We start from the raw sequence: 50,709 nt of genomic DNA, 5'->3' as shown, positions 1-50,709 counted from the left end.
GTGAGAGCGTTGAGGCGGTTCCCTTTGGCAAATCCGGGGGAGCAACGTTGAGACGAAGGACCAGCCCTTTAGGGCGAAGCTGCTGATATCACGCTTCCAGGAAAAGCTCCTAAGCTTCAGCTTACGCAGACCGTACCGTAAACCGACACAGGTGGGTAGGATGAGAATTCTCAGGCGCTTGAGAGAACTCGGGTGAAGGAACTAGGCAAAATAGCACCGTAACTTCGGGAGAAGGTGCGCCTCTTCTGGTGAATAGCTGGGGGAGGCCGAAGTGACCAGGCCGCTGCGACTGTTTATCAAAAACACAGCACTCTGCAAACACGAAAGTGGACGTATAGGGTGTGACGCCTGCCCGGTGCTGGAAGGTTAATTGATGGGGTCAGCCGCAAGGCGAAGCTCTTGATCGAAGCCCCAGTAAACGGCGGCCGTAACTATAACGGTCCTAAGGTAGCGAAATTCCTTGTCGGGTAAGTTCCGACCTGCACGAATGGCGTAACGACAGCGGCGCTGTCTCCACCCGAGACTCAGTGAAATTGAAATCGCTGTGAAGATGCAGCGTTCCCGTGGCAAGACGGAAAGACCCCGTGAACCTTTACTATAGCTTTACATTGAACGTTGAGTTCGTCTGTGTAGGATAGGTGGGAGGCTATGAAACTGTGGCGCTAGCTGCAGTGGAGCCAACCTTGAAATACCACCCTGATGTGCTTGACGTTCTAACCTAGGTCCGTTATCCGGATCGGGGACCATGTATGGTGGGTAGTTTGACTGGGGCGGTCTCCTCCCAAAGAGTAACGGAGGAGCACGAAGGTACGCTCAGCGCGGTCGGACATCGCGCACTGTGTGCAAAGGCATAAGCGTGCTTGACTGCAAGATCGACGGATCAAGCAGGTACGAAAGTAGGTCTTAGTGATCCGGTGGTTCTGTATGGAAGGGCCATCGCTCAACGGATAAAAGGTACTCCGGGGATAACAGGCTGATACCGCCCAAGAGTTCATATCGACGGCGGTGTTTGGCACCTCGATGTCGGCTCATCACATCCTGGGGCTGTAGTCGGTCCCAAGGGTATGGCTGTTCGCCATTTAAAGTGGTACGCGAGCTGGGTTCAGAACGTCGTGAGACAGTTCGGTCCCTATCTGCCATGGGCGTTGGAGATTTGAGAGGGGCTGCTCCTAGTACGAGAGGACCGGAGTGGACGAACCTCTGGTGTTCCGGTTGTCACGCCAGTGGCACTGCCGGGTAGCTATGTTCGGAAGCGATAACCGCTGAAAGCATCTAAGCGGGAAGCGCGCCTCAAGATGAGATCTCCCGGGACACAAGTCCCCTAAAGGAACCATCAAGACTAGGTGGTTGATAGGTCAGGTGTGTAAGCGCTGTAAGGCGTTGAGCTAACTGATACTAATGATCCGTGTGGCTTGACCATATAACCTCAAGTGGCTTCGCCAAAGCGAAGACCACCTTAGCCTCGACGCACGTCGATGCTCACTAATCGCTCTCTACATCACAAGTAACTACGCGAGACTGAGCGCCTAATCCAGCTGTATCGGATGGCGACGCTCCAACCGTCTCCCTGGTGAAATTAGCGCTGTGGTCCCACCCGATCCCATCCCGAACTCGGAAGTGAAACGCAGCTGCGCCGATGGTAGTGTGGCTTAAGCCATGCAAGAGTAGGTCATCGCCAGGGCCTTACCCCAGACCCCCTCAGATCTCACGATCTGAGGGGGTCTTCTTTTGTGTTTGGGAAAAGCAAAGCTAAAGCGGGACGGGAGACATCACGCGCAGCGCCAGAACGGCGCGGTGAGGCGACGAGGCAGGCTGCGCGCCATGACGCGTGATCCGATAAGGTGGCCTTGAAACGTGTGGATGGCTGGAAGACGCGACTCATCGTGCGGAATGGCGGTCCCTATCCGATGCCGAGCTCTGCGTCGGCGGCCAGAAACCAAATGGCAATGCCACGCAGCGCGAGATTGCGAGGGCACGTCCAGCTTGGAGCGCTGCATTTACCCGCCTTGGCTAAAGTGTTGCTGAGACCGCCTTGCGGCCTGGAACGATCACCCTGAGCCCGGCTGGCAGCAGGGGGAGTCTCGCTCGCTTCATGCCCACACTCACCCGGCACATACGCTGCAGTCCAGCGGTTAAACATGTGGCGTCAGGTCGCCTGTTTTTCACCGGAGATTGCAATGCCGGGTGGCTTCATGGCCGCACATATCGTTACGCAAGCGAGGTTCGCCATGAAGAAGTCCCACATCCATGCTTCCCGCCTGATGGTGTGCGCTGGTCTGCTGGGGATCGCCACCTCGGCCATGGCCCAGCGCTACGGGCCGCAGGACGAGGGCCGTCGTTTCAACGACGGCACGCGCGTGGTCTGCAAGAACGTCGAGGTCCGAAAGAACAGCAAGGATTCCAACCGGATACTGGGCACCGCGACGGGCGCCGTGGTGGGTGGCCTGCTGGGTAACCAGATCGGCGGCGGCAACGGCAAGAAGTTGGCCACGGTCGGCGGTGCCATCGCAGGTGGCGCGGCCGGTCGCACGATCCAGGGGCAACCACCAGATCGATCACGGCGATCGCGTCGTGGAGAAGCAGTGCGTCCGCCGCTGATCCGCAGCGCTTCGTGAGACCAACAGAACGGCCGGGCATTGCCCGGCCGTTCTGCGTTATAGACCGGGCATGGGCGCTGAGGCTGCGGTCAGGGGTGCGTCCTTCGCGAACGCAGCGCTATGGATGATGCGTTCGAATCGGCAGGCCTCACGGATCAAGCGCTGCGCGCTGAGGTCGCCGCCTGCGCAAACGCCTCGAAGGCACACGCCACCGCTTCCGCACCGGGGTCGACCACGCCTGCCAGCGCTTCGGCACGCACAGAGGCCGAGCGGCCGGCCTGGGCCTTCTGCATCGTCGCCGTGGCGGCTGCGCCCTCGCGGGCTGCTGTAGCTGCGGCTGGCAGGTCGCCGGGCTGTTCGCGCAGTGCGGCGATGGCGGGAATGAGGGCGTCGAGCATGGTGCGGTCGCCCTGGTGGGCGCCGCCGGTCTCCTGCATGCGGGCGATGCCGCGCTCCAGCGCCTCGGGCCAGGACGCGGATTCCGCCAGCGCCTGTGCGGCGGCGGTGAGCATGATCGATAGCAGTACGCCGCTGGAGCCGCCCATGCTGTGTTCGATCAGGGCCGCCAGTTCCTGCGCCAGGCGTGCCTGTTCGCCGGTGCTCAGGGCGTCCGCCTCGAGCGCCGCGAGCACGGCGGCGGCGCCTTGGGCGAAGGTGGATCCGGCGTCGCCGTCGCCGACCTTGGCATCGAGCGCATCCAGTTCCTCCTTGGCGGTCAGCAGGGTCTGCGCGGCCTGCTTCAGTGCATTGGCGCGCCTGGCGTCGCGATGGCCGCTGCCGGGGGCGTGTTCGGATTGGGGGCGCTCGGGTTCGAAGTAGGTCACCGGTCGCGGCGTTGAGACGCCGGGCCAGGCCAGCGTTTCGACCGGCGCGCGCAGGGCCTCGAGCACGTCGGCGTCGGCCGGGCCCAGGGTGATCGAGAAGCCGTGCATGTCCATCGAGGTCATCAGCGCCGCCGGCCGCACCATCACGGCGATGCGTTCCAGGCCGATGCGGGCGATCACGCCATTGGCCAGGCTGCCGAGCTCCTGCGTGGAGCAGCCGCCCAGGTCGTTGAGCAACACCACCAGCGGCGCGTCGGCGCCCAGGCGGGCGTCGGCGGCCTCCAGCAACGGCGAGAGCACCAGGTCCAGCGCATCCTGCAGCGACTGCGGATCGACCTTGCGCGCGCCCGGTTCGTTATGGATGCCCAGGCCGAGTTCGGGCGAGCGCTTGCCCTGGTGCTGGCCGGGCACGGTGGCGCTGGAGAGCGCCATGCCCAGCGACAGCAGGCGGTCGGCGAAGGCCTGCCCGCGTTCGGCGATCTGCGCCAGCGCCACGCCCTGCGCGGCCAGATGCCCGACATACTTGTGCACCAGCACCGTGCCGGCCAGGCCGCGCGGCTGGGCGGCGTCGGGCAGGGCGATGTCGTCGCGCACCAGCACGGTGGCCACGTCGATGCCTTCGGCGCGCGCACGTTCGGCGGCCAGGCCGAAGTTGAGCCGATCGCCGGTGTAGTTCTTGATCACCAGCAGCACGCCGGGCGCCTGGCGGCAGGCGTGGATCGCGGCCAGGACCGCTTCGACACCGGGCGAGGCGAACAGGTCGCCGGCGATGGCGCCGGTCAACATGCCCGGGCCGACGAAGCCGGCATGGGCGGGTTCGTGGCCGGAGCCGCCGCCGGAGAGCACTGCCACCTTCGCGGCGTCCGGCTCGGCCTGCAGCACAATGCGCATGCCCGAATCGGGTGCGCTCATCCGCAGCGGCATCAGCTGCGCGGTGGCTTCGAGGAGGTCGGCGACGATGGCGCGCGGTGCGCCGAGGAACTGCTGCATGCGTCGGTCCTGTCCGGGAGGGGCTTGCGAGCCTAGGACATGACGCGTGAGTCAGGTGCGCAGACAGGGGGGGGGCATGCACAATGCCCGTCCCCCTCTTCAGGACGACCCGCACAATGGCCGGAGCCAGCCTGTTCACCTTGCTCGACGATATCGCCACCATGCTCGACGACGTGGCGGTGATGACCAAGGTCGCCGCGAAGAAGACCGCCGGTGTGCTCGGCGACGACCTGGCGCTCAACGCCCAGCAGGTCACCGGGGTCAAGGCCAACCGCGAACTGCCGGTGGTGTGGGCGGTGGCCAAGGGCTCGCTGCTGAACAAGGCGATCCTGGTGCCCGTGGCGCTGGCGATCAGCGTGTGGCTGCCGGTGGCGATCCCTTATCTGATGATGATCGGCGGCGCGTATCTGTGCTTCGAAGGCGTGGAGAAGCTCGCGCACAAGTTCCTGCATTCGAAGGACGAGGACGCCGCGCATCACGCGCAGGAGGCGCGCGCCCTGGCCGATGAGCGCGTGGACGTGGTCGCGTTCGAGAAGGACAAGATCAAGGGCGCGGTGCGGACCGATTTCATCCTCTCGGCCGAGATCATCGTGCTCTCGCTGGGCGTGCTGAGCGAGCGTACGCCGCCGCCGACCTTCGTCGAGGAGGTGATCGTGCTGGCGCTGATCGCGCTGCTGATGACCGTCGGCGTCTACGGCCTGGTCGGGGCGATCGTGAAGCTGGACGACCTGGGCCTGTGGCTCTCGCGCAAGGGCGCCGCGCTGGCATCGATCGGCCGTGGCCTGCTGGTGGCCGCGCCGTTGCTGATGAAGTTCCTGTCCATCGCCGGCACCATCGCGATGTTTCTGGTCGGCGGCGGCATCCTGGTGCACAACATCGGCCCGCTGCATCACCTCATCGAAGGCGTGAGCCTGAGCGGTATGGCCGCCAGCGTGGCGGGCATGCTCTACAACGCCCTGATCGGCGTGCTGGCCGGCGCGATCGTGCTGGGCGTGGTGCAGCTGGTCGGCAAGCTGCGCGGCAAGTCCGCCGCGCACTGAAGGCCTTCGGTCAGGCGGTGCCGGCGCCGCGCCCGCGGCGCACCAGGCACAGCGACACGGCCATCAGCCAGCCCAGGATCAGCACGATCACCGACTTCTGTCCCAGTCCGGTCAGCGGTGGGGGGCACCAGGCCATGGCCCAGATCGCCAGGAAGCACAGCGCCGCCCACGGCAGCGCCCAGCGCCGGTGCGCGCGCCAGTAGGTATCGTGGCGGAAGTCGTGGGCCTGCCACATCAGGCCGACCGTGGCGCAGACGAAGGCCGTGCTCGCTGCGCCCACGTGGATGCGCCCCTGTACGGTGGTGTGCGCGCCGGGCATGTCCATCCACGCATAGGCGGTGATGCACAGGGCCAGCGCGGCGGTGACGAACAGCGCCATCGGCATCCGGCCGCGTGCGCGCGGATGCAGGCTGCCGCGCAGCCCGAAGATCAGCGCCAGCATGCCGACGCTGAGCACGCAGTAGGCGGACTGGAGCAGATGGCCCCAGGGCCCGATCAGATACAGGCTCATCTGATTGCGCACCACATCCAGATCCGAGCGCAGCAGGTGGACCACGATGGTCACGGCGACGAAGGTCGCCAGGCTGGCCAGGGCCAGCCCCGGCCACAGCAGGTTCACGCGGCCGTGCGGCGTCGAGGGGGAGGCGAAGGCGGTGGCGAGCGGCGCCGATCCTGGCATGTGGGCGGTCTGGCGATGGCATTGCTTCGTGCAATGCAGGGATTCTAGCGAGCGCGGTACGCGGCTGACCAATTCCTTGCTCACGCCGCGCTGGCTAGCATGGGGCCCTGTTTCGGTCGGAGGATGGGTCATGGCATTCAAGGCCTTGCTGGTGAACAAGCGCGACGGCGCGGTACAGCCGGAGCTGGTGACGCTGGAAGACGGCGATCTGATGGAGGGCGATGTCACCGTCGCGGTCGAGTACTCCACGGTGAATTACAAGGACGCGCTGGCGGTGACAGGCCGGGCGCCGATCATGCAGGTGTTCCCGTTGATTGCCGGCATCGATCTGGCCGGGCGTGTGCTCGCGTCGGCGCATCCCGGCTTCAAGCCCGGGGATGCGGTGCTGGTCAACGGCTGGGGACTGAGCCAGACCCACCACGGCGGTTTCGCCCAGCGCGCGCGGGTGCCGGGCGACTGGCTGGTGCGCGTGCCGGACGCGTTTGACACACGCCAGGCGATGGCGATCGGCACCGCCGGTTACACGGCGATGCTCAGCGTGCTGGCGCTGGAGCACAACGGCCTGACCCCCGATGCGGGCGAGGTGCTGGTCACCGGCGCCAATGGCGGCGTGGGTTCGGTCGCCATCGCCGTGCTGGGCAAGCTGGGCTATCGCGTGGTCGCCTCGACCGGGCGCATGGCCGAGGCCGACCATCTCAAGGCGCTGGGCGCGGCCGAAGTGATCGAACGCGGCCCGCTGGGCGAGCCCGGCAAGCCACTGCAGAAGGCGCGCTGGGCCGGTGCGGTAGACAGCGTCGGCAGCCACACCCTGGCCAACGTGCTGGCGCAGACCCGCGAGCGTGGCACGGTCACCGCCTGCGGGCTGGCCCAGGGCATGGACCTGCCGACGACGGTGGCGCCCTTCATCCTGCGCAGTGTCACCCTGGCGGGCATCAATTCGGTCGATGCGCCGCAGGCGCTGCGCGAAACCGCCTGGCAGCGTCTGGCCCGCGACCTGGATCCGGCCTTGCTGGCGTCGGTCACCAGGCAGGTGGCGCTGGCCGAGGTGCCGCAGGTGGCCGACGACCTGTTCGCCGGCAAGGTGCGCGGGCGCGTGGTGGTGGACGTCAATGCCTGAGCCGGCCCCGGGCTGGGCGCACCCGATGACGCAGGTGCTGTTGGCGGGTGCGACCGGGCTGGTGGGCGGCCTGACGCTCTCGCAGCTGCTGCTCGACGAGCGGGTCACGCGTGTGGTGGCGCCGACCCGCCGCCCGCTGCCGATGACCCACGCCCGCCTGTTCAATCCGGTGGTGGATTTCGACGCGCTGCCGGCCGATGCGGACTGGTGGCGGGTGGACAGCGTGATCTGCGCGCTGGGTACGACGATGCGCCAGGCCGGTTCGCGCGCGGCGTTCAGGCGGGTGGATCACGACTATCCGGTGGCGATCGCGCGCCATGCGCTGTCCGGCGGGGCGCTGGCCTATGCGCTGAATTCGGCCACCGGCGCCGATGTCGCCTCGCGCTTCTTCTACACCCGGGTCAAGGGCGTGGTGGAGCGCGACCTGGAGGCGTTGGGCTACACGTCGCTGACCCTGGTGCGCCCCGGCCTGATCGAGGGCGAGCGCGCGCAGCGCCGCACCGGCGAACACCTGGCCGGCCTGGCCCTGCACGCCCTCTCGCCGGTGCTGCCGCGCCGCTTCCGGCCCAGCCCCGCCGAAGGCGTCGCCGCGGCGCTGGTCGATGCGGCCTTGAATGCGCGTCCCGGGCGCCATGTGACCGAGGCCGCGCAACTGGCGGGCTGATCCGGGCGTGTGCCGGCCGAGGGTTGGTCACGGCTGCAACCATGCGCGGCGGCGCCTGTCTTCGGTGTTATAAAGCACGCCGTTTTTAACGGATCGGTAACGCGCATGACGCTCTCGAACGCCCGCTCCCGCACGCGCCGCCGCGTGCCGGTGCTGTGCCTGCTGGCCACCGCCATCGCCGCGCCCCTGCATGCGGCCGAATTCAAGCTCGCCGACGGGGAGGTCACCGGGACCTGGACCACGCGCGCGACCTACGGCATGGGCGTGCGCACGACCGGCCGTTCGGAGCACCTGGTCGGCAAGGGCTTCCGGTCCGACGGCGTGGCCAAGGGCGGCGATGGCGCCGATACCGCGGACGACGGCAACCTCAACTACGGTGCCGGCGATGCGTATTCCTCGCTGTTCAAGCTCAGCACCGCGGTCGACCTGAAGTGGCGCAACCTCGGCGTGGCCGTCAGTGGCCGCGCCTGGTACGACACCGCGCTGAAGGACAACGACGTGCCGCAGGGCAACCAGCCCAGCGGCTTCAAGGGCAATGCGCCGCTGAGCGACCACGACTTCTCCCAGTCCAACCAGTTCTCCGGGGCGATGCTGTTGGATGCCTATGTCTACGGCCACTTCAAACTGGGCGAATCCACCACGTGGGATTCGCGCCTGGGCAAGCAGCGGGTGAAGTGGGGTGAGGGGGTGTTCTTCCAGGGCGTCAACCAGGTCAATCCCTACGACTACACCACGCTGCGCCGCCCCGGCACCGACCCGGCCACCGAGGCCCAGCTGCCGGTGGAGCTGTGGTGGAACAAGCTCAGCTTCGACAACGGCGTGTCGGTGGAGGCCTTCTACCAGTGGAAGTGGCGCCCGACCGAGCTGGATCCGTGCGGCACGTTCTGGTCCGGCGCGGACATCGGCATCGACAACGGCTGTTCGGGCCTGCAGTCCAATGCGTATTACCCGATCAACGCCTATTCGCCCGGTGCGGGGCAGTGGCTGAGCGATGGCTACATGAACGCCGTCGGCGCCTACCTGCCGCGCGGGCGCGACATCGAGGGCAAGGACAGCGGCCAGTACGGCGTGGCGGCGCACTACACGATCAAGCCCATCGCCACCGACCTGGGCCTGTACTGGATGCGCTACAACTCGCGCCTGCCGATCCTCAACGCCACCACGCCGAACATGGCCAACGCCGATCCGACCCTGGTCGCGCGCATGACGGCCGACGGCGTGCCGCTGGCCTACGCGCAGCTGTCCCAGCGCCTGTCCACGATCACCGAGTCGTGGGAGTACCCGGAGGATCTCACCCTGATGGGCCTGTCGGCCTCGCACAAGGCCGGGGCGTGGAAGTTCGCCGGCGAGGTCAGCTTCACCCAGGACCTGCCGGTGCAGATCAACACCGCCGACATGTTCGCCGCGCTGACCCGCAACGGCGGGCCGGTCGGTGGGCGCACCGCTGGGCAGGATCCGGGCTTCCTGCTCAAGGGCTACGACCGCTTCGACAAGTGGCAGGCCCAGGCCTCGGTCACGCGCACGCTGGGGCCGGTGCTGGGCGCCGGCAGCGGCGTCATCGTCGGCGAGGCGGCCTGGCAGCACGTGGACCTGCCCGGGCTGGATGTCGCGCGCTATGGCCGTGGCTTCGCCTGGGGCTATTCGCCGCAGGGCTTCGACGGCAGCTGCGGCGCGGTGCAGAACCCGCAGGGCTGCGTGAACAAGGGCTACTTCACCAAGATGGCCTGGGGCTATCGCGTGCGTGGCCAGCTCAACTACGCGGTGGGCAGCACCACGCTGTCGCCCAGCCTGACCTGGGGCCAGGACGTGCACGGCTACGCGGTGGACGCCACCCTGGTGCAGGACCGCAAGACGGTCTCGCTGGGGCTGGCGGCCAAGTTCGCCGGCAACGCCTTCGCCTCGGTGGCCTACACCAACTACCTGGGCGACAACCCCTACGACGTGCTGGCCGATCACGACAACGTGGTGATGGCGATCGGCACCACGTTCTGAGCATGGCGGATGCGGTGCCGCCGGTCTGGCGGCACTGCGTGCCGGTTCAACCCGCGCAGCGCGTGCCCGGGCCGGGCGCTTCGGCCTGCACGCATTCGTTCACCTGCATGTCCAGGCCCTGGAACACGCGCTGCTCGCCGGCGCCCAGGCTGAACTGGTCCACCGGTGTGCGTGCGCAAGCGCGTTTGTCGTCGGTGCCGACGCGACAGGTCTCCTCGAACAGCTGGTAATGGCAGCGTCCACTGGCGCTGCGCACGCACTGGAACGTCGCCGAGCCGGCCGCGCGCGTGGTCCGGCTGAACAGCGTATCCACGCCGTCGCGCTGGCTGCGCGTGATGGACGTGCTGCTGCTGCCGTCGTGGCAGCCGAACAGCGCAAGCATGCAGTAGAGGATCGAGGTCAACAGGCGCATGGCGCGCTCCTTGTCATGTGATCGGTGGGCCGGCACGCAGGCAGGCCGGGGCTGGCCGTCCCGCTCGGCCAGGATGCGAAACCGTCGTCGCGCCGCCCGAGACCGGCCGCGCTGCGACGTGCTACATGCCCTTGAACAAGCCCATGAACGGCTGGCTGACGCTCAGCAGTTCCGGGCGGTTGCGCAGCTTCAACTGGCCCTTGCCGGTGTCGTCGCGGATCACCGAGGCCACGGCCTTGAGGTTGACGATGGTGGAGCGGTGGATCTGCTTGAACGCCGCCGGATCCAGCGCGCCCAGCAGCTCGCGCAGCGGCGTGCGCAGCAACGCCTCGCCCTCCGCGGTCATCACCACGGTGTACTTGTGGTCGGCACGGAAGTAGGCGACGTCCTCGATCAGGATCAGCCGCGTCTCGCGCCCGGTGCTGGCCGTCACCCACGCCAGCGGCGCGGCGGCCGGGCGCGCGCTCGGGGCGAGCCGCTGCAGCAGCGCATCCAGCACGGCCACATCCGGTGCCGAGGGCTGCGTGCGCGCCTGCAGGCGCTGCACCGTGGCGTCCAGGCGTTCGCGCGTGACCGGCTTGAGCAGGTAATCGACCGCGCCGTGTTCGAAGGCTTCCACTGCGTACTGGTCGTATGCGGTGACGAACACGACCTGTGTGCGCGGGCTGGCATCGGCGACCGCGCGCGCCACCTCGATGCCGGTCAGGCCCGGCATGCGGATGTCGAGGAAGGCCACGTCCGGCTGGCGCTCGGCGATGGCTTCCAGCGCGCTGGCGCCATCGCTGCATTCGGCGCCGATGCCCAGCTGTGGCCAGGCCTGGCGCAGCTGTGCGACCAGCGCGGCGCGCAGCAGGTCCTCGTCTTCGGCGACTACGCACTCAGCCATGGGCGTCGGCTCCGGCGCAGGCCTGTGCGGCCGGCAGCGGCGGTGGCGTGGCCGCTGCCGGCGAGGGGGGCACTCGGACCGGCGGCGGGCGCGGCAGCACCAGCGTCGCGGCCACGCCGGCGGGGAAGTTGGAGGTCAGCGAGAAGCTCGCCGCATGGCCGTAGATCAGGCGCAGGCGTTCGCGCAGGTTGGTCAGACCGATGCCGGTGCCGCTGTTGTGCGCGCCGCCGAGGCCCAGGCCGTCATCGGCCACGGTCACCGCGATGCCCTCGTCGATGCTGCGCGCCATGATCCACAGCGTGCCGCCGCCGGGCTTGGGCTCCAGGCCGTGCTTGATGGCGTTCTCCACCAGGGTCTGCAGCATCATCGACGGCAGCGGCACGCCATGGAGCGCGTCGGGCACTTCGATGCGCGGGTCCAGGCGTGCGCCCATGCGGATCTTGAGGATCTCCAGGTAGGCGCGGGTGCGCTCCAGTTCCTCGCCCAGCGGCGACATCGCGTTCTCCTCGCGCGGCAGCGAGCGGCGCAGATACTGGATCAGGTGCCCCAGCATCTGCTCGGCGCGCGGTGGGTCGGTGGCCGCCAGCACCTGCGCATTGGCCAGCGTGTTGTAGAGGAAATGCGGTTCGACCTGTGCCTGCAGCAGGTTCAGGCGCGCCTGGGTCAGTTCCTTCTCGGTGGCGTTGTGCGCGGCGGCGGCCTGTTCGGCGCGTCGGCGCTCGGCCACGCGCCGGGAGATGGCCCGGGTCAGCGACTCGATGTGCTCGTAGTTGACGCCCTTGTCCACGGTGTACAGGTCGCGCCAGGCACCGGCCTCGGGTTCGCAACGCAGGCTGGCAGCGACAGGTGCCTTCGCCCGGCATGATGGTGATCAGGACCTCGTCGCGCTTGATCGCGCACAGCGCGGGCAGGTTGTACCAGGCGATCCTGCGCTGCGGCTCGAAGCCCGGGCGTGGCACCTGGCCCTGGATGCGCAGGCTGTCGTGGACGATCTGCAGCGCGGTGATGCGTGGCAGCTCGCGCACCGCGCCTTCCAGCAGGGCGAAGGCGGCATCGGCTTCCATCGGCAGGTCGACCACGCGGCGCTGGCGGTTGGACAGGGTCGCCGCGTCCAGTTCGCCGGCCATGCCGCGCACGCGGTGCAGGTGATCGATCACGCGGATGATCGCCGAGACCAGCAGCCCGATCGCCAGCAGCCAGAAGATCACCCCCGGCGGCGCCTGGAACTGGTGGAAGAACGCCGCCCACAGCGGGAAGGCGATGGCCAGCGTCAGCAGCCACGCGCCCACGACACGAACGAAGAAGAAGAATCGCGGAAGCACGGTGCCGACCCCTGGAAAAGCTGTTGCGGCCGAGCATAACCAGCGCCTCCCGGAGCGCCAGCCCGGACGCGACCAGTCCACGGAATCGGCGACGAAAGGCCCGTCGGCAGGGACCAAACTCGCCCCTTCCCCGGATGACGCCCCCAGTTGGCGCCGCGCTGGGCGTCACCTGCGGCCCTTGGCACTCGGCCCGCCGCGCGCCTGCGCGCGGCCTTCCGCGCCTTGCGACCGGTGGTCCTGGGCTGTTCCCGTGGGTGCCGGCCTAGGCGCCGCGGCTGGAGTCAGGCGATCAGGGGGCACGCCGGCCCCGTTTGGACGGGCTCAAAGCGGCGCGTGTTCTTCCTTGTAGATCCGCAGCCCGCGCGCCTGGTAGTTGGCCAGGGCGGCCGGGTGGTCGAGGGTGCAGGTATGGACCCAGACGCGTTCGGTGCCGGGCCAGTCCCAGGCGGCGCGGAGGGCGTGGCTCAGCAGCGGCCCGCCGAAGCCGTGCCCCAGGAACGCGCCGGCCAGGCCGAAGTAGCGGATCTCGGCGTTGCGCCCGTCCGGGCGATACAGCTCGTAATAGCCGGCGATGGCGCCGCGGTGATAAGCCACCCAAGTGCGGTGGCTGTCCTGCTCCACCAGCGCGCGCCAGTCGGCCTCGCTCCAGCGGTTCATGTCGCTCCAGTTCCAGTCCTTGCCGACCAGCCCGTAGAGGAAGCGGTTGAGCTCGGGTTGCGGGACTTCGCACTCGACGATCTGCAGGTCGGGCCGCTGCGGCTTCTCGCGCAGCGCGTCCGGCGAGGTCATCTCGAGATAGAAGGTGGTGCAGCGCTGCGACATCCTGCGGCTCCTGGGAACGTTCCACTCTGATTGTGACCAACCCGATGGCGGCGGCGCCAGCGTCGCCTCGCGTCAGGCCGCGGGATGGTGGACGTCCGGAATGAGGTCGTCGTCTGACAGCGGTGCTGTACAGGCGGCCGCCGTCGCATCGGATGCCTGGCCGCCTGTCGCGCGCCAACAACCTCCCTGAGCGCTGACCTAGTCCGCTGGACCCAGCAGCGTGCATCGCGCCCTCCGCCACGAGAGTCGACGGGCGTCGCTCCGTTTGCCGCTCGCGTGCGGCCCAGGCGCGCGCTGGCGCGGTGTCTGGGCGAATGTGACCCGCCCGTCACCCAGGCGCGCGACACGGGCCACGACGCGGCCACCATCCGCCGGCGCATGGTGGGATGGTCAAATTCTCGCCAATCCTCTGTGCGCGCGGCTTCGGCGACCGCTCGTCCGAGCCGACCCTCGAACGCAGGAAAAAGCGCCGCCGCGCGGCTTGACGGCTGTCATCAAATCGTGGCATTTGGTTCACACGTCTTTTATCGCGGCGTTCGTAGATTCGATTCGAGCAGCGCCCCACGGGCCCCTTGTCCGCCGCGCCGCTCCCTCTCACCCGCGTCACGTCGCCGGTCGCTCAATGACCTGCGGCGGTTCTTCGTTCCGCGCTCGTTTCGCTGTTGCTGTTCCGTCTTTCTCCTCTTTCGTTCCTGCGACGGATGTTCGATCCCCCATGTCTGCGTCTGTGCTGCCCGAGTCCCCGCGTCCCCTGAAGCCTTCACCCCGCGCCGCGCTGCCGCTGTCGCAGGAGTCCCTGCGCGCGCGCGATGCGCGCGGCCGGTTCGCGCCGCGCGCGGCCAACGATCCCGACACGGTGCGCTCCGGCGTCTCGCCGCGCCGCACGTCGCTGTTCGTCACCTCGGAGATGGCTGATTTCATCAAGGCCGGCGGGCTGGGCGACGTCGCCGCCTCGCTGCCGCGCGCGCTGCGCCACCGCTACGACGCGCGCGTGCTGATTCCCGGCTATCGGGCCGTGCGCGCCAAGGCCGGCAAGCTGCAGATGGTTGGCCGGATCGCGCCCAAGGCCGGTCTGCCGGCCTGCGCGCTGGGCTACACCACGCTGGACGATGGCTTGCCCGTCTATGTGCTGATCTGCCCGGAGCTGTTCGAACGCGAAGGCTCGCCCTACGTGTCCAGCCTGGGCGCGGAGTGGGAAGACAACGCCGTGCGCTTCGCCACGCTCTCGCATGCCGCGGCCGAGATCGCCGGCGGCCGCGCCGGCCTGGACTGGGCGCCGGACCTGCTGCACCTCAACGACTGGCCGTGCGCGCTGGCCTCGGCCTATGTGAAGTGGTCCGGCGGCAGCACGCCGTGCCTGCTGACCATCCACAACCTGGCCTACCAGGGCCTGTTCCCGCACGCGGTGGCGCCGCTGCTGGGCATCCCCGAGGCTGCGCGCGCGGATCTGGAGTTCTACGGCCAGATGTCCTTCCTGCGCGGCGGCATCGTGCATGCCGCGCACGTCAACACCGTCAGCGTCAGCTACGCCGCGCAGATCACCCTGCCGGCGATGGGCTGTGGCCTGGACCGGCTGCTGGCGCGCCGCGCCGCGGCCGGCGGCCTGACCGGCATCCTCAACGGCATCGACGCCAGCTGGGACCCGAGCACCGACAACCATCTGCAGGCGCACTTCAACCTGCACGACTGGGCCGGCCGCAAGGCCAACGCGAGCCAGGTCCGGCGCGAGTTCGGCCTGCCCGAGCGTGACGGCCCGCTGTTCGCCGTGGTCTCGCGCCTGGTCCACCAGAAGGGGCTGGACCTGATCTGCGAGGTCGCCCCGCAGATCGTGGCCGCCGGCGGGCAGATCGTGGTGATCGGTGGCGGCGAGCCGCAGATCGAGCAGAGCGTGCTGGCGCTGACGCGCCGCTACCCCGGTCATGTCGGCGCCTTCATCGGCTTCGAGGAACAATTGGCTCGGCGCATGTTCGCCGGCTCGGATTTCCTGTTGATGCCTTCCCGATTTGAACCTTGCGGTCTGAGCCAGATGTACGCCCAGCGCTTCGGCAGCCTGCCCATCGCCCACGCCACCGGCGGGCTGATCGACACGGTGGACGATGGCGTGACCGGATTTCTGTTCCAGGAGCCGTCGGCCGACGCGCTGCGTCGCTGCCTGGCGCGCGCCTTCCGCACCTTCCGCCTGCCGGGCCTGATCCAGGCCATGCGCCGCGCGGCCATGCTCAAGCCCAGCGGCTGGGACGTGGCGGGCAGCAAGTATCTGGCCCTCTACGACCGCACCGCGGCGCTGGCATGAGTGAGTCCGACCGGGCCGGGCAGAGGGCCAAGGTGATCACCGCCGGCGAAGGCGACGCTTCGCAGACACGCGCCGATGCGCCGCTCGACCCGCGGCTGCAGGCGCTGGTCGATGGCCACGACGGCGATCCGTTCGCCCTGCTTGGCCCGCGCGCCACCGGCAGCGGCGGGATGCGGATCATGGCGATGGCGCAGGGCGCCGAGGCCATGGCCGTGCTCAATGCCCAGGGCAAGGTCGTGGCGCTGATGCGCTGCGTGCATCCGGCCGGCCTGTTCGAGGCCGAGCTGCCCACGCAGATGGCCTATCGCCTGCGCATCGCCTGGCCCGAGGCGCTGGAGGAGATCGAGGATCCCTACCGCTTCGGCCCGGCGCTGCAGCAGGAATGGCTGCACGGCATCGTCTCCGGCGATGGCGAGTCGGCGCGGCTGGCGCTGGGCGCGCACCGCGTGACCCACGAGGGCGTGGACGGGGTGCGCTTCGCGGTGTGGGCGCCCAATGCGCGGCGCGTGTCGGTGGTCGGCGACTTCAACGGCTGGGACGGGCGCCGTCATCCGATGCGCCTGCGCCACGACGGCGGGGTGTGGGAGCTGTTCCTGCCCGGCATCGTGCGGGGCATGCGCTACAAGTACGAGATCACCGCGGCCGACGGCACCCGCCTGCCGCACAAGGCCGACCCGATGGCGCGCCAGTGCGAACTGCCGCCGGCCACCGCCTCGGTGGTGCCCGAGGCCGAAGCCTTCGCCTGGACCGACGTGGAATGGATGGCGCGCCGCGCGGCCCGCGCGACCACGCCCGAGCCGATCTCGATCTACGAGCTGCACGCCGGCTCCTGGCGCCTGCGCGAGGACGGCCGGCACATGAGCTGGGACGAGCTGGCCGATGCGCTGATCCCGTACGTGCAGTGGCTGGGCTTCACCCATATCGAACTGCTGCCGATCACCGAGTATCCCTTCGGCGGCTCCTGGGGCTATCAGCCGCTGGGCATGTACGCGCCGACGGCGCGCTATGGCAGCCCGGAAGGCTTCGCCCGCTTCGTCGATGCCTGCCACAACGCCGGCATCGGCGTGATCCTGGACTGGGTCAGCGCGCATTTCCCCAACGACGCGCATGGCCTGCAGCGTTTCGACGGCACCGCGCTGTACGAGCATGCCGATCCCAAGGAGGGCTTCCACAAGGACTGGAACACCCTGATCTACAACTACGGGCGGCACGAGGTCTCGGCCTATCTGGTCGGCAGCGCGCTGGAGTGGATCGAGCGCTATCACATCGACGGCCTGCGCGTGGACGCGGTGGCCTCGATGCTCTACCGCGACTACAGCCGCAGCGAGGGCGAGTGGGTGCCCAACCAGCACGGCGGTCGCGAGAACCTGGAGGCGGTGGAGTTCATCCGCCGGCTCAACGGCGAGGTCGGCCGCCGCTTCCCCGGTGTGATGATGATCGCCGAGGAGTCCACCGCCTGGGGCGGGGTGACGCAGCCGCCGGAGCACGGCGGCCTGGGCTTCACCCACAAGTGGAACATGGGCTGGATGCACGACACGCTCGAGTACATGAAGCGCGATCCCATCCACCGCAAGCATCACCACAGCGAGATGACCTTCGGCATGGTCTATGCGTTCTCCGAACGCTTCGTGCTGCCGCTCTCGCACGATGAAGTGGTGCACGGCAAGGGCTCGCTGCTCACGCGCATGCCGGGCGATGCCTGGCAGCGCTTCGCCAACCTGCGCGCGTACTTCGGCTTCATGTGGGCCCATCCAGGCCGCAAGCTGCTCTTCATGGGCGGCGAGTTCGGCCAGTGGTCGGAGTGGAACCACGACACGCAGCTGGACTGGGGCCTGATGCAGCAGCACGAGCATCACGGCCTGGCGCAGCTGGTGGGCGACCTCAACCGCCTGCTGTGCGCCGAGCCGGCGCTGTATCGCAACGACCACACCCCTGCGGGCTTCGACTGGTCGGTGGGCGATGACCACGCCAACAGCGTGTTCGCCTTCGTCCGCTTCGATCGCGATGGCGACGGCGCGCCGGTGCTGGCGGTGAGCAACTTCACCCCCATGCCGCGCTACGGCTATCGCGTCGGCGTGCCGCGTGCCGGTCAGTGGCGCGAGATCCTCAACACCGACAGCGGCCACTACGGTGGCTCCAACGTCGGCAACGCCGGAGCGGTGAGTACCGAGCCGGTGCCCATGCACGGGCATGCGCAGTCGCTCTCGCTGGCGCTGCCCCCGCTTTCCACCATCTGGCTGCGAGCCGTCTGATGCCGGGCCAGGGGGAGCATCCGGGCAGTTCGTGGCTCGGCGCGGTCGCACGCGCCGATGGGCAGACGCGGTTCCGGCTGTGGGCGCCGGACGCGCGCCAAGTGCGGCTGGAGGTGGAAGGGCAAGCATCCCAGCCGCTGACGCGCCGCGAAGACGGCAGCTTCGATGCGGTCCTGCCGCTGCCGCCCGGCACGCGCTACCGCTATCGCATCGACGATGCCGAGCCTGTCCCGGACCCGGCCTCGCGCTGGCAGCCCGAGGGTGTGCACGGCCCCAGCGTCGTCGTCGATGCCGAGGCTTATGTCTGGCAGCACGCCGACTGGCAGGGCCGGCCCTGGCGCGAGGCGGTACTCTACGAGCTGCACGTCGGCACCAGCGGTGGCTACGCCGGGGTGATGGCGCAGCTGCCGCGCCTGGTCGAGTTGGGCATCACCGCCATCGAGCTGATGCCGCTCAACGCCTTCCCCGGCACGCGCAACTGGGGCTATGACGGTGTGCTGCCGTACGCGCCGGCGGCGGCCTACGGCAGCCCGGACGAACTCAAGGCGCTGATCGACGCGGCCCACGGCCACGGCCTGATGGTGCTGCTGGACGCGGTCTATAACCACTTCGGCCCGGACGGCAACTACCTGCACCAGTACGCCGAGACCTTCTTCAACGCCGATGCGCACACGCCGTGGGGCCCGGCCATCGACTTCCGCCAGGAGGCGGTGCAGCGCTACTTCATCGACAACGCGCTGATGTGGCTGCACGAATACCGCTTCGACGGCCTGCGCCTGGATGCGGTGCACGCGATCGTGCCCGACGATTTCCTGGAGACCCTGCGCCAGGCCATCGTCGCCAGCGTGGTCGAAGGGCGCCACGTGCACCTGGTGCTGGAGAACGAGGCCAACCAGGCCTTCCGCCTGGCCGACGGCTACACCGCGCAATGGGACGACGACTTCCACAATGCCCTGCACGTGCTGCTGACCGGCGAGGACGAGGGCTATTACGCCGCCTTCGCCGACGATGCCAGCGGGCACCTGGCGCGCGTGCTGGGCGAGGGCTTCGCCTACCAGGGCCAGCCCGATCCGCGCGGCCATGTGCGCGGCGAGCCGTCGGGCCATCTGCCGCCGACCAAGTTCGTGGTGTTCGCGCAGAACCATGACCAGATCGGCAACCGCGCGATGGGCGATCGCCTGATCACCCAGGTCGCCCCGTCGGCGCTGCGCGTGGCGCTGGCGCTGACCGCGCTGACGCCGATGATCCCGCTGTTCTTCATGGGCGAGCCCTGGGGCGCGCGGCAGCCGTTCCAGTTCTTCACCGATTACCAGGCGCCGCTGGACGAGGCGGTGCGCGAGGGCCGGCGGCGCGAGTTCGCGCAGTTCGCCGCGTTCGCCAATCCTGCGGTGCGGGCGAGCATCCCGGACCCCAACGCGGTGCAGACCTTCGAGGTGTCCAGGGTGGACATCGGCGAGTCGCTGCGCGGCGAGGGCGCGGCGTTCGCCGCATGGTTCGCGCGGCTGCTGCAGGTGCGCGCCACGCAGCTGGTGCCGCATCTGGATCAGGCGCGCGCGCTGGGGGCACAGGTGCTGGCGCCGGGCGCCATCGTCGCGCGCTGGCAGCTGGGCACGGCGGTGCTGCAGGTGGAATTCAACCTGGGCACCGCGCCGCTGACCGTGCCCGTGCCGGCCGGCGCGCGTCTGCTGCATGCCGAAGGCGCCGATGCCGACAGCGATGCGCTGGGCCCGAACTCCTTGCGCGCGTGGTGGCAGGACGCGCAGGCATGAGCGCCGACGCGCTGCACGCGCTGGCCGACGCCGCCGGCTTGCTGGTCGACTGGGTCGACGTGGCCAGCCAGCCGCGCAAGGTGGCCGATACGACGCTGCGCGCCGTGCTCGAGGCGATGGAGCTGCCCTGCGCCACGCCGGCGCAGTGCGCCGACAGCCAGCGCCGGCTGGAAGCCATGCAGGGCCGGCCGGCGCTGCGGACCGCCGTGGTGGATACGCCGGTGGCCGTCGAGGGCCGGCCGGGCGCCGCGTACAAGCTGCTCGATGAGCACGGCCAGGCCCAGGAAGGCCGCTTCGACGCGCAGGGCGCGCTCGGCCCCATCGCGGTGCCCGGCTACTACCGCGTGCTGTGCGAAGGCGCTGGCGAAGACGGCATCGCGCTGGCCATCGCGCCTACGCGCTGCTGGTCGGTGGCCGATGCCTGCGGGGTGGCGCAGCCGCGCGCCTGGGGCGTGGGGCTGCAGGTCTATTCGGCGCGCACGCCGCTGGATGCCTCCATCGGCGATGCGCAGGGCGCGCTGGACTGGGCGCGGCGCGTGGCCGCCGCCGGCGGTGATGCGCTGGCGCTGAGCCCGATCCATGCCGCGCGGCCGCTGCAGCGCCACTACAGCCCGTATTCGCCCAGCGACCGGCGCTTCTTCGATCCACTATATGCCGCGCCGGCGCTGGTGCTGGGCGAGGCGTTGGCGCGGCAGGCCCTGCACGCGGCCGGGCTCGAGGCGCGCCTGGCGAAGTTGAACGCGGCCGCGCTGGTCGACTGGCACGACGGTGCGCAGGCCAAGTGGGCCTGGCTGCGCGCGCTGCACGAGCAGGCCTTGCCCGAGGCGCTGCAGGCGGATCTGCAGGCCTTCATCGCGGACGGCGGACCGGCGCTGGAGCAGCACGTGCGCTTCGCCGCGGCCGATGCCGGCGACGGCGATCCCGGCCTGCATCGCTATGCGCAGTGGCTGGCCGCGCGCAGCTGGCAGGACGTGCAGCGGCAGGCCCGTGCGGCGGGCATGCGCCTGGGCCTGATCAGCGACCTGGCGGTGGGCTTCGACCCGCACGGCGCCGAGGCCGCGGCGTGGCCGCAGGCGGTGCTGCACGGCCTGGTGCTGGGCGCGCCGCCGGATGCCTTTAACGCCGACGGCCAGGCCTGGGGCATCGGCAGCTATTCGCCGGCCGGCCTGCGCGCCAGCGGCTTCGCGCCCTTCATCGCGCTGCTGCGCGCGGTGATGCACGAGCGCGGCGGCGTGCGCATCGACCACATCCTCGGGCTGCTGCGGCTGTGGGTGCTGCCCGACGGCGGCAGGGCCGGCGATGGCGTGTATCTGCGCTATCCCTTCGAAGACCTGCTGCGGCTGCTGGCGCTGGAATCCTGGCGCCAGCGCTGCGTCGTGATCGGCGAGGACCTGGGCGTGGTGCCCGATGGCCTGCGCGAGGTGCTGGCCGCGCACGGCGTGCTGGGCATCGACGTGCTGATGTTCACCCGCGACGCGGACGGCGCCTTCCTGCCGCCGGCGCAGTGGCGCCGCTCGGCGGTGGCCACCACGACCACGCACGACCTGCCCACGCTGGCCGGCTGGCGCATCGGCCGCGACCTGGACTGGCGCGAACGGCTGGGCACCGGCGGCCGGATCGACCGCGCCGCCGAAGACGCCCAGCGCAGCCAGGACGTCGCGCGCCTGCAGGCGCAGGTGCGCGCCGACGGCGGCGATGGCCAGACGCTGGCCAGCTGGCTGGCCTTCGCCGCGCACAGCCCGGCGCCCCTGGCGCTGCTGCCGGCCGAGGACGCGCTGGGCCTGGAGGAACAGCCCAATCTGCCCGGCGTGGTCGAAGGCCATCCCAACTGGTCGCGGCGCCTGCCGCAGGACACGCCACACCTGGATGCGGCGCTGGCCGCGTTCGCCACCGCACGCGGCGAGGGGACGCCATGACCGAGTTACGCGCCACCGCGCGCCTGCAGCTGCATGAAGGCTTCACCCTGCACGATGCCGCCGCGCAGGTGCCGTATTACGCGCAGCTGGGCGTGAGCCATCTCTATCTGTCGCCGATCGGCACGGCCGTGGCCGGCTCGACCCATGGCTACGACGTCACCGACCCGACCCGCGTCAGTCCCGAGCTGGGCGGCGAGCAGGGGCTGAAGGCGCTGCACGCGGCGGTGCGCGCGCACGACATGGGCCTGCTGCTGGACATCGTGCCCAACCACATGGCCGCCCATGCGACCAACCCGTGGTGGTGGGACGTGCTCAAGCACGGCCGCCGCAGCAAGCATGCCGACTGGTTCGACATCGACTGGCGCAGCCCGGGCCACGACGGCAAGCTCTGGCTGCCGGTGCTGGACCGGCCCTACGCGCAGGCGCTGGCCGAAGGCGCGCTCAAGCTGGGCGTATCCGCGGCCGGCGAGCTGCAGCTGGAACACCACGACGCCTGCTTCCCGGTGCGCGTCGACGGCGCAGCGGTCCCTGCGGATCTGGCGTTGCGCCGCGACTGGGCCTGGCGCATCAGTCAGGGCACAGCGCGCGGGGAGAGCACGCTGCATCGATTGCTCGAACGCCAGTCCTACCGGCTGGCGTGGTGGGCGGTCGGCAACGACATGGTCAACTACCGGCGCTTCTTCGACATCACGTCCTTGGCGGCCATCCGCGTGGAGCGGCCGGACGTGTTCGCCGCGGTGCACGCGCTGCCGCTGCGGCTGATCGCCGAGGGCGTGCTCGATGGCCTGCGCCTGGACCATGTCGACGGCCTGGCCGACCCGCGGGGCTACCTGCGACGGCTGCGCGCGCAGGTCGACAAGGCCGGGCGCAAGCGCGGCCTGCGCCCGGGCAAGGTGACCCTGCTGGTGGAGAAGATCCTGGCGCCCGGCGAGACGCTGCCGCGCGACTGGCCGGTGCAGGGCACCACCGGCTACGACTTCATGGACCAGGTCTCCGGCGTGCTGCACGACGCGGACGGCGAGGCGGCGCTCACCGCGCTGTGGCAGCGTGTGAGCGGGCGCAGTGGGGACTTTGCGCAGGAGGAATTCCAGGCGCGTGGCGAGATCCTCGACGCTTCGCTGCAGGCCGAGTTCACCCGCGCCCAGCAGGCCGCGGTGGCCTGCGCGCACCTGGACCCGATCTGCCGCGAGTTCAGCCCGCAGATGATGGGCAAGGCACTGACCGCGGTGATGCGGCGCTTCCCCGTGTACCGCACCTATGCCGGCAACGATGGGCTGGACGAGGGCGATGCGGCGCTGTTCGCGCGCGCCGCGCAGGCCGCGCGCGAACACGCCAATCCGCGCGTGCAGGCCGCCATCGACGCGCTGCAGCGCTGGATGCGCGACGACCCCGATACGCCCAACGTGCAGCGCAGCCTGCGCCGTGTGCTGCGCCGGCGGCTGGAACAGCTGTCCGCGCCGCTCAATGCCAAGTCGGTGGAGGACACGGCCTTCTATCGCCACGGTGTGCTGCTCTCGCGCAACGAGGTCGGCTCGCATCCGCAGCATCTGGCGACCGATCCGCAGGTCTTCCACACCAGCGTCCAGGCGCATGCCGCCGGGCACCAGCGCGCGATGCTCGCCACCGCCACCCACGACCACAAGCGTGGCGAAGACGTGCGCATGCGCCTGGCGGTGCTGAGCGGCCGCGCGCCGTGGTGGGCCGAGCGGGTAGAGACCTTCAATGCGCTGGCCGGCGCGCGGATCGGCGCGGATGCGTGTTCGCCCGGCGATGCGCTGATGCTGTGGCAGACACTGATCGGCGCCTGGCCGCTGGAACTGGGCGCGGACGATGCCGACGGCCTGGCGGCCTTCGCCGAGCGCGTGGCCCAGTGGCAGACCAAGGCGCTGCGCGAGGCCAAGCTGCACAGCACCTGGACCGAGCCCAACGACGCCTACGAGACCGCCGCACGCGCACTGCTCGACCTGACCCTGATCGCACCCGAAGGCAAGGCACTGCGCACCGCCCTGCACGGCGCCGCGCAGGCGATCGGCGCGGCCGGCGCGGTCAACGGCCTGGCCCAGACCACGCTGCGGCTGACCGCGCCCGGCGTGCCCGATCTCTACCAGGGCACCGAGGGCTGGGACCTGTCGCTGGTCGATCCGGACAACCGTCGGCCGGTGGACTTCGACCTGCGCCGCCGCTGGCTGGCCGACGAGGCCTCCTGGGCCGCGCTGCTGCAGGACTGGCGCAGCGGCCAGGCCAAGGCGCGCCTGGTCGCGCTGCTGCTGCAGCTGCGGGCGCGGCTGCCCGAGCTGTTCGCCCGCGGCGACTACCGCGTGCTGCACGCCGAGGGGCCGCGCGCCGGGCAGGTGCTGGCCTTCCGCCGCCAGCACGAGGGCCAGCGCCTGGTGGTCGCGGTGCCGCGGCTGGTGGCCGAAGGACTCGTCGACGCCGCCGTGCCGCAGCTGCCGGCAGACTGGTGGCAGGATGGGGCGCTGCCCGTTCCCGATGGCACCTGGCACAGCCTGCCCGATGGGCGCGTGCTGCAGATACCCTCGGGACGCATCGCGCTGTCCGAGTTGTTCGCCCATGCCCCGGTGGCCGTGCTGGTCGCCCCTGAATGACGTTTCGCCATGGACCCCAATGCCCGCAGGCTCCGCATCGAACAGCTGGCTCACGAGATCTGGGAAGCCGAGGGTCGCCCCGACGGCCAGTCCGCGCGACACTGGGCCATGGCCGAACGCCTGGCCGATGCCGAATCGCGCGTGGCCGAGCAGAGCGGCTCGACCCTGACGCCCCGATCCGAGGACGCTGACACGCCGTGACCCTCGCGCCCCCCCGCACCCGGCCGGCCCGCGCCCAGGACAAGCGTCGCCCGGTCCGCCGCTCGCGCATCCGCGAGGGCCGGCCCTTCCCGCTGGGGGCCACCTGGGACGGGCTGGGCGTGAACTTCGCCCTGTATTCGGCCAACGCCACGCGCGTGGAGCTGTGCCTGTTCGACGAGCGCGGGCGCGAGGCCGAGCGCATCGTGCTGCCCGAATACACCGACGAGATCTGGCACGGCTACCTGCCCGACGCGCGGCCCGGCCAGCTCTACGGCTATCGCGTGCACGGACCCTACGCGCCCGACGCCGGCCATCGCTTCAACCCGTACAAGCTGCTGCTGGACCCGTACGCCAAGCAGATCGTGGGCGAGCCCAAGTGGGCGCCGCACCTGTTCGGCTACACCGTGGGCCACAAGGACAAGGACCTGTCCTTCGACCGCCGCGACAGCGCCGGCTACATGCCCAAGTGCGCGGTGATCGATCCGGCCTTCACCTGGGGCAACGACAAGCGCCTGCTCACGCCCTGGCAGCGCACGGTGATCTACGAGGCCCATATCCGCGGCCTGAGCATGACCCACCCGGGCGTGGACGAGAACCTGCGCGGCACCTTCTCGGCGCTGAAGAACGACGAACTGGTCGAATACATCCAGGGCCTGGGCGTGACCGCGGTCGAACTGCTGCCCGTGCACGCCTTCGCCGACGACCAGCACCTGCTCGAGCAGGACCTGTCCAACTACTGGGGCTACAACACGCTGGGCTTCTTCGCCCCGCACTCGCGCTACATGGCCACCGGCTCGGTGCACGAGTTCAAGCAGATGGTCGCGCGCCTGCACCACGCCGGGCTGGAGGTGCTGCTGGACGTGGTCTACAACCACACCGCCGAGGGCAACCAGATGGGCCCGACGCTGTCGTTCAAGGGCATCGACAACGCCAGCTACTACCGCCTGGCCGACGACCGCCGCTACTACATCAACGACACCGGCACCGGGAACACCTTCGACCTGACCAACGCCGGCGCGCTGCGCATGGTGATGGATTCGCTGCGCTACTGGGTCGCCGAGATGCACGTGGACGGCTTCCGCTTCGACCTGGCCACGATCCTGGGGCGCGAGCGGCACGGCTTCGACCCTTCCAGCGGCTTCCTCGCCGCGTGCCGGCAGGATCCGCTGCTGAGCCAGGTCAAGCTGATCGCCGAGCCCTGGGACGTCGGCCCCGGCGGCTACCAGGTCGGCGGCTTCCCGCCGGGCTGGGTGGAGTGGAACGACAAGTTCCGCGACAACGTGCGCGCGTTCTGGCGCGGCGACGAAGGCAAGCTCTCCGAGCTGGCCACGCGCCTGACCGGCAGCGCCGACCTGTTCAACCGCCGCGGCCGCCGGCCCGGCGCCTCGGTGAACTTCGTCACCGCCCACGACGGCTTCACCCTGCGCGACCTGGTCAGCTACAACGAGAAGCACAACGAAGCCAACGGCGAGGACAACCGCGACGGCACCGACAACAACCTGTCGTGCAACTACGGCGTCGAGGGACCCACCGACGACGCGCAGATCAACGCGGTGCGCGCGCGCCAGCAGCGCAACCTGCTGGCGACGCTGCTGCTGTCGCAGGGCACGCCGATGCTGCAGGCCGGCGATGAGTTCGGCCGCACCCAGGGCGGCAACAACAACGCCTACTGCCAGGACAACGCGATCAGCTGGCTGGACTGGGCGGCCGCCGCCTCGCCGGACGGCGCGGAGCTCACCCGGTTCGTGCAGCGCCTGACCGCGCTGCGCCGGCGCTATCCGCTGCTGCACCGCGCGCGCTTCTTCGATGGCAAGTTCGACGAGGAGCTGGGCATCAAGGACGTGACCTGGATGTTCCCGGACGGCACCGAGATGGCCGAGGAGGACTGGCACAACCCGCAGGCGCGCGCGCTGATGATGCGCCTGGACGGCCGCGCGCCGGCCAGCGGCCTGCGTCAGGTGGCGGCCAACGTGACCCTGCTGATGCTGCTCAACGCCAACCCCGAGGACGTGGTGTTCCATCTGCCCACGGTCGAGGGCGAGCACTGGCGCGTGCAGATCGACACCAGCGGCCGCAGCAACGCGCGCGCGGTGCCGGCCGGCGCGGCCTGGACCGCGCTGGGCCGCTCGCTTGCGCTGATGGCGGTCGAACAGGACAGCGCCGCGTCCGCCGAGCGCGCGGGCTGAAAGCAATGAGCGTGCGGCCCGGCCTGCGCCATCTGGTGGTGGTGCTGGGCGACCAGCTCGACCCCGATTCGGCCGCACTGCACGACTTCGACCCGGACCGCGACGCGGTGTGGATGGCCGAAGTGGCGCACGAGGCCTCGCATGTGTGGAGCACCCAGCCGCGCATCGCGGTGTTCCTGGCGGCGATGCGCCACTTCCGCGATGCGCTGCGGGCGCGCGGCTGGCGCGTCGAATACCGCGCGCTGGACCGCCACGACTTCGCCACGCTCGAAGAGGCGCTGGCGCACGACCTGGCCGCGCTGCGGCCGGACAAGGTCGTCGCCGTCAGGCCGGGCGAATGGCGCCTGGCGCAGTCGCTGCCGCGGGTGGTGGCCGAGGCCGGCCTCGGCTGGAGCGAGCGGCCGGACCTGCATTTCTTCTGCGATCCGGCCGACTTCGCCGATTGGGCGCGTGGCCGGCGCGAGCTGCGCATGGAGCACTTCTACCGCTGGATCCGCCGCCGCGAGCAGGTGCTGATGGACGGCGCGCAGCCGGTGGCCGGGCGCTGGAACTTCGACGCGGACAACCGCAAGTCCTTCGGCAAGGCCGGGCCGCAGAAGGTGCCTGCGCCGGCCGCCTTCCCGCCCGATGCGGTGACCGGCGAGGTGATCGCGCTGGTGCGCGCGCGCTTCGGCGACCGGCCCGGCGACCTGTCGCGCTTCGACTGGCCGCTCACCCCGGCGCAGGCGCGGCAGGCGCTGGACGACTTCGTCGCGCTGCGCCTGCCGCACTTCGGCCGCTACCAGGATGCGATGTGGACCGATCAGCCCTGGCTGTTCCATGCGCTGCTGTCGGCGGCGATGAACCTCAAGCTGCTCTCCCCGCGCGTGGTGGTCGAGGCAGCGGTGCGTGCCTGGCGCGACGGGCATGCGCCGATCGAGGCGGTGGAGGGCTTCGTACGCCAGGTGATCGGATGGCGCGAGTTCGTGCGCGGGGTGTACTGGCTGCGCATGCCGGCCTTCGCCCAGGACAACGCGCTGGACGCGCGGCAGCCGCTGCCGGCCTTCTATTGGGACGGGCGCACGCACATGGTGTGCATGCGCCAGACGCTGCAGCAGACCCTGCAGCTGGGCTATGCCCATCACATCCAGCGGCTGATGGTGACCGGTGCGTTCGCGCTCATGCTCGGCGTCGCGCCTGCGCAGATCCACGCCTGGTATCTGGCGGTCTATGTCGATGCGGTCGAATGGGTGGAGCTGCCCAATACGCTGGGCATGAGCCAGTTCGCCGATGGCGGACGCATGGTGTCCAAGCCCTATGCCGCCTCGGGCCGCTACATCCAGCGCATGTCCAACTACTGCCAGGGCTGCCGCTACGACCCGGGCGCGGCCAGCGGCGAGGACGCCTGTCCGTTCAGCACCTTGTACTGGGACTTCCTGCTGCGCCACGCGCGGCGCTTCGCCGACCATCCCCGCGCGGCGCTGCAATGGCGCAGCCTGGAGCGGCTGGACGAGGACCAGCGCGCCGCCATCGCCGCACGCGCCGCGCAGCTGCGGGCGCTGCTGGCGCCGCTGGCGGACGCTTGATTCGTTTCGCGCGTTCCAGGCGCCGCGCCTCTACGTTTGGGCTCATCACTTCTCTAGCGCTGCAGCTCGCGTCGAGCGCGGGCATACGCCGCCTTCGCCTCGCTGCGCTCAGCTGGGGCGAACGCGTAACCCTTAAGGCATTGCCTCTTCGGGGGTGCTATAAGGCGTTCCCGCGGAATTGTTCGCCGGTTGAGGAGAGACCTGGATCATGGATCGGAGCCGGAGGCACTCGCCACACGTCGCAGTGATGGCAGGACTGCTCCTCAGCGCATCCTGCTTCGCCCAGGCGGCCGACTGTCCCGCACCCGCCGAGGCCGTAGGTGGGCCCAGCAACGCCCATACCCGCTATGTCGAGGCGAATCTGCTGCCCGCGGTCATCAAGCCGGGCGACAAGCCGATCCCCTTGGTCGAACGCATGCGTCAGTTCGACGTGCCGGGACTCAGCGTCGCGGTGATTCACAATGGCAAGCTCGACTGGGCACGTGGCTGGGGCCTGCGCGACACAGCGGCGTGCCTGCCCGTAACGCCGGGCACCGCGTTCCAGGCGGCATCGATCAGCAAGGCGGTGACGGCCATCCTGGCGTTGCGGCTCGTGGAGCAGGGCAGGATCGCCCTGGATCAGGACATCAACATCGCCCTGCGTTCCTGGCAGTTGCCGAAGGATCCGAAGCTGGCTCCGAACGGCGTGACCCTCCGGGAACTGCTGAGCCATACGGCCGGGCTTGGAGTCCATGGATTCGGATCCGACTACCTGCCCGGTACGACGCCACTGCCCACCCCCGTCCAGATCCTGGACGGCGTGCCGCCCAGCCACAACGCGCCGGTGCGCAGCGTGTTGCCGGCGGGCGCGCAGTTCGAGTACTCGGGCGGCGGCTATGTGGTGACGCAAGTCGCGCTTGCCGACGTGAGTGGCATCTCCTTCGCCGACCTCGCGCAACGTGAGGTGCTGGGGCCGCTCGGCATGACCCGCAGCGCCTTCGCGATGCCGCCGTCGAAGGCGATCCTGACCGACATGGCATTCGGCCATGTCAATGGCAAGCCGATTCCTGGCAACTACGTGGTTTACCCCGAGCTCGCACCCGCGGGCCTGTGGACGAGCGCCAGCGATCTGGCGCGTGTGTTGATCGACCTGCAAGCCTCGATCGCGGGCAAAAAGGGCCGCCGTCTCTCGCCCGGGATGGCGCGCGACATGATGAAGCCCGTGAAAGATAACTGGGGGCTTGGCTTTGCCTTGTACACGAACGGGGCCCCCCGTTTTGGCCACGACGGCCTGAATCAAGGATTTGAATCCTTCATGGTGGCTTACGAAGGCAAGGGCGACGGCATCGTGGCGCTGACCAACGGAGGCGATGGACGTCGGTTGATGGCGGACGTGGTCCGGGCCATCGCAACCGACTACGGTTGGCCCGACCTCGCGGTGCCGGCGAGCGAGGAGAAGAAGCTGTCGCCCGAAGAGCTCTCCAAGGCCGCCGGTCGCTATGTGGGGGGCGGGCTCGACGTCGTGCTTGATGCGCGCCCGGAGGGCTTGTTCGCCAACGCAGGCGCTCCGGTCGCCGAGCGATTGATCACGTTGTCTCCGACCCGCTTCCGCTCCGAATCCATGGGGATCACGGTCGAGTTCGCGCCCGATTTCTCGAGCGGCACCATGATCGAGGGCGGTCCTCCGATGAGGTTGGTGCGCGTTGAAAACCCCTCCTCGCCTGCGAGTACGCACTGAGCGATCGCTCGGGCGTTGACCGCAGGTGTTGGCTTGAATCCCGCCGATGTCGAAGCTCGGCGTTGCGGGGGCGGCGATACAGGCGACCGGGATCGGCCTCAGGCCTCGTGTTCCAGACTCCGCGCCAAGGCGTCGTCCAGGGTGGGATAGAGGAACTGGAAGCCCTGGCCCTGGGCGCGGGCCGGGATCACGCGCTGACCGTCGATCAGCATCTGGCCCATTTCGCCGAACGCCGCCTTCAGCGCGAAGCCGGGGGTCGGCAGCAGGGTGGGGCGGTGCAGGGCGCGGCCCAGTGCGGCGGCGAAGTCGCGCTGCTGCACCGGTTCGGGCGCGGTGCCGTTGACCGGGCCCTCCAGCGTGTCCTGTTCGATCAGCCACACGATCAGGCGCACCAGGTCCTCGCGCTGGATCCAGCTGAACCATTGCTCGCCGCTGCCGATCGGCCCGCCCAGGCCCAGCCGGTAAGGCGTCAGCAGCTGCTGCAGCGCACCGCCGCCGCCGTCCAGGACCACGCCGGTGCGCAGGCAGACCGTGCGCACGCCGAGCTGCTGGGCCGGCCAGGCCGCGGCCTCCCAGTCGGCCGCCAGGTGCGCGCCGAAATCCTCGCCGGGCGGGTCGGTTTCGGTCAGCGGGGTGTCGTCGCGCGGCCCGTAGTAGCCGATGGCCGAGCCGGAGACCAGCACCGCCGGACGCACGGTCAGGCCCTGCATCCAGGCCAGCAGCGCCTCGGTGGTGCGCAGGCGCGATTCGCGCAGCTGCTGCTTGTAGCGCTCGGTCCAGCGCTGCCCGGCCAGCGGCGCACCGGCCAGGTTGATCACCGCATCGGCGCCGCCGGCACCTTCGATGTCGGCCAGCAGGCGCACGCCCTGCGGCAGCACCTCGGCCGCCGCCTGCAGGTCGCGCGAGACCACGCTGACCTGCCAGCCGCGGGCCAGCAGCACCGGGCACAGGGCCTGGCCGATGAAGCCGCTGCCGCCGGTGATCAGCACCTGCATGGGGGATGCCTCCTGTCCAGATCTGCCGGCAGGGTAGGTGGGGTCTCGTGATGGCACCGTGCGACGCGTGCGCCCGGGCCGAACGCCGACTGAGCGGGTCGCAGGGAGGGATGAAACCGATTTCGCGCGTCGGGGTTATCCTTCAAGGGTTTCCATCAGCACGTCCGGCCGGTCCCCATGCCCAATCGCCTGTTCTCCCTCGTCCCTCTGACCGCTGTTCTGCTGCTGGCCGGCTGCGGCCATATGCCGTTCGAGAAGAAGGGCGAGATGCTGGCCAAGGAGAACTTCGATTCGGACGGCACCTACTCGCGCACCTTCGACCGCTCGCCCGAGCAGGTCTGCGAGGCCTCGCGCCGCGCGCTGCTGAGCCAGGGTTACGTGGTCAGCCGCTCGGACGCCTCCACGGTGGAGGCCAACAAAAACTTCCAGCCCGAGCCGGAAGTGCACGAACAGGTCGCCATCCGCGTCTCGTGCGTGGCCCAGGCCTCGGGCGAGTCGTGGGTGTTCGCCAGCGCCACCCAGGACCGCTACAACCTGCGCAAGTCCAATACCTCGGCCAGCGTGGGCACCGCGCTGGGCTCGCTGTCGCTGCCCTTCGGCAGCACCGACGACTCGCTGGTGCGCGTGGCCAGCCTGACCGTGCAGCAGCCCACCTTCTACCGCTCGTTCTTCGCCCTGGTCGAGCGCTACCTGCCGCCCCCGCCGCCGAAGAAGCCCAAGACCGACGCCGCGGCCAAGCCGGCCGAAACCCCGCCGCCGGCCCCGCAGCCCCTGCAGCCGCAGCCGGTGGGCGAGTCCATCCCGGTCCCGGCCAGCGAGGCCAAGCCGGCCGACGGCACCCTGGTGCCGCAGTCGACGGCGCCGGCCACGACGCCCTCGCAGGCGACCGACACGCTCTGAGCGCGCCGGCTGCGCGGGGTCGACCGGCCAGGCCGCCTTCGGGCGGCCTTCGTCGTTTCAGGGCGGGTCCTGTGGCGTCCGACTGGGGGAAGACGCTGGGTCGTCACGAGATTGTGGGCTCGGTGTCCCGGGTTGCCCGGATCTCGCTGCGCCGCATCTGGGTTATGCAGCCGATCTTCATCCGGGCGGGCCTAGGCTCGTGCCTCACATCGACAGCCTCGGGAGGGACGACACGATGGACACCCGCTATTTCGTCACGCAGGACAGCACCGGCGAGCGACGCCGCGTGCGCATTCTCCCTGCGCCATCCGGCGGCACCGACGCCGGCCATCCGCACGACCGTTACGCACTGGACGACGGCTCGCCGGTGCGACGCGTGGACAACGAGACCTTCCAGGTCATCGGCAGCGGCGCCTACGTCACGCTGGTGCGCGACTGACATCAGGCCCCGGCGCTACTGAGGCTCCTCCTCTTCCGCGAAGCGAAGGGGGAGGCCGGGAGGGTGCTTTTAGGCTTCTCGCGAAGAGCAACCCCTCCCCAGCCCTCCCCTTGGCCTGCGGCCAAAGGGAGGGGGCAGAAGCGCGGATGCCCGCGCGAACGGCTACGACGTTGGAGTCCCCACAAGTACGGGATCCGAGCCCCTCCCCTTTCGCGAGGCGAAGGGGGAGGTTGGGAGGGGGTGCTTTTGCCTTTGATTCTGCTGCGAAGCGCCCCCTCCTCGCAGTCCCCAGCCGCCATTTCTAGCTTTCTCTTGGGCTGCGGCCAGGGGAGGGTGTGTAGCCGTGCCGCGCGCGCCACGCCGCGCCACCTTCCGCCCGCCACTGCAACGATGCGGTGCGGGCCCTGCCATCGTCCGCATACCCGCCGCTCACGGAGGCGACCTATCCTTGTCGTCTTCGCGCATACGCGCCTGGCATCGAAAGAGGACACGCTGATGGAACTGGGTATGGTCGGACTGGGCAGGATGGGGGCCAACATGGCGCAGCGGCTGGCGCAGGGCGGCCATACGATCAGCGGCTTCGATCCATCGCCCGAGGCGCGCCAGCGCGTCGCCGCCCAGGGCATCACCCCGGCCGAGTCGCTGCAGGCGCTGGTTGCGGGGCTGTCCGCGCCGCGCGTGGTCTGGCTGATGGTGCCGGCCGGCAAGATCGTCGACGACACCCTGGACACGCTGCTGCCGCTGCTGGCCAAGGGCGACATCGTCATCGACGGCGGCAACTCGTTCTACCAGGACACCCTGCGCCGCGCCCAGCGCCTGCAGGAGGCCGGCCTGCACTACGTCGACTGCGGCACCAGCGGCGGCGTGTGGGGCCTGACCGAGGGCTACAGCATGATGGTCGGCGGCGCCGACGACGCGCTGGCCCTGCTCAAGCCGATCTTCGAGACGCTGGCGCCTTCGCCGACCACCGGTTGGGGCCATGTCGGCCCGACCGGCGCCGGCCACTTCACCAAGATGGTCCACAACGGCGTCGAGTACGGGATGATGCAGGCCTATGCCGAGGGTTTCGCCATCCTCGAGCGCAAGGCAGATTTCAAGCTCGATCTGCACCAGGTCGCGCAGATCTGGCAGACCGGCTCGGTGGTGCGCTCCTGGCTGCTGGACCTGACCGCCGATGCGCTGAAGCAGAACCCGACCATGGCCGGCATCGCGCCCTACGTGGAGGACTCCGGCGAGGGCCGCTGGACCGCCAAGGAGGCGCTGGACCTGGACGTGTCCGCGCCGGTGATCACCCTGTCCCTGCTCGAGCGCCTGCGCTCGCGCGAGAAGGACTCCTTCGCCGACAAGCTGCTGGCGGCGATGCGCAACGGCTTCGGCGGGCATCGCATCACCAAGGAGTAAGCGCGGTTCAAGCCCTGGGTTCCCGCTTTCCGCGGGAGCCTGGATGTGTCCCGAGAGAAGCCCCCAAGGCGATGGGTTCCCGCGTTCGCGGGAACGACGGCTGGGGCGGGCCGACGCTTCGGCCAACACGCACCGCTGACGCGCACTGGCCATACTCGCGCGCCATGCGCGCGCTCGCCCTGCTCCTGCTGTGCCTGATCGTCTCGCCGCCGGCGCTGGCGCGCACGGTCTATCGCTGCGTCCGCGAGGGCACGTTGAGCCTGTCCACCGCACCCGAGCCGGGCTCCAGGTGCGAGGCGGTGCAACTGGACGACAACGCCGTGCAGACGCCCGACCTGTGGGGGCGCATGGGCGTCTTCAGCGGCACCCTGTACGAGCGCGAGCAGGACGGGGTCAAGGTCTACGGCACGCGCAAGCTGCCCGGTGCGGTGCCGTACCTGCGCTTCACCGTGGCCACGCCGCCGGGCGAGCCGGCGCACGCCGGCCTGGGCCAGGTCGGCACGCCCAGGCTGGATGCCTGGCCCAAGCTGTTCGCCGCCGCGGCCAGGCGCAATCAGGTCGAGGACGCGCTGCTGCGCGCCATCGCCCATGCCGAAAGCGGCTTCGATGCCGCCGCGGTGTCGCCCAAGGGCGCGCAGGGCGTGATGCAGCTGCTGCCGGGCACCCAGCGCGATTACGGCGTGGCCGATCCGTTCTCGCCCGAGCAGTCCATCGCCGCCGGCGCGCGCCACCTGCGCTGGCTGCTGCGCCGCTACGACGGCGACCGCACGCGCGCGCTGGCCGCCTACAACGCCGGCGTCGGCGCGGTGGAACGCTACGACGGCGTGCCGCCTTACGCGGAGACGCGCGCCTATGTCGACAAGGTCGAGGCGCTGCTGGCGCGTTACCGGCAGGCGCTGGGCACCGCGCCGCTACGCCCGGCCGACGCGGTGCCGCGGCCAGCGCCTGCCGCCGGGCTCACGCCTTCGGGGTGAGCTTGATCAGGTGTCCGGCGCCGGCGTCCTCGCCGTCTTCCAGCAGGTACAGGGCGCCGTCCGGCCCCTGCTCGATCTCGCGGATGCGCTGGCCCATGTCATAGCGCGCGGCCTCGCGCGCCTGCGTGCCGTTGAACTCCACCCGCACCAGCGCCTGCGAGGAGAGCCCCCCGATGAAGCCGTCGCCCTTCCAGTCCGGGAACAGGCTGCCCGAATAGATCACGAAGCCCGCCGGCGAGATCACCGGCGTCCAGGTGATCTTGGGCGCGGCGAACTCGGGGCGCGTGGCATGGTCCGGGATCGGGCGCCCGTCGTAGTGGTCGCCGTTGGAGACGATCGGATAGCCGTAGTTTGCGCCGCGCTCGACCAGGTTGAGCTCGTCGCCGCCCTTGGGGCCCATCTCGTGTTCCCACAGCCGGCCCTGCGCGTCGAAGGCCAGGCCCAGGATGTTGCGGTGGCCCAGCGACCAGACCTGCGCGGCCACGCCGCCCTGGGCGGCGAAGGGATTGTCCGGCGGCACGCTGCCGTCGTCGTTGAGCCGGATGATCTTGCCCAGGTTGCTGGCCATGTCCTGGGCCGGGTCGAACTTCTGCCGTTCGCTGGAGCCGATCCACAGCTTGCCGTCGCGGTCGAACGCCAGCCGGTGCCCGTAATGCCCCTGGCCGCTGACCTTGGGCACCTGGCGCCAGATCACCTGGACATCCTGCAGCGCGCCGCCCCCGGCCGCGTCCAGCACCAGCTTGGCGCGCGCGACCGCGGCGCCGCGGGTGTCGCCTTCGCCGGCCTCCGCATAGCTCAGATAGACCCAGTGGTTCTGCGCGAACTGCGGATGCGGCAGCACGTCGCCGAACCCGCCCTGGCCGCCATAGGCCACTTCGGGCACGCCGCTGATGCGCGTGGCCTTGCCGGTCTTGAAGTCGAACAGCTGCAGCTGGCCGCGCTTCTCGGTCACCAGCAGGCGACCATCCGGCAGGAAGGCCATCGCCCAGGGCTCGTCGAAGCGGTGCACCGGGGTGGCGTTGAAGGGCAGGGCGCCAGAGGCCGCCTCGGGCGCGGCCGCGCCGCTGCAGGCGGCGACCGCCAGCAGGGTGGGCAGCAGGGCCAGGCGCAGACGATGGGGAAGCGGCATGGCGCGAAGCTCTCGAAGTGCGCTGAGGCGCGGAATCGCGGTTGTAACCGCTGGCCGGCGCGCAGTTGTTCAGGCCGCGTCAGGCTGACCGGTTCGTCACCGGTGCCGTCGCGCCAGCCGCCCACGCGCAAGAAGTGACACTTGGCATCTTGCGCGGCAGGTCCCCGGGTTCCACGCTGCGTCCTGCCCTCGCCAGGAATCTCGCCCATGCCCGCCCACGCCGTGTCGCCGCTGACGCCGTACCTGCCCATGGTGGCGATCGCCTTCCTGTACTACCGGCGCATCCGCCGCAGCTTCGGGCGCCAGCCCTGGCGACCGGTGCGCGCGGGGATCCGCCTGGGGATGCTGGCGCTGGTCACGGTGCTGCTGATCGTGCTGGGTTTCCTGATTCCGCACGTGGCGCCGGGGCTGGTGCTGGGCGCCCTGGCCGGCGCCGGGCTGGGCCTGCTGGCGCTGCGGCACACGCACAGCGAATGGCGCGACGGGCAGGGCTGGTACACGCCCAATCCCTGGATCGGCGCGCTGCTGATGGTCCTGCTGCTGGGGCGGCTGGCGTTTCGCTGGGCCAGCGGCGCCTTCGCCGGCGGCGCCGCCATGGCCGGCTCGCAGGCCAGTCCGTTGACGCTGGGCATGGCCGCGGCGCTGGTGATGTACTCGCTGGTGCACGTGGGCGGGCTGTGGCTGCGCATGCGCACGCTGCGTGAGCATGCACTGCCGCCGGTCGCCCCACCGCCGCCGCCCACCGTGTCCTGAGCCACGCCAGATGCTCGACTTCCAGCTGATCCACTGCCCGTACTGCGGCGAGCCCTTGGAGATCGCCGTGGACGCCTCGGCCGGCGATGCCGACTACATCGAGGACTGCCAGGTGTGCTGCCGCCCGATCGCCATCGCCCTGCGCCTGGACGAAGAAGGCGATGCGCAGATCGCCGCGCGCGCGGAGAACGACGCCTGACCGGCGGCCTGGCGCTGCTACAGTGACTCCAGTCCCGCATCGCGTCCCCACCCCATGAATCTGCCGCTGCATTTCGGCCTGCTTGGCGCCCTGGAAGCCGGTGCCATCGCCTTCGTCATCGGCCTGCTGGTGTACGCGGTCTGGCATGCCATCGCCGCGCGCACCGGGCTGCATCATTCCCACGCGATCGGCTGGAGCTGCGTGATCGCCGTGGCGATCGGCGCGGGCATCGACGCCTGGCACCTGTTCTCGCTGGGCGTGGTCAAGCTGGAATCCCCGGTGTACGCGCGCTTGGCCTTGCAGCGCATCCACGATCCGGACGCGCTGGGGACGCGTGTGGCCCTGGAGGCCATCGGGGCGGTGGTCGGCGTGGTGCTGTCGCGCCTGGGATTCAGCGCGCGTTCCTCGGCGCGCAACGCCGCTTGAGCCGCGTCGAGGCGCACAGCGCGCGGACTCGGTCACGCGATCAACGCCGGCCTGACGTTCTGCCCACGCGTCGCTAACGACGGGCCTAACGCTGATCGCGGCGTGGCGGGTTAACGGCGCGTTGGTCGTGGGTTTGTCGCATCGATGGAGTTCATGCCGCCCCGCGCAGGGTGTGCGCTGTGCGTCGTGCTACGGCGCATGTCCCCGATGCAGAAGAGGTGCCCGCGCATGAAGCGTCTTCGATTCCACGCATTCCCGCTGGTGCTGCTGTCTAGCAGCGTCCTGGTCGCGCCTGCATTGGCGCAGTCGCAGCAGCCCACACTGGCGCCGGCCGCCGCCGCATCTGCGGCACCCGACCAGCGCCAGCAGCGTTGGGACGATCTGGATGCCAACCACGATGGCTCCATCAGCAAGGCCGAGGCGGCCGGCAACGCCGGACTGTCGCAGGTGTTCGACCAGGTCGACGCCAATGCCGACGGCGCTGTGTCGCTGGACGAGTACAAGGCCTTTGTGACCCAACACTACGGGCCCGGCGCCGGCGAACCGGCTCCCGGCCGATAAGCGGACCCGTCGCTCAGGCCCTGCCGGGCGAGAATCCGCACGCCGTCGCGTTTTCCGCTTGACCGCGGCGTGAAGACGGCGTTTCATGCGCGAGAGGCGCCGCCTTCACGGGTGCCTGGTCGCACCTTACCTGTTCTGCCCACCCCCTCGCGTCCGCGCGGCAACCGCGCACGGCGTCCCGCACCCAAGGAGTTTTCTGATGAAGATCCGCAACACGCTGCTGGCCTCGGCCGCCCTGGCCGCCACCCTCGCCCTGACCGCCTGCGGCCCGAAGGCCGACGAAACCGCCCCGGCGGCCTCGACTCCGGTCGAATCCACCGCCCCGGCCGAGACCACCACCCCGCCGGTCGAGTCGACCGCCCCGGCCGAGACTTCGGCTCCGGCCGAGACCACCATGCCCGCCGAGACCACCGCCCCGGCCGAGACGACCACGCCGCCGGAGAGCAAGCCGGCTGCCTGATCCCAGGCGACCGCAAGTCCGGCCGGCATCTCGTCGGCCGGGCCCAGGCGAACAGAACGGGCGACCCTTGCGGGTCGCCCGTTTTGCTTGGGCATCGCTATCCTGTGCAGCTCACGTCTCACAGGAGTGGCCATGCCACGGATCGACTGGGTCGGCTTCGACGGCGACGACACGCTGTGGAAGAGCGAGGACTACTACCGCGCGGCCGAGGCCGCGTTCGAGCAGATCATCGGCCACTACATCGACCTGGGCGACCGCCGCACCCAGCAGCATCTGCTGGCGGTCGAGCGGCGCAATCTGCGCGTGTTCGGCTACGGCGTCAAAGGCATGACCCTGTCGATGATCGAGGCGGCCATCGAGCTGACCGCACAGCGCATCAGCACCCAGCACGTGCAGGACATCATCGCCATCGGTCGGGCCACGCTGGATCATCCGGTGGAACTGATCGACGGCATCCGCCCGGCCGTGGAAGCCATCGCCGCGCGCCACCGCATCGTGCTGATCACCAAGGGTGACCTGTTCCATCAGGAAGCCAAGATCGTCAAGTGCGGGCTGTCGGACCTGTTCCACCGCATCGAGGTGGTGTCGGAGAAGGACACGCCCACCTACCAGCGCGTGCTCGACGAACTGGACGTGCGGCCCGAGCGCTTCGCCATGATCGGCAACTCGCTGCGCTCGGATATCGCGCCGGTGGTGGGCCTGGGCGGTTGGGGCATCCACATGCCGTATCACGTGACCTGGGCGCACGAGGCCGAGCACGACCTGGCCGAGAACACCACGCGCCTGCTCCAGGTGCAGGACGCGCGCGAACTGCCCGGCGCGCTGGCCCGGATCGAGTCCGGCCTCGAAGCGCCATGAACTGGCGCGCGCTAGTCTGCGCGGCGTCCCTGCTGGCGGTGCCGGCCATGCCTGCGATCGCGCAGCAGGCCGCGTCCCCGTCCACCCCGGCCTACGACCCGGAGACCGGCGATGCCTGGATCGACGCGCGGCTGCGCGACCTGGGCGCCTACGCGCCGCGCTATCCCGACGCCTTCGTCGACGAGATCGCGCGCTACCTGGATGCGCCGCGTGCCTACGTCGTCGCACTGGGGCAGCAGCCCAACTGGGCGCCCGGCGACGTGTACTACGCCTGCGCCCTGGCCAAGGCGCTGGCCCAGCCCTGCCGCACCGTGGTGCGCGCCCGCACCCAGGACGACAGCGACGGCTGGCAGGGCGTCGCCCAGCGCCTGACCGGCAAGGGCAAGCCGATCCCCTATCGCAGCGTGCGCACCCTGCTGCGCACCAGCTACGCCCACTGGGCCCGGCCGCTGGACTGAGCGAACACGGCGGCTTGGCAACTGGCCATCCTCGTAGCCTCGGCCACGGAGTAACGACTTGCGTTAGTAACGAGTTTCGTTACTATAGCGATGTGGCCATCCAGTCCTTCGCCGACAAGCACACCCAGCACCTTTTCGAAGGCCGGCGTGTGCGGCGCTGGATCAACGTTGAAGGGGTCGCGATGCGCAAGCTGGCAATGCTCAACGCGGCAGCGGTGCTGGATGACCTGCGTATTCCTCCCGCCAACCGGCTGGAGGCGTTACAGGGCGATCGTCGCGGCCAGCACAGCATCCGCATCAACGACCAGTACCGGGTGTGCTTCGTCTGGACCCCGACCGGTCCGGCGAACGTCGAAATCGTCGACTATCACTAGAAGGAGGCGCCATGCGTACCATCGCTTATCCCAAGCCGGGCGAGATCCTGCTACACGAGTTTCTCGAGCCCATGGGCATCACCCAGTACCGTTTGGCCAAGGCCATCGGCGTGCCGCAGCGGCGCATCGGCGAGATCGTCGGCGGCAATCGCGGCGTGACCGCCGACACCGCCCTGCGCCTGTCGCGTTACTTCGGCACCTCTGTCGGATTCTGGCTGGGCCTACAGATGGACCACGACGCGGCCGTGGCGCGCGACGCGCTGGCCGAGACGCTGGCCAAGATCGAGCCGTACCGTCCAGCGGCGTGAGATCCGCAAGTCGGCGCAGCGCAAGGGTGAGCGCGCGCAGGGGGCTCGGGCCATCGGCCAGGTAGCGTGTCGATCTTGGGTATCGACGCGCGCCTGCGCCGCACGCTACCGAAGCTTGGCTTGCGGAGCTGACGCATCCAATCCGGCTGCATGTGTGCTGCGGACCGCATGACGCCCGCGAAGCGGGTTAACGCCCGGCGGTTGGTCCATATGTTCCTGGCGTCGCGTTGGTATCAAGCGTGCGTCCGCTTGCCTGCGCGAATCCCACCTGTGTGCAACGTCGCTTCCGGTCGTATACCCGGGGCGCAACGAACTTCGCCGGGGCGATCATTGAACGGGCGAGGGGAGCCGATAGGCTGGATTCGTCGTCCACACGCGGGTTTTTGCGCCGCATGCGGCGGCCATTTCCCGCGATGTGAGGTTGCCTGTGCCCCTGGATTCCCTGACCCAGCAGCCGGCCGATGGCCTGCTGGCGCTGATGTCCCTGTACGCGGCAGATCCCCGGCGCACCAAGCTGGATCTGGGCGTAGGCGTGTACCGCACCGAAGCGGGCGTCACCCCGGTGATGGTGGCGGTCAAGCAGGCCGAGCAGCGCCTGGTGGACATCCAGGCCAGCAAGTCCTATCTGGGGCCAGAAGGCGACGTTGCGTTCGTGCATGCGCTAAAGCCGGTGGTATTCGGAGACGCGCTGACCGCGGAGCTGGGCTCGCGCCTGACGGGTCTGCAGACCGTTGGCGGCACCGGTGCCTTGCGCCTGGCCGCCGACCTGATCGCCAGCGCCTCGCCGGGCCATCGTCTGTGGTTGGGCACGCCGAGCTGGCCCAATCACGCGCCGGTGTTTGCCGGTGGCGGCCTGCAGGTCCGGACCTATCGGCAGTTCGACGCGGCGACCCAGCGCTTCGACCTGGACGCCACGCTGGAAGCGCTGAGCCAGGCCCACGAGGGCGATGTGGTGCTGCTGCACGGCTGCTGCCACAACCCGACCGGCGCCGATCCCAGCGCAGCGCAGTGGGACCGGATCATCGAGGTCCTGCTCCAGCGCGGGCTGGTGCCGCTGATCGATATGGCTTACCAGGGCCTGGGCCAGGATCTGGATGGCGACGCCTGGGCGCTGCGCCGGATCGTCTCGCGGGTGCCGCAGGCGCTGGTGGCGTACTCGTGCGACAAGAACTTCGGACTGTACCGTGAGCGCGTCGGCGCGCTCTATGTCGTGGCTGCGCGCGCAGCCGGGGCCGAAGCCGCGTTGAGCCATCTGGCTGCGCATGCGCGCGCCAGTTACTCGATGCCCGCAGACCACGGTGCGGCCGTGGTGCGGACCATCCTGGCCGATGCGGTGCTGCGTGCGCAGTGGAGCGATGAGCTGCGTGGCATGGCCGCGCGTGTCGCGTCGATCCGCCAACAGCTGTCGGCGCTGGGCCGTATCGGCCTGGTCGACCTGACGCCACTGGGCCAGCAGCGCGGCCTGTTCGCGCTGCTGCCGCTGGCGCCGGCGGCGATTGAACGCCTGCGCGTGGAGCACGGTGTCTACATGGCCGGCAACGGACGCATCAATATCGCCGGGCTGGCACAGTCGGCTGTAGGGCAGTTCGGCGACGCGCTGCGTGCTGCGCAGACGGCGGTCGCCGCGTGAACCCATCGGCGAGACGCATCGGCATTGTCGGCGCAGGCGCGATCGGTGCGGTGGTCGCTGGCCTGCTGGCCACGGCCGGTGCCCACGTCAGCGTGGTGGAGCTGGGCGCGCGGCGTGAGGCGATCGCGCGCGATGGACTGCGGTTCCGGATCGGCGATGCCCCTGCGCAGTCACTGGCCCTGCCGGTCGGCGATGCGACGGACTTCGGTGTGCAGGACATCGTGTTTCTTGCGGTGAAATCGCACGTGCTGCCGTCCGCGCTGGCCGGCGCGATGCCGATGATCGGGCCGCAGACGCAGGTGGTACCGCTGGTGAACGGGGTGCCGTGGTGGTACTTCGTCGGCACGCAGCCGCCGTTCGCGCGCGCCCATGTCGAGACGGTCGATCCCGGCGCGAAAGCCCAGCAGCTGCTGCGGCCCGACCAGTTGATCGGCAGCGTGGTCTACATTACCGCCGCGCTCACCGCGCAGGGCCTGGCCTACGCCACCGGTCCGCAGCGACTGGTGATCGGCGAAGTGCTGGGCGGTGCGAGCGCTCGCACCCAGGCACTGGTTGACCTGCTCGAACGTGCCGGCATCGCCACCAAGCTGAGCGGCGATATCCGCCGCGATGTGTGGACCAAGGTCGCGCTGAACCTGGCGACCAATCCCTTGTCCGTGGTGGCCGAGGCGCATCTGGCCGACCAGTTCAATCGCGACGATCTGCGCAATGCGGTCGATGCGGTGCTGCATGAAACCGTCGCCCTGGCCGCCTTGTACGGCGTGCAGCCGTCGATGGATCTGGAACAGATGATCGCCACGGGCAAGCGCGTCGGCGCGTTCGAGACCTCGATGCTGCAGGACTACCGCGCCGGGCGCCCGTTGGAGCTGGGCGCGATCGGACAGGCCGTGCTGGAGCTGGCCGAACAGGCCGGCCATGCCATGCCGGTGGCGCGCAGCATGGTCGGCCTGGCGCATTACAAGGCGCAGCGCGCCGCCGCGATCGTCGCCAGGGATTGCCCATGAACCCCGCCAGCGCGCAAGCCGCCGCTACGCCCGATGCCGTTGAACGCCAGCTGCGTCAGCAGCTGTGCGACTTCTATCATCTGGTCGACTGGATGGGCTGGGGCGAGCTGATCTTCAACCACATCTCGGTGCGTCTCCCAGGCCCTGAGCATCACTATCTGGTCAACCCGTTCGGCCTGAACTACTTCGAGATCACGCCCGAAAACCTGATCAAGGTCGGCGTGGACGGCAAGCTGGTCGAAGCGTCGCAATACCCTGCGAATCCGGCGGGCTTCGCGCTGCATGGCGCGATCCACGGCGCGCGAAGCGACGTGCACTGCGTCGCGCACACTCACACCCTGCCGGTGTCGGGCGTGGCGATGAAGCAGGCCGGCTTCAGTCACGACAATTTCTACGGTGCGCAGCTGACCGGCCGCATCGGCTACCACGACTTCGAGGGCATCACGCTCTTCGACGACGAGCGTGGTCGCATGCTCGACAGCCTGGGCGACAGGCATGTGCTGTGCCTGCGCAACCATGGCATCGCCGTGTGCGAGCGCGACATCCCCAACACCTTCATGCTGCTGTGGATCGTGCAGCGTGCGGCGGAGGTGCAGTGCCATGCCGGCATGATCCCCGGTGCGGACATCACCCTGAGCACGCAGGTGCGGCAGCGCTGCGTCGCATCGGCGCGCCGCATGGTCGACGGATCCAATGCCGCGCAGCTGGTCTTCGATGCCACCGTGCGCCGCATGCGTCATGCCCAGGGGCGCTGAGATGGCGGCGTCGATCGAGCGTCCGATCTTCGTCGAATCGCTGGCCCTGGGCGACGGGGCGCTGCGCGTGGCCGTCAAGGACACCATCGACATCGCCGGGCTGCGCACGCGCGCCGGCTCGGCGGTGTTCGACCAGGATCCGCCCGCCGCGCGCCACGCACAGGTGGTCGAACGCGTGCTGTCGGGCGACTGCACCATCGTCGGCAAGACCCATCTGCACGAACTGGCCTTCGGCGTCACCGGCATCAACGCCCGCATGGGGACGCCGCCCAATCCAAAGTTCCCAGGTCGTGTGCCAGGGGGGTCATCCAGCGGTTCGGCCGCGGCGGTCGCGGCCGGCCTGGCCGACTTCGCGCTGGGTACCGATACCGGTGGCTCGGTGCGGATTCCCGCGGCGTGTTGCGGCGTATTCGGCATCAAGCCGACCTATGGCCGCATCAGTCGCGTCGGCGTGGCGCCGCCCGCGTCGTCGCTGGATTGCGTCGGCGTGTTCACCCGCAACGCGCCGATGCTGGCCAGGGCCATGGCGATCATCGATCCGGATTTTGTCCCCGATCGCGCTCCCTGCGCGGCCAGCATCGGCTGGGTGCAGGTGGAAGCCGACCCGCAGATCCAGCGGGCCATCGCGATCGCCATCGAGCATTCGGGTTTCGCCCACGCGCCGGTCGCGCTGCCGTTGCTGGCGCAGGCCTTCGATGCCGGGCTGATCATCATCAACCAGGAAAACTGGCGGGCCTTCGGCCAGCTGGTCGGCCATCCGCAGCTGGGCGAGGACGTGCGCGTGCGGCTCAAGGCTGCCGGCGACACCACAGCCGAGTCGGTTGTCCGTGCCGAAGAGGTGCGCGTGCGCTTTTCCGCCGCCGTGGATGCGGCGCTGGCCCAGGTCGATGCGCTGGTGCTGCCGACCATGACGGACTTTCCGCTGACGCTGGAGCAGGGCGCCGATGCGCGCGCGGCGATCGGCATCACCCGCCTGGTGCGGCCGTTCAATCTCAGTGGTCATCCGGCCATCACCGTGCCGCTGTCCACGCCGCAGGGCCTGCCCGCGGGCCTGCAGCTGGTGGGCCGCAAGGGCGACGACGCGCGCCTGTGCCGGATCGCAGAATGCCTGGCGCAGCGCGCCCCGAACGTCATCGCCGCCTGAGGTCGCCCATGCACGCCGACACGCTCGCAAGCCCCGTATTGCTACCCGCGCAGGCTCAGGCCGCGTCCGACGCGGCGTTCGATGCCCTGTTGCTGGAAATCCGCGCGCGCCGCGATGAGTTCGCCAGGCAGACCTATCTGTCGCAGGACATCGTGGAGAAGTTGCGCCAGGTCGGCGTGTACCGCGCCCTGGTGCCGCGCAGCCTGGGCGGCGATGAAGTCAGCCCGGCCGATTTCTGCCGCATGGTCGAGCGCATCGCCCAGGCCGATGGCTCGGCCGGCTGGGTCGCCAGCTTCGGCGTGTCGGTGATGTATCTGGCCGCCCTGCCGCAGGTCACGCTGGAGGCGATCTACGCCGATGGCCCCGACGTGGTGTTCGCCGGCGCGGTATTCCCGCCGCAGGCCGCGCAGGCCAAGGACGATGGCATCCATGTCGCGGGCCGCTGGAAGTTCGGCAGTGGTTGCACCGGGGCCTCGCTGGTAGGCGTGGGCATCAAGCTGGATACCGATCCGGCGCCGGGGCTGCCGCGCATGGCGGTGCTACCGCGCGATGCGGTGCGGATCGAACACAACTGGGATGTCATCGGCATGCAGGGCACCGGCAGCCACGATGTGGCCGTCGATGCCGCGGTCGTGGCACCGGAATGGACCTTCATCCGCGGCGGCACGCCGACACTGGAGTCGCCGCTGTACCGCTATCCCTCGATCGCGTTTGCCGCCCAGGTGCTGGCCGTGGTCGGCCTGGGCGTGGCACGCGCCGCGCTGGAGGAGATCACTGCGGCGGCGGACGGCCGGGTGTCGATCACCGGCGCGCCCAATCTGGCCGACCGTGCCTACGTGCAGATCGAACTGGCCAAGGCCGAGGCGCAGCTGCGTTCGGCGCGCGCGTTCTTCTACGAGTCCACCGACAGCGTGTGGCAGGCCGTACTGGACGGCGAGCCCATCACCGCCCAGCAGTGCAACCTGCTGCGCCTGGCGTCGACCCATGCCGCGCGCGCCGGTGCCGACGTGGCGCGCGCGGCCTTCACCTTGTCCGGCACGCCGGGCATCTTCCGCGCCCAGCCAATGCAGCGTTATCTGCACGACGCGCTGGTCGTGGTCCAGCACGCGTTCCTGGCCGAGGGTCACTGGCAGAGCGCGGGTCGCGTGCTGCTGGGCCAATCCACGCCACCGGGCTACCCCTGATTCCCCTTTTGAAAGCGAGTACGCGCATGTCCAATGCCACGCCCTATCCGATCCGCGCACTGCTGTGCGTCGCGGTCACCCAGAACTTCTTCGATCTGCCGGGCAGCGAGATCGGCACGGTGTGGAAGGCGGTGGGCGAGATGCTCAAGGGCGTCAACACGATGCCGGGCCTGCGCCTGCTTGGCACGATGGACGATGACCAGACCATGGTCGGCACCTCGCCCAGCGGCTGGCCGTGGACCTGCTATCTGCTGGTGGAGGCGGCCGACCGCCAGGCCGTGGTCAATGCGTGCAACCTATTCCGCACCATCGAGATCGGCGAGTACCGCCTGTGGAAATACCTGCGCGTGGAAGCGCGCCTGGGCCGCGAGCTGGCCGTGCCTGCATGAGTGCCGCGCGCGCCACCCGCAGCCGCTTGCGCGAGCCCACCGTCCAGGCACTGGCGACCCAGCTGGCGGCGCTGGAACGGCGCGTGGCCCAGCACGAGGCCGAAGGCGCATGCCGCTGGGTCATGGCCGAGTACATGCGCCTGTGCGACCAGCTGGACGCGTCCACGCCGATGGACGAGCTGGGCGCGCTGTTCACCGCCGATGCGTTGTGGGAAGGACGCGGCAGCAAGTACAGCGCCGCATTCGGCCGGCACGAAGGCCGCCAGGCGATCGTCGATTTCCTCGATGGCTATCGCGGGCCGACCCCGCACTTCGCGCTTAACGTGCATTACCTCACTTCCGAGACCCTCCACGCCGACAGCGCGCAACTGGCGCACGGCAGCTGGGTGATGCTGCAGGCGTCCACCCTGGCCAGCGGTGAGTCGACCCTGCGCAGCGCCCGCATCGAGGCCGAGTTCCGTTTCGACCTGGGCCGCTGGCGCATTGCCCATTTCGCCACCACCAACCTGTTCAGCCAGGCCTGTGCGCGTCCCTGGGATGACGCCGCCATCGTGTCCGAACCGCGCACGCGCTGAGCTTCCAGACCCCCACCCTCGCTTCAAGGCAGGAGATCCCCATGCAAACCGCCGCCCTCGCGCCCGTGCCGGTCGATCCGGACCAGTTGGTCCGGCCCGACCGCGTGCACAGCGCCATGTACAGAGATCCTGCGTTGTTCGACATCGAGATGCAGCGCATTTTCGAGAGCACCTGGGTATGGGTGGCGCACGCCAGCGAGATCCCGCAGCCGGGCAGCTTCAAGAACACCCACGTCGGCCTGCATCCGGTGATCGTGGTGCGCGATCGCAAGGGCGAGGTGCACGTGCATCTCAACCGTTGCCGTCATCGCGCCTCGACCGTGTGCGAAGGACGCAGGGGCAAGACCGCCAGCTTCGTCTGCCCATACCACGGCTGGAGCTATGGTCTGGACGGCGCGCTGCGGGGCGTGCCGCATCCGGAAGGCTATGCCGCCGATTTCGACAAGACCCAGTTCCCGTTGCGTTCGCTGCGCGTGGCGCAATACGCGGGAATGATCTTCGCCACGTTCCGCGAGGACATCGAACCGCTGGAGGACTTCCTCGGCCCGGCCAGGAAGTGGATGGACCTGTTCATGAAGCAGGGCGCCGGCTACCCGATCAAGACCGCGGGCGAGCACAAGTTCCGCTTTCCGGGCAACTGGAAGATCCAGATGGAAAACACCACCGATGCGTATCACTTCCCGGTGGTGCACAAGTCGTTCCTGCAGTCGCTCGACGGCAGCACCGAGGAGCTGTTTACCTTCGTCGGCCGCAAGGGCAGCGTCGAGGATCTGGGCAACGGCCACAGCGTCATGGTCATGATCCCGGAGCTGGTCGACCTGGATGAGCACCTGGACGACCCGATTCCAGCGCGCTTCCAGGCGCTGGCCGACGAGCTCGCCGCCGAGGGCCACGACGATGCGCAGGTGCGCCGGATCGTGCGCGCGGTCGGCGGCACCGGCTTCAATCTCAACCTGTTCCCCAACATCGCCTGCTCGATGGCGTTCTTCCGTGAGCTGCGGCCGATCTCGGTCGAGGAGACCGAGATCAACCACATGGTGATCACCATGGAGGGCGGCCCGGCCGCGGCCAACCGTGCGCGCCTGCGGCTGCATGAGCACTTTCAGGGGCCCATGGGGTTCGGCACGCCCGATGATGCCGAGGCCTGGCAGCGCGTGCAGCGCGGCATCCAGGCCGGCGGCGACGACGTATGGATCCTGCTCAATCGCAGCCTCGGCCTGGAAGCCACGTCCGAAGCCGGCAGGCCGCTGGGCGATGTCAGTGCCGAGACCGGCATGCGCGCCTCCTACGCACAGTGGAAAAGGATGATGGCCGCATGAGCGCCGTGACCGCATTGGCGCCGCAGGCGCGCACGATCTCCCTCGAGGAGGCGGCCGAGTTCATCTGGCTGGAGGCCGATCTGCTGGACCACAACGATTACCCGGCCTGGCTGGCGCTGTGGTCGGACGCCGGTCACTACGTGATCCCGATCGAGCCGGAGGAGACCGACTTCGAGAACACGCTCAACGTGGCCTACGACGATGCGCAGATGCGCATCATGCGTACCCGCCGTCTGAGCGGTGGTTTCACCATCTCGGCCGCGCCGGCGGCGCGCACCGTGCGCACGGTGTCGCGTTTTCGCGTAACCGGCCGCGGCGAAGGCGTGCTGGAACTGCGCGCGGCGATGGTGCTGGTCGAACAGCGCCTGCAGGTGCAGCGCCTGTACGCGGCCGAAGTGGAATACCGCCTGCTGGCCGATGGGGATGGCCTGAAGCTGGACCAGAAGGTCGTGCGCCTGGTCAATTCGTCGGACGCGCTGCACGCGCTCGGCTATCTGCTGTGAGCCAGGCCTCCGCAGATGAGGCGGCGCAGACTGTGCTGGTCACCGGTGCGGCGCAGGGCCTGGGTGCGATCATCGCCGCCCAGCTGCACTCCGCCGGCTGGCGTGTGGCCGTGTCGGATATCGACGGCGCGGCCGCGCAGGCCGTGGCCGATGCGCTGGACGCCAGCGGTGACACCGCCTGCGCCCTGACCCTGGACGTGGCGCATCACGCCGCGTTCGAGACGGCGCTGGCCTTCCTGCAGGCGCGCTGGGGCAGGGTGCAGGCGCTGGTCAACAACGCCGCGGTCACGGTGGCCACACCGGTGATGGACATCGCACCGGACGAGTTCCAGCGCGTGCTGTCGGTCAACGCCGGCAGCGTGTTCGCCGGCAGCCAGGTGTTCGGCCGGCACTTCGCCGCCAGCGGCTACGGCCGCATCGTCAACCTGGCCTCGCTGGCCGGACAGAACGGCGGCACCGCCACCGGCGCGCATTACGCCGCCTCCAAGGGCGCGATCGTGACGCTGACCAAGGTCTTCGCGCGCGAGCTGGGCCCTTGCGGCGTGACGGTCAATGCGATCGCGCCCGGCCCGCTGGACCTGCCGATCGTGTACCGCACGGTGCCGGCCGAGCGGATGGAGGCTTTCCTCAGGAACATCCCGGTCGGCGCGCTCGGCGATCCGGCCTATGTCGCCGCCACGGTTGCGCATCTGCTCTCCCCGGCCGCCGGCTTCGTCACCGGGGCCACCTGGGACGTCAACGGTGGCCTTTACCTGCGCTAGGACGCGCACGCCTTTCCTCGTTTCCCCTTCGCGCGGAGCCAGGTGGCATCGCGTCTTCCTTCCAGGCAGGTCACGCCATGTCCGCTTCCGCTGCTCCCCTGCAACTCCAGGTCGCTCGCCGCGAGCGGCACACCGCGCAGATCGTGGTGCTGGACCTGCAGGCGCCCGATGGCGCGCCGCTGCCCGCCTTCGAAGCCGGCGCTCACGTCGATCTGCACTTGGCCGACGGGCTGGTGCGCCAGTACTCGCTGTGCGGCGATCCGGCCGACCGTTCGCGCTATCGCCTGGGCGTGTTGCTGGATCCGGCCACGCGCGGTGGCTCGCGGGCGGTGCACGACCAACTGCTGCCAGGCGCCACGGTCGGCGTCGGCACGCCGCGCAACCTGTTTCCGCTGGCCGGCGACGCGGCGTACTCGGTGCTGGTCGGGGGCGGCATCGGCATCACGCCGATGATCGCCATGGCCCATGCGCTGCATGCGGCCGGACGCGCGTTCGAGCTGCATTACTGCACGCGCGCGGCCGAGCACACGGCCTTCGTCGATGAGCTGCACGCGGCGCCGTTTTCGCACCATGTGCGGCTTTACCACGATCAGGGCGGTGTGCGTTTCGATCTGGCCAGCCTGCCGCCACCGGCCTGCCGCACGCATGTCTACGTGTGCGGGCCGAACGGCTTCATGGACTGGGTGATCGCGGGCGCGACCGCCGCCGGCCACGCGCCGGCCAACGTGCATCGCGAGTATTTCACCGTGGAGGTCGATACCAGCGGCGGCGGCTTCGAGGTGGAACTGGCCAGCACCGGCCAGGTGTTGCAGGTCGCGCAGGGGCAGAGCATCGTCTCGGCGCTGCAGACCATCGGGGTCAAGATCCAGGTCTCGTGCGAGGAGGGCGTATGCGGCACCTGCCTGACCAATGTCCTTTCGGGCGTGCCCGACCACCGCGATGTGTTCCTCACCGACGAGGAAAAAGCCGGCAACGACCAGATGCTGGTGTGCTGCTCGCGCGCCTGCAGTCCGCGCCTGGTGCTGGACCTGTGAGGGCGCCCGGAGCGGCGATGGACGGCATCGACACCATGACCGCCGAACGGTTCCGCCATGCGCTGTCCCGCCTGGGCGCCGCGGTCAACGTCATCACCACGGCGGGTCCGGCCGGGCGCCACGGCATGACGGCCTCTGCCGTCTGCAGCGTGACCGACAGTCCGCCGACAGTGCTGGTGTGCATGAACCGCCGTTCCGGCTCGCACCAGCGGTTCCGCGACAACGGCAACCTGTGCGTCAACGTTCTGGCCGGCCACCACCAGGCGTTGTCGACGCGTTTTGCCACGCCGGCCGACGCAGCCGCGCGCTTCGACCATGACCGTTGG

Annotated in this window: 45 protein-coding genes, 2 rRNA genes and 2 pseudogenes (2 of these 49 only partly in view); 41 read left to right on the top strand and 8 right to left on the bottom strand. The window is 69.7% G+C overall.

Annotation, left to right across the window (positions count from 1 at the left end):
* The 3 genes and pseudogenes from QE438_RS12245 to QE438_RS12235 all read left to right on the top strand — a co-directional run.
* A 23S ribosomal RNA gene (locus tag QE438_RS12245) occupies positions 1-1,420 on the top strand; it begins 1,449 nt to the left of the window's first position.
* A gap of 146 nt (positions 1,421-1,566) precedes the next feature.
* Positions 1,567-1,681 (top strand): 5S ribosomal RNA (gene rrf / locus QE438_RS12240).
* A gap of 547 nt (positions 1,682-2,228) precedes the next feature.
* A pseudogene (locus QE438_RS12235) lies at positions 2,229-2,598 on the top strand (glycine zipper 2TM domain-containing protein).
* Positions 2,599-2,752: 154 nt separating this feature from the next.
* Here the strand turns inward: QE438_RS12235 and QE438_RS12230 are convergent.
* Complete coding sequence (locus tag QE438_RS12230) at positions 2,753-4,411, bottom strand: dihydroxyacetone kinase subunit DhaK (RefSeq protein ID WP_306995314.1); 1,659 nt, start codon at positions 4,409-4,411, stop codon at positions 2,753-2,755.
* A 116-nt stretch (positions 4,412-4,527) separates the two neighbouring features.
* Here QE438_RS12230 and QE438_RS12225 point away from each other — a divergent pair, with 116 nt between their 5' ends.
* On the top strand, positions 4,528-5,451 hold the full coding sequence (locus QE438_RS12225) for a DUF808 domain-containing protein (RefSeq protein ID WP_306995316.1): 924 nt from the start codon (positions 4,528-4,530) through the stop codon (positions 5,449-5,451).
* A 10-nt stretch (positions 5,452-5,461) separates the two neighbouring features.
* Here QE438_RS12225 and QE438_RS12220 read toward each other — a convergent pair whose 3' ends face one another.
* Positions 5,462-6,130: a DUF998 domain-containing protein gene (locus tag QE438_RS12220; RefSeq protein WP_306995318.1), complete on the bottom strand. Its 669-nt coding sequence runs from the start codon at positions 6,128-6,130 to the stop codon at positions 5,462-5,464.
* A 130-nt stretch (positions 6,131-6,260) separates the two neighbouring features.
* Between QE438_RS12220 and QE438_RS12215 the strand changes: the two genes are divergently transcribed.
* From QE438_RS12215 to QE438_RS12205, 3 genes are all read left to right on the top strand, one after another.
* Entirely contained in the window at positions 6,261-7,247 is a 987-nt protein-coding gene (locus QE438_RS12215) for an MDR family oxidoreductase (protein WP_306995320.1), read from the top strand.
* Positions 7,240-7,911, top strand: coding sequence for an NAD-dependent dehydratase (locus tag QE438_RS12210; protein WP_307183916.1), 672 nt, complete (start codon positions 7,240-7,242; stop codon positions 7,909-7,911). The genes QE438_RS12215 and QE438_RS12210 overlap by 8 nt, the downstream gene beginning before the upstream one ends.
* Before the next feature lie 105 nt (positions 7,912-8,016).
* Entirely contained in the window at positions 8,017-9,903 is a 1,887-nt protein-coding gene (locus QE438_RS12205; protein WP_306995325.1) for a DUF1302 domain-containing protein, read from the top strand.
* Between the two features lie 46 nt (positions 9,904-9,949).
* On the opposite strand, the gene QE438_RS12200 is transcribed toward QE438_RS12205, so the two are convergent.
* From QE438_RS12200 to QE438_RS12185, 4 genes and pseudogenes are all read right to left on the bottom strand, one after another.
* Positions 9,950-10,315 carry a hypothetical protein gene (locus QE438_RS12200; RefSeq protein ID WP_130516271.1) on the bottom strand — a complete coding sequence of 122 codons (366 nt, stop codon included), beginning with the start codon at positions 10,313-10,315 and terminating at the stop codon, positions 9,950-9,952.
* Between the two features lie 121 nt (positions 10,316-10,436).
* Positions 10,437-11,201, bottom strand: coding sequence for a LytTR family DNA-binding domain-containing protein (locus tag QE438_RS12195; protein ID WP_286575622.1), 765 nt, complete (start codon positions 11,199-11,201; stop codon positions 10,437-10,439).
* A pseudogene (locus tag QE438_RS12190) lies at positions 11,194-12,523 on the bottom strand (histidine kinase). Before QE438_RS12190 ends, QE438_RS12195 begins: the two are co-directional and overlap by 8 nt.
* Positions 12,524-12,844: 321 nt before the next feature.
* Positions 12,845-13,345, bottom strand: a complete 501-nt coding sequence (locus tag QE438_RS12185; RefSeq protein WP_286575620.1) for a GNAT family N-acetyltransferase — start codon at positions 13,343-13,345, stop codon at positions 12,845-12,847.
* Between the two features lie 715 nt (positions 13,346-14,060).
* Between QE438_RS12185 and glgA the strand changes: the two genes are divergently transcribed.
* The 9 genes from glgA to QE438_RS12140 all read left to right on the top strand — a co-directional run bounded on the left by glgA (position 14,061) and on the right by QE438_RS12140 (position 29,850).
* Entirely contained in the window at positions 14,061-15,638 is a 1,578-nt protein-coding gene (gene glgA, locus QE438_RS12180; protein WP_130525106.1) for a glycogen synthase GlgA, read from the top strand.
* Positions 15,635-17,890: a 1,4-alpha-glucan branching protein GlgB gene (gene glgB / locus QE438_RS12175; protein ID WP_306995334.1), complete on the top strand. Its 2,256-nt coding sequence runs from the start codon at positions 15,635-15,637 to the stop codon at positions 17,888-17,890. Before glgA ends, glgB begins: the two co-directional genes overlap by 4 nt.
* Positions 17,890-19,659, top strand: a complete 1,770-nt coding sequence (gene treZ / locus QE438_RS12170; RefSeq protein ID WP_306995336.1) for a malto-oligosyltrehalose trehalohydrolase — start codon at positions 17,890-17,892, stop codon at positions 19,657-19,659. The genes glgB and treZ overlap by 1 nt, the downstream gene beginning before the upstream one ends.
* Positions 19,656-21,575 (top strand): 4-alpha-glucanotransferase, encoded by a 1,920-nt coding sequence (locus tag QE438_RS12165; RefSeq protein WP_307183917.1) that lies wholly within the window; start codon positions 19,656-19,658, stop codon positions 21,573-21,575. Before treZ ends, QE438_RS12165 begins: the two co-directional genes overlap by 4 nt.
* Positions 21,572-24,181: a malto-oligosyltrehalose synthase gene (gene treY, locus QE438_RS12160; protein ID WP_306995338.1), complete on the top strand. Its 2,610-nt coding sequence runs from the start codon at positions 21,572-21,574 to the stop codon at positions 24,179-24,181. The genes QE438_RS12165 and treY overlap by 4 nt, the downstream gene beginning before the upstream one ends.
* 9 nt (positions 24,182-24,190) lie before the next feature.
* Positions 24,191-24,382, top strand: a complete 192-nt coding sequence (locus tag QE438_RS12155) for a DUF2934 domain-containing protein (protein ID WP_130516288.1) — start codon at positions 24,191-24,193, stop codon at positions 24,380-24,382.
* Positions 24,379-26,568: a glycogen debranching protein GlgX gene (gene glgX / locus QE438_RS12150; protein ID WP_306995340.1), complete on the top strand. Its 2,190-nt coding sequence runs from the start codon at positions 24,379-24,381 to the stop codon at positions 26,566-26,568. Before QE438_RS12155 ends, glgX begins: the two co-directional genes overlap by 4 nt.
* Before the next feature lie 5 nt (positions 26,569-26,573).
* Complete coding sequence (locus QE438_RS12145; RefSeq protein WP_306995341.1) at positions 26,574-28,133, top strand: cryptochrome/photolyase family protein; 1,560 nt, start codon at positions 26,574-26,576, stop codon at positions 28,131-28,133.
* A gap of 247 nt (positions 28,134-28,380) precedes the next feature.
* Positions 28,381-29,850: a serine hydrolase domain-containing protein gene (locus QE438_RS12140; RefSeq protein WP_306995343.1), complete on the top strand. Its 1,470-nt coding sequence runs from the start codon at positions 28,381-28,383 to the stop codon at positions 29,848-29,850.
* Between the two features lie 98 nt (positions 29,851-29,948).
* On the opposite strand, the gene QE438_RS12135 is transcribed toward QE438_RS12140, so the two are convergent.
* Complete coding sequence (locus QE438_RS12135; protein ID WP_306995345.1) at positions 29,949-30,845, bottom strand: TIGR01777 family oxidoreductase; 897 nt, start codon at positions 30,843-30,845, stop codon at positions 29,949-29,951.
* 177 nt (positions 30,846-31,022) lie between these two features.
* Between QE438_RS12135 and QE438_RS12130 the strand changes: the two genes are divergently transcribed.
* The 4 genes from QE438_RS12130 (at position 31,023) to QE438_RS12115 (ending at position 34,559) form a co-directional block, all read left to right on the top strand.
* Positions 31,023-31,745, top strand: a complete 723-nt coding sequence (locus QE438_RS12130) for a DUF2242 domain-containing protein (protein ID WP_306995347.1) — start codon at positions 31,023-31,025, stop codon at positions 31,743-31,745.
* A 235-nt stretch (positions 31,746-31,980) separates the two neighbouring features.
* Positions 31,981-32,184, top strand: coding sequence for a hypothetical protein (locus QE438_RS12125; protein ID WP_130525097.1), 204 nt, complete (start codon positions 31,981-31,983; stop codon positions 32,182-32,184).
* Between the two features lie 495 nt (positions 32,185-32,679).
* Positions 32,680-33,585, top strand: a complete 906-nt coding sequence (gnd, locus tag QE438_RS12120) for a phosphogluconate dehydrogenase (NAD(+)-dependent, decarboxylating) (protein WP_306995348.1) — start codon at positions 32,680-32,682, stop codon at positions 33,583-33,585.
* A 164-nt stretch (positions 33,586-33,749) separates the two neighbouring features.
* Complete coding sequence (locus tag QE438_RS12115; RefSeq protein ID WP_306995351.1) at positions 33,750-34,559, top strand: lytic transglycosylase domain-containing protein; 810 nt, start codon at positions 33,750-33,752, stop codon at positions 34,557-34,559.
* On the opposite strand, the gene QE438_RS12110 is transcribed toward QE438_RS12115, so the two are convergent.
* A complete protein-coding gene (locus QE438_RS12110; protein ID WP_306995353.1) occupies positions 34,543-35,688 on the bottom strand; it encodes a PQQ-dependent sugar dehydrogenase in 1,146 nt (381 codons plus the stop codon). The two genes, QE438_RS12115 and QE438_RS12110, sit on opposite strands and share 17 nt — an antisense overlap.
* Before the next feature lie 207 nt (positions 35,689-35,895).
* Here QE438_RS12110 and QE438_RS12105 point away from each other — a divergent pair, with 207 nt between their 5' ends.
* The 21 genes from QE438_RS12105 to QE438_RS12005 all read left to right on the top strand — a co-directional run.
* Positions 35,896-36,441, top strand: coding sequence for a hypothetical protein (locus tag QE438_RS12105; protein WP_131659577.1), 546 nt, complete (start codon positions 35,896-35,898; stop codon positions 36,439-36,441).
* A gap of 10 nt (positions 36,442-36,451) precedes the next feature.
* A complete protein-coding gene (locus tag QE438_RS12100) occupies positions 36,452-36,640 on the top strand; it encodes a CPXCG motif-containing cysteine-rich protein (RefSeq protein ID WP_130525092.1) in 189 nt (62 codons plus the stop codon).
* 54 nt (positions 36,641-36,694) lie between these two features.
* Positions 36,695-37,066 carry a hypothetical protein gene (locus QE438_RS12095; RefSeq protein WP_306995357.1) on the top strand — a complete coding sequence of 124 codons (372 nt, stop codon included), beginning with the start codon at positions 36,695-36,697 and terminating at the stop codon, positions 37,064-37,066.
* A 228-nt stretch (positions 37,067-37,294) separates the two neighbouring features.
* On the top strand, positions 37,295-37,627 hold the full coding sequence (locus QE438_RS12090; protein WP_131659579.1) for an EF-hand domain-containing protein: 333 nt from the start codon (positions 37,295-37,297) through the stop codon (positions 37,625-37,627).
* Positions 37,628-37,826: 199 nt separating this feature from the next.
* Complete coding sequence (locus QE438_RS12085) at positions 37,827-38,087, top strand: hypothetical protein (protein WP_130516314.1); 261 nt, start codon at positions 37,827-37,829, stop codon at positions 38,085-38,087.
* A gap of 132 nt (positions 38,088-38,219) precedes the next feature.
* The gene (locus QE438_RS12080; protein WP_306995360.1) at positions 38,220-38,945 is read left to right on the top strand and encodes an HAD family hydrolase; all 726 of its coding nucleotides are present in this window, start codon (positions 38,220-38,222) and stop codon (positions 38,943-38,945) included.
* Positions 38,942-39,403 (top strand): hypothetical protein, encoded by a 462-nt coding sequence (locus tag QE438_RS12075; protein ID WP_306995362.1) that lies wholly within the window; start codon positions 38,942-38,944, stop codon positions 39,401-39,403. Before QE438_RS12080 ends, QE438_RS12075 begins: the two co-directional genes overlap by 4 nt.
* 92 nt (positions 39,404-39,495) lie before the next feature.
* Positions 39,496-39,777: a type II toxin-antitoxin system RelE/ParE family toxin gene (locus QE438_RS12070; protein WP_306995364.1), complete on the top strand. Its 282-nt coding sequence runs from the start codon at positions 39,496-39,498 to the stop codon at positions 39,775-39,777.
* 11 nt (positions 39,778-39,788) lie between these two features.
* Complete coding sequence (locus QE438_RS12065; RefSeq protein WP_130525087.1) at positions 39,789-40,085, top strand: HigA family addiction module antitoxin; 297 nt, start codon at positions 39,789-39,791, stop codon at positions 40,083-40,085.
* A gap of 427 nt (positions 40,086-40,512) precedes the next feature.
* Positions 40,513-41,715 carry an amino acid aminotransferase gene (locus QE438_RS12060; RefSeq protein ID WP_307183918.1) on the top strand — a complete coding sequence of 401 codons (1,203 nt, stop codon included), beginning with the start codon at positions 40,513-40,515 and terminating at the stop codon, positions 41,713-41,715.
* Positions 41,712-42,719 carry a 2-dehydropantoate 2-reductase gene (locus QE438_RS12055; protein WP_306995367.1) on the top strand — a complete coding sequence of 336 codons (1,008 nt, stop codon included), beginning with the start codon at positions 41,712-41,714 and terminating at the stop codon, positions 42,717-42,719. Before QE438_RS12060 ends, QE438_RS12055 begins: the two co-directional genes overlap by 4 nt.
* The gene (locus tag QE438_RS12050) at positions 42,716-43,474 is read left to right on the top strand and encodes a class II aldolase/adducin family protein (RefSeq protein WP_306995368.1); all 759 of its coding nucleotides are present in this window, start codon (positions 42,716-42,718) and stop codon (positions 43,472-43,474) included. Before QE438_RS12055 ends, QE438_RS12050 begins: the two co-directional genes overlap by 4 nt.
* Position 43,475: 1 nt before the next feature.
* Positions 43,476-44,618: an amidase family protein gene (locus tag QE438_RS12045; protein WP_306995370.1), complete on the top strand. Its 1,143-nt coding sequence runs from the start codon at positions 43,476-43,478 to the stop codon at positions 44,616-44,618.
* Between the two features lie 8 nt (positions 44,619-44,626).
* Complete coding sequence (locus QE438_RS12040) at positions 44,627-45,802, top strand: acyl-CoA dehydrogenase family protein (protein ID WP_306995372.1); 1,176 nt, start codon at positions 44,627-44,629, stop codon at positions 45,800-45,802.
* A 26-nt stretch (positions 45,803-45,828) separates the two neighbouring features.
* The gene (locus QE438_RS12035; RefSeq protein ID WP_306995374.1) at positions 45,829-46,191 is read left to right on the top strand and encodes a hypothetical protein; all 363 of its coding nucleotides are present in this window, start codon (positions 45,829-45,831) and stop codon (positions 46,189-46,191) included.
* Positions 46,188-46,766 carry a nuclear transport factor 2 family protein gene (locus QE438_RS12030; protein WP_306995376.1) on the top strand — a complete coding sequence of 193 codons (579 nt, stop codon included), beginning with the start codon at positions 46,188-46,190 and terminating at the stop codon, positions 46,764-46,766. The genes QE438_RS12035 and QE438_RS12030 overlap by 4 nt, the downstream gene beginning before the upstream one ends.
* 41 nt (positions 46,767-46,807) lie before the next feature.
* Positions 46,808-48,085: an aromatic ring-hydroxylating dioxygenase subunit alpha gene (locus tag QE438_RS12025; protein ID WP_306995378.1), complete on the top strand. Its 1,278-nt coding sequence runs from the start codon at positions 46,808-46,810 to the stop codon at positions 48,083-48,085.
* Positions 48,082-48,588: an aromatic-ring-hydroxylating dioxygenase subunit beta gene (locus QE438_RS12020; RefSeq protein WP_306995379.1), complete on the top strand. Its 507-nt coding sequence runs from the start codon at positions 48,082-48,084 to the stop codon at positions 48,586-48,588. Before QE438_RS12025 ends, QE438_RS12020 begins: the two co-directional genes overlap by 4 nt.
* Entirely contained in the window at positions 48,585-49,349 is a 765-nt protein-coding gene (locus QE438_RS12015) for an SDR family NAD(P)-dependent oxidoreductase (RefSeq protein ID WP_306995381.1), read from the top strand. Before QE438_RS12020 ends, QE438_RS12015 begins: the two co-directional genes overlap by 4 nt.
* A 77-nt stretch (positions 49,350-49,426) precedes the next feature.
* Positions 49,427-50,383, top strand: a complete 957-nt coding sequence (locus QE438_RS12010) for a PDR/VanB family oxidoreductase (protein ID WP_306995383.1) — start codon at positions 49,427-49,429, stop codon at positions 50,381-50,383.
* A gap of 17 nt (positions 50,384-50,400) precedes the next feature.
* Positions 50,401-50,709 carry the 5' portion of a flavin reductase gene (locus QE438_RS12005; protein WP_205956213.1) on the top strand. It continues 189 nt past the right edge of the window, so 309 of the gene's 498 nt are visible here — the first part of the coding sequence; its start codon is at positions 50,401-50,403; its stop codon lies off the right edge, out of view.

The organism is Pseudoxanthomonas sp. SORGH_AS_0997 (genome assembly GCF_031453535.1).
Lineage (GTDB): Bacteria > Pseudomonadota > Gammaproteobacteria > Xanthomonadales > Xanthomonadaceae > Pseudoxanthomonas_A > Pseudoxanthomonas_A winnipegensis.
Note: the sequence above shows the minus strand (reverse complement) of the source record. Positions and strands in the feature narration are given on the sequence as shown.

Bases quoted from the DNA above. Each gene is read 5' to 3' on its own strand.
- QE438_RS12230 (WP_306995314.1), bottom strand. From the start codon at position 4,411: ATGCAGCAGTTCCTCGGCGCACCGCGCGCCATCGTCGCCGACCTCCTC.
- QE438_RS12225 (WP_306995316.1), top strand. From the start codon at position 4,528: ATGGCCGGAGCCAGCCTGTTCACCTTGCTCGACGATATCGCCACCATG.
- QE438_RS12220 (WP_306995318.1), bottom strand. From the start codon at position 6,130: ATGCCAGGATCGGCGCCGCTCGCCACCGCCTTCGCCTCCCCCTCGACG.
- QE438_RS12215 (WP_306995320.1), top strand. From the start codon at position 6,261: ATGGCATTCAAGGCCTTGCTGGTGAACAAGCGCGACGGCGCGGTACAG.
- QE438_RS12210 (WP_307183916.1), top strand. From the start codon at position 7,240: ATGCCTGAGCCGGCCCCGGGCTGGGCGCACCCGATGACGCAGGTGCTG.
- QE438_RS12205 (WP_306995325.1), top strand. From the start codon at position 8,017: ATGACGCTCTCGAACGCCCGCTCCCGCACGCGCCGCCGCGTGCCGGTG.
- QE438_RS12200 (WP_130516271.1), bottom strand. From the start codon at position 10,315: ATGCGCCTGTTGACCTCGATCCTCTACTGCATGCTTGCGCTGTTCGGC.
- QE438_RS12195 (WP_286575622.1), bottom strand. From the start codon at position 11,201: ATGGCTGAGTGCGTAGTCGCCGAAGACGAGGACCTGCTGCGCGCCGCG.
- QE438_RS12185 (WP_286575620.1), bottom strand. From the start codon at position 13,345: ATGTCGCAGCGCTGCACCACCTTCTATCTCGAGATGACCTCGCCGGAC.
- glgA (WP_130525106.1), top strand. From the start codon at position 14,061: ATGTCTGCGTCTGTGCTGCCCGAGTCCCCGCGTCCCCTGAAGCCTTCA.
- glgB (WP_306995334.1), top strand. From the start codon at position 15,635: ATGAGTGAGTCCGACCGGGCCGGGCAGAGGGCCAAGGTGATCACCGCC.
- treZ (WP_306995336.1), top strand. From the start codon at position 17,890: ATGCCGGGCCAGGGGGAGCATCCGGGCAGTTCGTGGCTCGGCGCGGTC.
- QE438_RS12165 (WP_307183917.1), top strand. From the start codon at position 19,656: ATGAGCGCCGACGCGCTGCACGCGCTGGCCGACGCCGCCGGCTTGCTG.
- treY (WP_306995338.1), top strand. From the start codon at position 21,572: ATGACCGAGTTACGCGCCACCGCGCGCCTGCAGCTGCATGAAGGCTTC.
- QE438_RS12155 (WP_130516288.1), top strand. From the start codon at position 24,191: ATGGACCCCAATGCCCGCAGGCTCCGCATCGAACAGCTGGCTCACGAG.
- QE438_RS12145 (WP_306995341.1), top strand. From the start codon at position 26,574: ATGAGCGTGCGGCCCGGCCTGCGCCATCTGGTGGTGGTGCTGGGCGAC.
- QE438_RS12140 (WP_306995343.1), top strand. From the start codon at position 28,381: ATGGCAGGACTGCTCCTCAGCGCATCCTGCTTCGCCCAGGCGGCCGAC.
- QE438_RS12135 (WP_306995345.1), bottom strand. From the start codon at position 30,845: ATGCAGGTGCTGATCACCGGCGGCAGCGGCTTCATCGGCCAGGCCCTG.
- QE438_RS12130 (WP_306995347.1), top strand. From the start codon at position 31,023: ATGCCCAATCGCCTGTTCTCCCTCGTCCCTCTGACCGCTGTTCTGCTG.
- QE438_RS12125 (WP_130525097.1), top strand. From the start codon at position 31,981: ATGGACACCCGCTATTTCGTCACGCAGGACAGCACCGGCGAGCGACGC.
- gnd (WP_306995348.1), top strand. From the start codon at position 32,680: ATGGAACTGGGTATGGTCGGACTGGGCAGGATGGGGGCCAACATGGCG.
- QE438_RS12115 (WP_306995351.1), top strand. From the start codon at position 33,750: ATGCGCGCGCTCGCCCTGCTCCTGCTGTGCCTGATCGTCTCGCCGCCG.
- QE438_RS12110 (WP_306995353.1), bottom strand. From the start codon at position 35,688: ATGCCGCTTCCCCATCGTCTGCGCCTGGCCCTGCTGCCCACCCTGCTG.
- QE438_RS12105 (WP_131659577.1), top strand. From the start codon at position 35,896: ATGCCCGCCCACGCCGTGTCGCCGCTGACGCCGTACCTGCCCATGGTG.
- QE438_RS12100 (WP_130525092.1), top strand. From the start codon at position 36,452: ATGCTCGACTTCCAGCTGATCCACTGCCCGTACTGCGGCGAGCCCTTG.
- QE438_RS12095 (WP_306995357.1), top strand. From the start codon at position 36,695: ATGAATCTGCCGCTGCATTTCGGCCTGCTTGGCGCCCTGGAAGCCGGT.
- QE438_RS12090 (WP_131659579.1), top strand. From the start codon at position 37,295: ATGAAGCGTCTTCGATTCCACGCATTCCCGCTGGTGCTGCTGTCTAGC.
- QE438_RS12085 (WP_130516314.1), top strand. From the start codon at position 37,827: ATGAAGATCCGCAACACGCTGCTGGCCTCGGCCGCCCTGGCCGCCACC.
- QE438_RS12080 (WP_306995360.1), top strand. From the start codon at position 38,220: ATGCCACGGATCGACTGGGTCGGCTTCGACGGCGACGACACGCTGTGG.
- QE438_RS12075 (WP_306995362.1), top strand. From the start codon at position 38,942: ATGAACTGGCGCGCGCTAGTCTGCGCGGCGTCCCTGCTGGCGGTGCCG.
- QE438_RS12065 (WP_130525087.1), top strand. From the start codon at position 39,789: ATGCGTACCATCGCTTATCCCAAGCCGGGCGAGATCCTGCTACACGAG.
- QE438_RS12050 (WP_306995368.1), top strand. From the start codon at position 42,716: ATGAACCCCGCCAGCGCGCAAGCCGCCGCTACGCCCGATGCCGTTGAA.
- QE438_RS12045 (WP_306995370.1), top strand. From the start codon at position 43,476: ATGGCGGCGTCGATCGAGCGTCCGATCTTCGTCGAATCGCTGGCCCTG.
- QE438_RS12040 (WP_306995372.1), top strand. From the start codon at position 44,627: ATGCACGCCGACACGCTCGCAAGCCCCGTATTGCTACCCGCGCAGGCT.
- QE438_RS12035 (WP_306995374.1), top strand. From the start codon at position 45,829: ATGTCCAATGCCACGCCCTATCCGATCCGCGCACTGCTGTGCGTCGCG.
- QE438_RS12030 (WP_306995376.1), top strand. From the start codon at position 46,188: ATGAGTGCCGCGCGCGCCACCCGCAGCCGCTTGCGCGAGCCCACCGTC.
- QE438_RS12025 (WP_306995378.1), top strand. From the start codon at position 46,808: ATGCAAACCGCCGCCCTCGCGCCCGTGCCGGTCGATCCGGACCAGTTG.
- QE438_RS12020 (WP_306995379.1), top strand. From the start codon at position 48,082: ATGAGCGCCGTGACCGCATTGGCGCCGCAGGCGCGCACGATCTCCCTC.
- QE438_RS12010 (WP_306995383.1), top strand. From the start codon at position 49,427: ATGTCCGCTTCCGCTGCTCCCCTGCAACTCCAGGTCGCTCGCCGCGAG.